This is a genomic window from Agrobacterium sp. GD03872, from assembly GCF_029840625.1.
Classification (GTDB): Bacteria; Pseudomonadota; Alphaproteobacteria; order Rhizobiales; family Rhizobiaceae; genus Agrobacterium; species Agrobacterium fabrum_A.
Genome location: NZ_JAOCCY010000023.1, coordinates 1 through 53,138, shown reverse-complemented (window position 1 = coordinate 53,138; position 53,138 = coordinate 1). Strand labels below are relative to the sequence as shown.

The 53,138-nt window shown below is 61.7% G+C and carries 60 protein-coding genes and 1 riboswitch; of the genes, 24 read left to right on the top strand and 36 right to left on the bottom strand.

Going from position 1 to position 53,138, the window contains the following annotated elements:
* Nucleotides 1–28 precede the first annotated feature (28 nt).
* Nucleotides 29–517 carry a GNAT family N-acetyltransferase gene (locus N5D22_RS25460; RefSeq protein WP_279658606.1) on the top strand — a complete coding sequence of 163 codons (489 nt, stop codon included), beginning with the start codon at nucleotides 29–31 and terminating at the stop codon, nucleotides 515–517.
* Nucleotides 518–538: 21 nt separating this feature from the next.
* On the top strand, nucleotides 539–1,105 hold the full coding sequence (locus N5D22_RS25455) for a glutamine amidotransferase (RefSeq protein WP_279658605.1): 567 nt from the start codon (nucleotides 539–541) through the stop codon (nucleotides 1,103–1,105).
* A gap of 171 nt (nucleotides 1,106–1,276) precedes the next feature.
* Here the strand turns inward: N5D22_RS25455 and N5D22_RS25450 are convergent, their stop codons facing one another.
* The 6 genes from N5D22_RS25450 to N5D22_RS25425 form a co-directional block, all read right to left on the bottom strand.
* Nucleotides 1,277–1,591, bottom strand: a complete 315-nt coding sequence (locus N5D22_RS25450; protein ID WP_279658604.1) for a hypothetical protein — start codon at nucleotides 1,589–1,591, stop codon at nucleotides 1,277–1,279.
* Between the two features lie 4 nt (nucleotides 1,592–1,595).
* Nucleotides 1,596–2,306, bottom strand: coding sequence for a CbtA family protein (locus N5D22_RS25445; protein ID WP_279658603.1), 711 nt, complete (start codon nucleotides 2,304–2,306; stop codon nucleotides 1,596–1,598).
* 11 nt (nucleotides 2,307–2,317) lie between these two features.
* Complete coding sequence (locus tag N5D22_RS25440; protein WP_279658602.1) at nucleotides 2,318–2,500, bottom strand: CbtB domain-containing protein; 183 nt, start codon at nucleotides 2,498–2,500, stop codon at nucleotides 2,318–2,320.
* Between the two features lie 159 nt (nucleotides 2,501–2,659).
* Nucleotides 2,660–2,899, bottom strand: a riboswitch (cobalamin riboswitch).
* 47 nt (nucleotides 2,900–2,946) lie between these two features.
* Nucleotides 2,947–3,867: a cytochrome c gene (locus tag N5D22_RS25435; protein WP_279658601.1), complete on the bottom strand. Its 921-nt coding sequence runs from the start codon at nucleotides 3,865–3,867 to the stop codon at nucleotides 2,947–2,949.
* 90 nt (nucleotides 3,868–3,957) lie between these two features.
* Nucleotides 3,958–4,392: a cytochrome c gene (locus tag N5D22_RS25430; protein WP_279658600.1), complete on the bottom strand. Its 435-nt coding sequence runs from the start codon at nucleotides 4,390–4,392 to the stop codon at nucleotides 3,958–3,960.
* 205 nt (nucleotides 4,393–4,597) lie between these two features.
* Nucleotides 4,598–5,227 (bottom strand): LysE family translocator, encoded by a 630-nt coding sequence (locus N5D22_RS25425; RefSeq protein WP_279658599.1) that lies wholly within the window; start codon nucleotides 5,225–5,227, stop codon nucleotides 4,598–4,600.
* A gap of 133 nt (nucleotides 5,228–5,360) precedes the next feature.
* On the opposite strand from N5D22_RS25425, the gene N5D22_RS25420 reads away from it, so the two are divergent.
* Nucleotides 5,361–6,071 (top strand): YafY family protein, encoded by a 711-nt coding sequence (locus N5D22_RS25420; RefSeq protein ID WP_279658598.1) that lies wholly within the window; start codon nucleotides 5,361–5,363, stop codon nucleotides 6,069–6,071.
* On the opposite strand, the gene N5D22_RS25415 is transcribed toward N5D22_RS25420, so the two are convergent.
* Nucleotides 6,060–6,905, bottom strand: coding sequence for a metallophosphoesterase (locus tag N5D22_RS25415; protein ID WP_279658597.1), 846 nt, complete (start codon nucleotides 6,903–6,905; stop codon nucleotides 6,060–6,062). The two genes, N5D22_RS25420 and N5D22_RS25415, sit on opposite strands and share 12 nt — an antisense overlap.
* Nucleotides 6,906–7,015: 110 nt before the next feature.
* Nucleotides 7,016–7,618, bottom strand: coding sequence for a superoxide dismutase (locus N5D22_RS25410; RefSeq protein ID WP_046798591.1), 603 nt, complete (start codon nucleotides 7,616–7,618; stop codon nucleotides 7,016–7,018).
* A gap of 220 nt (nucleotides 7,619–7,838) precedes the next feature.
* Between N5D22_RS25410 and N5D22_RS25405 the strand changes: the two genes are divergently transcribed.
* A complete protein-coding gene (locus tag N5D22_RS25405; RefSeq protein ID WP_174022228.1) occupies nucleotides 7,839–8,201 on the top strand; it encodes a hypothetical protein in 363 nt (120 codons plus the stop codon).
* Nucleotides 8,202–8,205: 4 nt separating this feature from the next.
* On the opposite strand, the gene N5D22_RS25400 is transcribed toward N5D22_RS25405, so the two are convergent.
* Nucleotides 8,206–8,748: a GNAT family N-acetyltransferase gene (locus tag N5D22_RS25400; protein WP_279658596.1), complete on the bottom strand. Its 543-nt coding sequence runs from the start codon at nucleotides 8,746–8,748 to the stop codon at nucleotides 8,206–8,208.
* Between the two features lie 96 nt (nucleotides 8,749–8,844).
* Between N5D22_RS25400 and N5D22_RS25395 the strand changes: the two genes are divergently transcribed.
* On the top strand, nucleotides 8,845–9,732 hold the full coding sequence (locus N5D22_RS25395) for a LysR family transcriptional regulator (protein WP_279658595.1): 888 nt from the start codon (nucleotides 8,845–8,847) through the stop codon (nucleotides 9,730–9,732).
* 411 nt (nucleotides 9,733–10,143) lie between these two features.
* Here the strand turns inward: N5D22_RS25395 and N5D22_RS25390 are convergent, their stop codons facing one another.
* Both N5D22_RS25390 and N5D22_RS25385 read right to left on the bottom strand, forming a co-directional pair.
* Nucleotides 10,144–12,480, bottom strand: a complete 2,337-nt coding sequence (locus tag N5D22_RS25390) for a methyl-accepting chemotaxis protein (RefSeq protein ID WP_279658594.1) — start codon at nucleotides 12,478–12,480, stop codon at nucleotides 10,144–10,146.
* A 170-nt stretch (nucleotides 12,481–12,650) separates the two neighbouring features.
* On the bottom strand, nucleotides 12,651–13,532 hold the full coding sequence (locus N5D22_RS25385; protein ID WP_279658593.1) for a branched-chain amino acid aminotransferase: 882 nt from the start codon (nucleotides 13,530–13,532) through the stop codon (nucleotides 12,651–12,653).
* A 381-nt stretch (nucleotides 13,533–13,913) separates the two neighbouring features.
* Between N5D22_RS25385 and tam the strand changes: the two genes are divergently transcribed.
* A complete protein-coding gene (tam, locus tag N5D22_RS25380) occupies nucleotides 13,914–14,684 on the top strand; it encodes a trans-aconitate 2-methyltransferase (protein ID WP_279658592.1) in 771 nt (256 codons plus the stop codon).
* A 69-nt stretch (nucleotides 14,685–14,753) separates the two neighbouring features.
* Here the strand turns inward: tam and N5D22_RS25375 are convergent, their stop codons facing one another.
* A complete protein-coding gene (locus tag N5D22_RS25375; protein WP_279658591.1) occupies nucleotides 14,754–15,122 on the bottom strand; it encodes a VOC family protein in 369 nt (122 codons plus the stop codon).
* A gap of 48 nt (nucleotides 15,123–15,170) precedes the next feature.
* Nucleotides 15,171–15,878 (bottom strand): YafY family protein, encoded by a 708-nt coding sequence (locus tag N5D22_RS25370; RefSeq protein WP_279658590.1) that lies wholly within the window; start codon nucleotides 15,876–15,878, stop codon nucleotides 15,171–15,173.
* Between the two features lie 188 nt (nucleotides 15,879–16,066).
* Here N5D22_RS25370 and N5D22_RS25365 point away from each other — a divergent pair, with 188 nt between their 5' ends.
* A complete protein-coding gene (locus tag N5D22_RS25365) occupies nucleotides 16,067–16,993 on the top strand; it encodes a bestrophin family protein (protein ID WP_279658589.1) in 927 nt (308 codons plus the stop codon).
* A gap of 110 nt (nucleotides 16,994–17,103) precedes the next feature.
* Nucleotides 17,104–17,931 carry an aldo/keto reductase gene (locus N5D22_RS25360; RefSeq protein ID WP_137003045.1) on the top strand — a complete coding sequence of 276 codons (828 nt, stop codon included), beginning with the start codon at nucleotides 17,104–17,106 and terminating at the stop codon, nucleotides 17,929–17,931.
* A 24-nt stretch (nucleotides 17,932–17,955) separates the two neighbouring features.
* On the opposite strand, the gene N5D22_RS25355 is transcribed toward N5D22_RS25360, so the two are convergent.
* The 3 genes from N5D22_RS25355 to N5D22_RS25345 all read right to left on the bottom strand — a co-directional run bounded on the left by N5D22_RS25355 (nucleotide 17,956) and on the right by N5D22_RS25345 (nucleotide 20,426).
* Nucleotides 17,956–18,567, bottom strand: coding sequence for a LysE family translocator (locus tag N5D22_RS25355; protein WP_279658588.1), 612 nt, complete (start codon nucleotides 18,565–18,567; stop codon nucleotides 17,956–17,958).
* A gap of 190 nt (nucleotides 18,568–18,757) precedes the next feature.
* Complete coding sequence (locus tag N5D22_RS25350) at nucleotides 18,758–19,597, bottom strand: AraC family transcriptional regulator (protein WP_279658587.1); 840 nt, start codon at nucleotides 19,595–19,597, stop codon at nucleotides 18,758–18,760.
* 70 nt (nucleotides 19,598–19,667) lie between these two features.
* Nucleotides 19,668–20,426: an SDR family oxidoreductase gene (locus tag N5D22_RS25345; protein WP_279658586.1), complete on the bottom strand. Its 759-nt coding sequence runs from the start codon at nucleotides 20,424–20,426 to the stop codon at nucleotides 19,668–19,670.
* Nucleotides 20,427–20,529: 103 nt separating this feature from the next.
* On the opposite strand from N5D22_RS25345, the gene N5D22_RS25340 reads away from it, so the two are divergent.
* Entirely contained in the window at nucleotides 20,530–20,961 is a 432-nt protein-coding gene (locus N5D22_RS25340; RefSeq protein WP_279658585.1) for a helix-turn-helix domain-containing protein, read from the top strand.
* A 7-nt stretch (nucleotides 20,962–20,968) separates the two neighbouring features.
* Here N5D22_RS25340 and N5D22_RS25335 read toward each other — a convergent pair whose 3' ends face one another.
* Nucleotides 20,969–21,361, bottom strand: a complete 393-nt coding sequence (locus N5D22_RS25335; RefSeq protein ID WP_279658584.1) for a hypothetical protein — start codon at nucleotides 21,359–21,361, stop codon at nucleotides 20,969–20,971.
* 314 nt (nucleotides 21,362–21,675) lie between these two features.
* On the opposite strand from N5D22_RS25335, the gene N5D22_RS25330 reads away from it, so the two are divergent.
* Nucleotides 21,676–23,247, top strand: coding sequence for a DUF853 domain-containing protein (locus N5D22_RS25330; RefSeq protein WP_279658583.1), 1,572 nt, complete (start codon nucleotides 21,676–21,678; stop codon nucleotides 23,245–23,247).
* A 56-nt stretch (nucleotides 23,248–23,303) separates the two neighbouring features.
* On the opposite strand, the gene N5D22_RS25325 is transcribed toward N5D22_RS25330, so the two are convergent.
* The 3 genes from N5D22_RS25325 to N5D22_RS25315 are packed head-to-tail and all read right to left on the bottom strand — an operon-like array spanning nucleotide 23,304 to nucleotide 24,857.
* Nucleotides 23,304–23,654, bottom strand: coding sequence for an Atu4866 domain-containing protein (locus N5D22_RS25325; RefSeq protein WP_279658582.1), 351 nt, complete (start codon nucleotides 23,652–23,654; stop codon nucleotides 23,304–23,306).
* Nucleotides 23,651–24,124: a carboxymuconolactone decarboxylase family protein gene (locus N5D22_RS25320; protein ID WP_279658581.1), complete on the bottom strand. Its 474-nt coding sequence runs from the start codon at nucleotides 24,122–24,124 to the stop codon at nucleotides 23,651–23,653. Before N5D22_RS25320 ends, N5D22_RS25325 begins: the two co-directional genes overlap by 4 nt.
* Nucleotides 24,125–24,134: 10 nt before the next feature.
* A complete protein-coding gene (locus N5D22_RS25315) occupies nucleotides 24,135–24,857 on the bottom strand; it encodes an SDR family oxidoreductase (RefSeq protein ID WP_279658580.1) in 723 nt (240 codons plus the stop codon).
* Between the two features lie 123 nt (nucleotides 24,858–24,980).
* Here N5D22_RS25315 and N5D22_RS25310 point away from each other — a divergent pair, with 123 nt between their 5' ends.
* Nucleotides 24,981–25,877 (top strand): LysR family transcriptional regulator, encoded by an 897-nt coding sequence (locus tag N5D22_RS25310; RefSeq protein WP_279658579.1) that lies wholly within the window; start codon nucleotides 24,981–24,983, stop codon nucleotides 25,875–25,877.
* 41 nt (nucleotides 25,878–25,918) lie between these two features.
* Here N5D22_RS25310 and N5D22_RS25305 read toward each other — a convergent pair whose 3' ends face one another.
* The 3 genes from N5D22_RS25305 to N5D22_RS25295 form a co-directional block, all read right to left on the bottom strand.
* Nucleotides 25,919–26,698 (bottom strand): VOC family protein, encoded by a 780-nt coding sequence (locus N5D22_RS25305; protein WP_279658578.1) that lies wholly within the window; start codon nucleotides 26,696–26,698, stop codon nucleotides 25,919–25,921.
* A gap of 96 nt (nucleotides 26,699–26,794) precedes the next feature.
* Nucleotides 26,795–27,289, bottom strand: a complete 495-nt coding sequence (locus N5D22_RS25300) for a DUF1579 domain-containing protein (RefSeq protein ID WP_279658577.1) — start codon at nucleotides 27,287–27,289, stop codon at nucleotides 26,795–26,797.
* A 27-nt stretch (nucleotides 27,290–27,316) separates the two neighbouring features.
* Complete coding sequence (locus N5D22_RS25295; RefSeq protein WP_279658576.1) at nucleotides 27,317–28,045, bottom strand: thioredoxin family protein; 729 nt, start codon at nucleotides 28,043–28,045, stop codon at nucleotides 27,317–27,319.
* Between the two features lie 148 nt (nucleotides 28,046–28,193).
* Here N5D22_RS25295 and N5D22_RS25290 point away from each other — a divergent pair, with 148 nt between their 5' ends.
* The 3 genes from N5D22_RS25290 to N5D22_RS25280 all read left to right on the top strand — a co-directional run bounded on the left by N5D22_RS25290 (nucleotide 28,194) and on the right by N5D22_RS25280 (nucleotide 31,055).
* Nucleotides 28,194–28,640 carry a MarR family transcriptional regulator gene (locus N5D22_RS25290; RefSeq protein ID WP_059754000.1) on the top strand — a complete coding sequence of 149 codons (447 nt, stop codon included), beginning with the start codon at nucleotides 28,194–28,196 and terminating at the stop codon, nucleotides 28,638–28,640.
* A gap of 93 nt (nucleotides 28,641–28,733) precedes the next feature.
* Nucleotides 28,734–29,156 carry a YciI family protein gene (locus N5D22_RS25285; protein WP_279658575.1) on the top strand — a complete coding sequence of 141 codons (423 nt, stop codon included), beginning with the start codon at nucleotides 28,734–28,736 and terminating at the stop codon, nucleotides 29,154–29,156.
* Between the two features lie 384 nt (nucleotides 29,157–29,540).
* The gene (locus N5D22_RS25280) at nucleotides 29,541–31,055 is read left to right on the top strand and encodes an ABC-F family ATP-binding cassette domain-containing protein (RefSeq protein WP_279658574.1); all 1,515 of its coding nucleotides are present in this window, start codon (nucleotides 29,541–29,543) and stop codon (nucleotides 31,053–31,055) included.
* A 23-nt stretch (nucleotides 31,056–31,078) separates the two neighbouring features.
* On the opposite strand, the gene N5D22_RS25275 is transcribed toward N5D22_RS25280, so the two are convergent.
* The 3 genes from N5D22_RS25275 to N5D22_RS25265 all read right to left on the bottom strand — a co-directional run bounded on the left by N5D22_RS25275 (nucleotide 31,079) and on the right by N5D22_RS25265 (nucleotide 32,713).
* Nucleotides 31,079–31,840: an RES family NAD+ phosphorylase gene (locus N5D22_RS25275; protein WP_279658573.1), complete on the bottom strand. Its 762-nt coding sequence runs from the start codon at nucleotides 31,838–31,840 to the stop codon at nucleotides 31,079–31,081.
* Nucleotides 31,800–32,183: an MbcA/ParS/Xre antitoxin family protein gene (locus N5D22_RS25270; protein WP_279658572.1), complete on the bottom strand. Its 384-nt coding sequence runs from the start codon at nucleotides 32,181–32,183 to the stop codon at nucleotides 31,800–31,802. Before N5D22_RS25270 ends, N5D22_RS25275 begins: the two co-directional genes overlap by 41 nt.
* A gap of 107 nt (nucleotides 32,184–32,290) precedes the next feature.
* Nucleotides 32,291–32,713 (bottom strand): organic hydroperoxide resistance protein, encoded by a 423-nt coding sequence (locus N5D22_RS25265; RefSeq protein WP_003509379.1) that lies wholly within the window; start codon nucleotides 32,711–32,713, stop codon nucleotides 32,291–32,293.
* A 193-nt stretch (nucleotides 32,714–32,906) separates the two neighbouring features.
* Between N5D22_RS25265 and N5D22_RS25260 the strand changes: the two genes are divergently transcribed.
* The gene (locus N5D22_RS25260) at nucleotides 32,907–33,365 is read left to right on the top strand and encodes a MarR family transcriptional regulator (RefSeq protein ID WP_279658571.1); all 459 of its coding nucleotides are present in this window, start codon (nucleotides 32,907–32,909) and stop codon (nucleotides 33,363–33,365) included.
* Nucleotides 33,366–33,420: 55 nt separating this feature from the next.
* On the opposite strand, the gene N5D22_RS25255 is transcribed toward N5D22_RS25260, so the two are convergent.
* Together N5D22_RS25255 and N5D22_RS25250 are read right to left on the bottom strand one after the other, a co-directional pair.
* Nucleotides 33,421–34,146 carry a L,D-transpeptidase gene (locus N5D22_RS25255; protein ID WP_065654265.1) on the bottom strand — a complete coding sequence of 242 codons (726 nt, stop codon included), beginning with the start codon at nucleotides 34,144–34,146 and terminating at the stop codon, nucleotides 33,421–33,423.
* Nucleotides 34,147–34,301: 155 nt separating this feature from the next.
* On the bottom strand, nucleotides 34,302–35,210 hold the full coding sequence (locus N5D22_RS25250; protein ID WP_279658570.1) for a L,D-transpeptidase: 909 nt from the start codon (nucleotides 35,208–35,210) through the stop codon (nucleotides 34,302–34,304).
* A gap of 168 nt (nucleotides 35,211–35,378) precedes the next feature.
* Between N5D22_RS25250 and N5D22_RS25245 the strand changes: the two genes are divergently transcribed.
* Both N5D22_RS25245 and N5D22_RS25240 read left to right on the top strand, forming a co-directional pair.
* On the top strand, nucleotides 35,379–37,994 hold the full coding sequence (locus N5D22_RS25245; RefSeq protein ID WP_279658569.1) for a heavy metal translocating P-type ATPase: 2,616 nt from the start codon (nucleotides 35,379–35,381) through the stop codon (nucleotides 37,992–37,994).
* A gap of 153 nt (nucleotides 37,995–38,147) precedes the next feature.
* Nucleotides 38,148–38,930 (top strand): glycosyltransferase, encoded by a 783-nt coding sequence (locus N5D22_RS25240; protein WP_279658568.1) that lies wholly within the window; start codon nucleotides 38,148–38,150, stop codon nucleotides 38,928–38,930.
* A gap of 85 nt (nucleotides 38,931–39,015) precedes the next feature.
* Here the strand turns inward: N5D22_RS25240 and N5D22_RS25235 are convergent, their stop codons facing one another.
* The 3 genes from N5D22_RS25235 to N5D22_RS25225 form a co-directional block, all read right to left on the bottom strand.
* Nucleotides 39,016–39,981: an alpha/beta fold hydrolase gene (locus tag N5D22_RS25235; protein ID WP_279658567.1), complete on the bottom strand. Its 966-nt coding sequence runs from the start codon at nucleotides 39,979–39,981 to the stop codon at nucleotides 39,016–39,018.
* A gap of 173 nt (nucleotides 39,982–40,154) precedes the next feature.
* Nucleotides 40,155–41,780, bottom strand: a complete 1,626-nt coding sequence (locus N5D22_RS25230; RefSeq protein ID WP_279658566.1) for a cisplatin damage response ATP-dependent DNA ligase — start codon at nucleotides 41,778–41,780, stop codon at nucleotides 40,155–40,157.
* Nucleotide 41,781: 1 nt separating this feature from the next.
* A complete protein-coding gene (locus tag N5D22_RS25225) occupies nucleotides 41,782–42,792 on the bottom strand; it encodes a ligase-associated DNA damage response exonuclease (protein WP_279658625.1) in 1,011 nt (336 codons plus the stop codon).
* Between the two features lie 237 nt (nucleotides 42,793–43,029).
* On the opposite strand from N5D22_RS25225, the gene N5D22_RS25220 reads away from it, so the two are divergent.
* Together N5D22_RS25220 and N5D22_RS25215 are read left to right on the top strand one after the other, a co-directional pair.
* Nucleotides 43,030–43,344, top strand: coding sequence for a type II toxin-antitoxin system RelE/ParE family toxin (locus N5D22_RS25220; protein ID WP_279658565.1), 315 nt, complete (start codon nucleotides 43,030–43,032; stop codon nucleotides 43,342–43,344).
* Nucleotides 43,325–43,624 (top strand): addiction module antidote protein, encoded by a 300-nt coding sequence (locus tag N5D22_RS25215; protein ID WP_279658564.1) that lies wholly within the window; start codon nucleotides 43,325–43,327, stop codon nucleotides 43,622–43,624. The genes N5D22_RS25220 and N5D22_RS25215 overlap by 20 nt, the downstream gene beginning before the upstream one ends.
* A gap of 36 nt (nucleotides 43,625–43,660) precedes the next feature.
* On the opposite strand, the gene N5D22_RS25210 is transcribed toward N5D22_RS25215, so the two are convergent.
* Entirely contained in the window at nucleotides 43,661–45,190 is a 1,530-nt protein-coding gene (locus N5D22_RS25210; protein WP_279658563.1) for an MDR family MFS transporter, read from the bottom strand.
* A gap of 141 nt (nucleotides 45,191–45,331) precedes the next feature.
* On the opposite strand from N5D22_RS25210, the gene N5D22_RS25205 reads away from it, so the two are divergent.
* Together N5D22_RS25205 and N5D22_RS25200 are read left to right on the top strand one after the other, a co-directional pair.
* Nucleotides 45,332–45,847: a MarR family transcriptional regulator gene (locus N5D22_RS25205; protein WP_279658562.1), complete on the top strand. Its 516-nt coding sequence runs from the start codon at nucleotides 45,332–45,334 to the stop codon at nucleotides 45,845–45,847.
* Nucleotides 45,848–45,929: 82 nt separating this feature from the next.
* Nucleotides 45,930–46,589 carry a glutathione S-transferase family protein gene (locus N5D22_RS25200; RefSeq protein ID WP_279658561.1) on the top strand — a complete coding sequence of 220 codons (660 nt, stop codon included), beginning with the start codon at nucleotides 45,930–45,932 and terminating at the stop codon, nucleotides 46,587–46,589.
* Between the two features lie 151 nt (nucleotides 46,590–46,740).
* Here the strand turns inward: N5D22_RS25200 and N5D22_RS25195 are convergent, their stop codons facing one another.
* Together N5D22_RS25195 and N5D22_RS25190 are read right to left on the bottom strand one after the other, a co-directional pair.
* Complete coding sequence (locus N5D22_RS25195) at nucleotides 46,741–47,361, bottom strand: glutathione S-transferase family protein (RefSeq protein WP_078051121.1); 621 nt, start codon at nucleotides 47,359–47,361, stop codon at nucleotides 46,741–46,743.
* Nucleotides 47,362–47,495: 134 nt separating this feature from the next.
* Nucleotides 47,496–48,494, bottom strand: coding sequence for an asparaginase (locus tag N5D22_RS25190; RefSeq protein WP_279658560.1), 999 nt, complete (start codon nucleotides 48,492–48,494; stop codon nucleotides 47,496–47,498).
* Nucleotides 48,495–48,567: 73 nt separating this feature from the next.
* On the opposite strand from N5D22_RS25190, the gene N5D22_RS25185 reads away from it, so the two are divergent.
* Nucleotides 48,568–49,320, top strand: coding sequence for a DUF3750 domain-containing protein (locus N5D22_RS25185; protein WP_279658559.1), 753 nt, complete (start codon nucleotides 48,568–48,570; stop codon nucleotides 49,318–49,320).
* A 4-nt stretch (nucleotides 49,321–49,324) separates the two neighbouring features.
* Here N5D22_RS25185 and N5D22_RS25180 read toward each other — a convergent pair whose 3' ends face one another.
* Nucleotides 49,325–50,668, bottom strand: a complete 1,344-nt coding sequence (locus N5D22_RS25180; RefSeq protein ID WP_279658558.1) for a chloride channel protein — start codon at nucleotides 50,666–50,668, stop codon at nucleotides 49,325–49,327.
* 150 nt (nucleotides 50,669–50,818) lie between these two features.
* On the opposite strand from N5D22_RS25180, the gene N5D22_RS25175 reads away from it, so the two are divergent.
* Entirely contained in the window at nucleotides 50,819–51,091 is a 273-nt protein-coding gene (locus N5D22_RS25175; protein WP_279658557.1) for a YlcI/YnfO family protein, read from the top strand.
* A complete protein-coding gene (locus N5D22_RS25170; RefSeq protein ID WP_142843916.1) occupies nucleotides 51,088–51,387 on the top strand; it encodes a type II toxin-antitoxin system RelE/ParE family toxin in 300 nt (99 codons plus the stop codon). The genes N5D22_RS25175 and N5D22_RS25170 overlap by 4 nt, the downstream gene beginning before the upstream one ends.
* Before the next feature lie 3 nt (nucleotides 51,388–51,390).
* Here the strand turns inward: N5D22_RS25170 and betA are convergent, their stop codons facing one another.
* Nucleotides 51,391–53,040, bottom strand: a complete 1,650-nt coding sequence (gene betA / locus N5D22_RS25165) for a choline dehydrogenase (RefSeq protein ID WP_279658556.1) — start codon at nucleotides 53,038–53,040, stop codon at nucleotides 51,391–51,393.
* Between the last annotated feature and the right edge of the window lie 98 nt (nucleotides 53,041–53,138).

The following is a 53,138-nucleotide window of genomic DNA, read 5'->3' as shown; positions in this document are numbered from 1 at the left end:
CACCGATAAGACCAAAGGACCGAAAAAAATGACCGAAGACAGCTCCCTTACACTGGAACGACCGCCCGTCGTCATCATTCGCGGCGCCCGCAAGACGGATTTGCCCGAGCTCAACGAGATGATCACGCTGCTTGCCTCCTACCACGGCGATGCGGCGGCAATCACGCCGGCGAAACTGGAACGCGACCTGTTCGGCCCGCTGCCCTGGGTGCACGGCCTCGTGGCCGAAGCCGATGGCGCACTGATCGGCTACGCCCTGCTTCTGCCGCTCTACAGGGCGCAGGAAGGCCAGCGCGGGCTTGAGCTGCATCATCTCTTCGTGCGCGACGGACACCGTGGCCATGGCACCGGACAGCATCTGGTTTCCCGCGCCCGCGATATCGCCAAGCGGCTCGGCTGCGACTATCTTTCCGTCAGCGCCACAACAGGTAATGTCGCGGCACATCGTTTCTACGAAAACATGGATTTCGCGCCCCGGCCGGTCACCGGCATGCGCTACATGCAGTCCATCGCCTGATTAAAAACCACGGAGACGGCCATGACACGGATCGCCATTGCGCTGGCGCAGGATTTTGCGGACTGGGAACCGGCCCTGCTTGCGGCGGCGGCGCGCAGCTATCTCGGCGTCGAGATCGTCTACGCCACTCCCGATGGTGCGCCGGTGATCTCGATGGGCGGGCTGAAGGTGACGCCTGACACGTCCTATGGCGCGCTCGATCCCGAGAATGTCGACGCTCTCATCATTCCCGGCGGTCTCAGCTGGGAAAAGGGAACCGCTGTCGATCTTGGCGGGCTGGTGCACCGGTTTCGCGACAGGGACCGGCTGGTGGCCGGCATCTGCGCGGCGGCAAGCGCGCTCGGCGGCACGGGCGTCCTGAACGGCGTCGCCCATACCGGCAATTCGCTGGCATCGCACAAGGCCTATCCTGCCTATGGCGGCGAGGCGCTTTATCGCGACCAGCCGAAAGCGGTCAGCGATGGCGGCATCGTCACCGCCGCCGGCAGCGCGCCGGTCAGTTTCGCTGTGGAAATCCTGAAACACCTCGGCCTCTTTGGTCCGGAAGCCGAGGCGGAACTCCAGGTTTTTGCGGCGGAGCATCGGTGAGGCATAGCCGTCTCGGTTGTTTGCGCTCCCTCTACTCCCCGTCATTCCGGCCTTGAGCCGGAATCCAGCCGACGCGCGTCTGCGCGGCGAAAAGAGTCCTTTCAGCCCAAGGACTTGGGCTGGCTGGATCCCGGCTCAGGGCCGGGATGACGGACGTGAAAACGGCAATGATTATCGCCGATCAAGTACGCGGCAAACACGCGCCGCATGATCGCCGTTCTCCCCGGCAATCGCCCGGCGAATATCGCGGCTGTTCAGATGCAGGCTGCGGCCGGCGGGTAAATTTGCACGTTTGATCTTGCTGAGCGCCGCAGCGATAAAAGCGGCTTCGTGTTCATGAAAACAGGCGAGAGCCACCTCGCGATCCGGGGTCGCCCCAAGGACCGCCTTGAAGGCAAGACGGTGCACGGCGCAGAAAGCGCCGTGACCAGGTACGGCAAAACGCAGCGCATCGAGTTCCTCACTCCACTCCGCTGCGTCCTGCATAGTCTCAAGCCGACTGGAAGCGCTTCAGGAAAAACGCGCTCAATGTCCCGAGCAGCGCCCAGAAAACGAAGCTCGTGATGGTCGCGGCGACGATGAACTGACGCTCCAGCGGCAGCGGCGCCAGCGCATGTTCGCCTTCCGGCGGCAAGGGTGCGCCGACCACATGCGGTGCAACGATCAACACCAATGCCAATACGATGGCCCAGGGTTCGCGGCGGAACGCGATCAGCGCAATGCCGCCCGCGGTTGCGGCAACCGTCGCAAGCCACCAGATCTGCCGCGCCTCAAGTGCGGCTGCCGGACTGCCCGGCAATTCCGGCGGCAGGCCGATCATCGGGGCCAGCATGACGGCGGCAAAGCCGGCAACGCCCCAGAGAAGGCCTTCGCGCCAGCCGCCACTGGTGCCACGCAGCGAAATGAGGCCGGTCAGCACCAATGCATAACCGATGGCGGTCAGGACATTGGCGGCGACGGTATAGGCGGTACGCTCGAAGCCATCGGCCGGAGCCCAGGCCTCGTCATTGTGCTCATGGGCGGGAACGGCGGCACCGGGGGCCGGCGCATCATGGCTGTGGGGCGCTTCGCCGGCGCTTTCATAGGTTTCCGCCTGCAGGATGAGCGGCGTGGTACTGACAGCCTGCATGGCAGACACGGCCAAACCGCCGAGAATGCCGACGAGAACGGCGGTAAAGACGATATTGCGAAAAGATGACATGCCGTTACCCCTCAATGGCAGGGGAAGGCATTGGCATGCCGCGTGTCGTGCGCGGCATTGTGAACGGCTTCCACGGGCGAAAAGCCGACAAAACCGACAACGAACAGGCCAAGCACGATCGCCGTCAGCGATTGCGCAAAGCTGGCTGTTTTTGTGGAAACGGCCGAATTTGCCGTATTCTGATTGATGGACATGGTGACCCCTCTCCGGCGCGACCCCGCGCCTTTGGACGCGGCCAAACGGCACAAGCCGCAAGACCGCATGCGATACACTTCACCACGGGGATACGAGACTGACACAGGAAGGCATTGATCCCGCCACCTGACATTCCGCTCTTCCGGACACCCCGCCGGCATGGACATTTCCGTGATGGCAGGTCTCCTGGCTTACGGGTCAAAACCTGAAACACCTTCCCGGCATCGCCCTCGCCCGATTGGAAACCTCGGTTTCCGGGAAATGGCTTGCCAGTGGCACTTCGTTTCAGGCTCTCCGCTCACAGTTGCGGGGGCAGCCACGAATGAGGATTTCTCCCTATCGTGTTCCCTTTTCACCTTCCGGAACGACCGGAAGGAACCATCACAGGATTGTTATCCGCCGGGTGGAGGCGGGAGTCAATGGGCGCGCACGCCCCCGCCGCACCCTACCGCGCCGGAATGGCCTTCAGATAGGCGGCAATCGCATCGCGGTCTTCGGCCGTCAGATGCGCCATGTTCTGCTGCACCTTGACCATGGAGCCGCCGACGCTGTCGAATTCCGGGGTGAAGCCGGTTTCCAGATAGCTGGCAATATCGGCCGCCGCCCAGCTGCCTATGCTTTGCGAGGCGGGGGTAATGTCCGGAATACGGCCCTCACCTTCCGGATTGGGACCGCCGGCCAGCCATTTATCCGTCTGGAATCCGCCGAGCGCATTGCGCGGCGTGTGGCATTCGCCGCAATGGCCCGGCCCTTCCACCAGATATTGGCCGCGCAGCAATTCGGCATTGGCATTGGCAAGTTCGACGCGCGGCGGTGCGGAGGGGTCGAAATACAGGAATTTCCAGCCGCCCAGCACCATGCGCAGATTGAAGGGGAAAGGCAGCTGGTGATCCGGCGCATCGTTCTGGCTGGCCGGCAGGGCTTTCAGATAACCGAAGAGATCGTTGATGTCCTTCTGCGTCATACGGGCATAAGAGGCATAGGGAAAGGACGGGTAGAGATGCTCGCCGTTCTTGCCCACGCCGCGCGTCATGGCGTCGCCGAATTCCGCCAGCGTCCAGCCGCCGATGCCATGCTGCGGATCGGAGGAAATATTGGGGACATGGAAGGTGCCGAAGGGGCTTTTCAGCGCCTGCCCGCCCGCAAGCGTCAACAGCGCCTCGCCCGTGGCATCGGGCGCGGCGTGGCAGCTTGCGCAGCCGCCCGCCCAGAACAGCGTTTCGCCATTGGCCAGATCCGGTTCGCCAAGGCTGACCCAGTGGCTCGGCGCCTGGCGTTCCGGCGCGGTAACCCAGGCGAATATGCCATAGCCCGCAATCGCTGCGACGATGGCCCCGCCGACGAGTTTCGTCCAGATGGAGGACATACCCCTCTCCCCATTCTCACCTGACCCCGTCAGATGCCTTTCGAGCGTGAGAAAACGCCGCCGGGAAGCGGCGTTTCCAAAGTGCTGCGATTATTTTTTCAGACGATAGGTCTGGTGGCAGGTGCCACAATCGGCGCCGAGCGTCTTCATGGCGGTGGCGACGCCAGCCTGATCGGTGGGGAGATTGGCGAGAACCGTGTCCGCATCCGTACCGAGCTTGGCGGACTTGGCCTTGAAGTCCGCGAAATTTTCCCAGATGGCGGGAGCGGCCGCGCTGCCGGTCTCGGTGCCGGCTGGGAACTGGTCGGGGAAAGCCTTTGCATTGGTGCTGATGGTCGTCACGGCGGCCTTGACGACTTCGGCGTCAAAGGGCTTTTCGCCCTTGGTGATGGCGGCGAGCGAACCCATGGCGCCACCGATCTGCTTCATCATGCCTTCGCGTTTTTCGACTTCGCCGGCAGCATAGACCGCTCCGGCGCAAAGACAGCCGAACAGCATGGCCGCCGCAATGGTTTTCAGTTTCATGCACACTCTCCTTGATTCCGGCCCTGATGCCGGACGCTAGATGGAACGGCGCGAGGATGCCCTTTCCGGATGGCGAAAAGAAGTCACATTGCGGTGAATTCCATCGTGAAAACAGGAGGCTAGAACATCGTACCGCAAAGTGCTCTGCGGTTTTCGGATCGTCTGGCGGCAAAATCTGCGGCGGCAGGGCCTGTCCGCCGCCGCTTCAGGACAGGGCTTCCCACAGTGTCAGCAGCGCTGCGGCAATCAGCATGAAACCGGCGGCGCGGCCGATGAAGATCGTGGCGGCGGGCGAAGAAATGAGCCATGCCCGGCTTTTATCCGCCGTCAGCGCCAGCGCGCCATAGACCGTGAACTGCGTGACCGCCACCATCGCGCCCATCACCAGCCCCTGCATCCAGATCGGCCCATAGGCCGGTTTGAGGAATTGCGGATAGATCGCCATCATGAACAGATAGGCCTTCGGATTGGAAAGGCAGGTCAGCACCGCCCGCCAGAAGGCTTTTCTGACCGAAGCGCTTGCCTGCGCCTCATCGCCGTTCACGACAATCGCGCTGCGCATCAGGCCGATGCCGATCCAGATCATATAGGCGGCCCCAAAAACCAGAAGCGGCAGGAACAGCGACGGCATCCAGGCGGCAAGCATGCCGACGCCCAGGGCGCCGTAAAGCGAATGCACGATGCCACCGGCGCTCATGCCGCTTGCAGCGGAAAGGCCCGTTTTCTTTCCCCCCGTCAGTGCGCTTGCCAGCACGAACAGCATGTCCATGCCCGGCAGGATGATGATGCCGAACAGGACCAGAAAGAAAAGCCAGAGATTTTCGGCGTAACTCATGTCAGTATCTCCCAAAACATTTCACGACACATTCGGGAAATCTCATGTTTCTCAACGTGTTTTGCCATTTATAGAAAATGCCAACTGACAGCGTTGTGTCAGTTGCGTGGAGAAATCCACCGGGAAAACGGCAATGCGCAAGGCGTCGAGACTGTTCGAGATCATCCAGATCCTGCGGGTGGCGCGCAGGCCTGTCACCGCGCAGACGATTGCCGAAGCGCTGGAGGTGACGGTGCGCTCGGTCTATCGCGACATAGCAGCGCTTCAGACCATGCGCGTGCCCATCGAAGGGGAACGCGGCGTCGGTTATATCCTGCGTCCCGGCTTCAACCTGCCGCCGCTGATGTTTTCCATCGAAGAGACGGAGGCGATCGTGCTGGCGCTCGCCATGGTCGCGCGCACCGGCGATACGGAATTGCGGCAGGCGGCAAGGCAGGTCAGCGACAAGATCGCCGCCTCCCTGCCTGAACCCCTGTCGAAAACCCTCTCCGCCAATGCCCTGCACGCCTGGGGCAGCATCGCGCCCTCCCCCGCCGGCGTCGATCTTGCGACGGTCCGGCGGGCGGTGCGCGACGAGGAGAAGCTGGAGATCACCTACCGCGATGAAGCCGGCGCGGAAACGCAGCGGCGGGTTCGACCGATTGCGGTGATCTATTATTCGGAGACGGTGAATATCGTCGCCTGGTGCGAATTGCGACAGGCGATTCGCAATTTCCGCTCGGACCGGGTGCTGAGCTGCGAAACGACCGGCAGCTTCTTCAAGCTGGAAGGCGAGAAGCTGCGGCAATTGTGGATGAGCGGCTGGCAGAGCAACCAGCCGACCATCTCCTCCTCACAGCCGTAAAAGGCGATCCTCTTCGCGCCCGAAACCGCGAATGACGATTCTGTCAGTAAAGACATCGGCGATGGCGAAGGTGTTCTGGTCGGGCGTATCGACCATGCCCTTGAAATTCACGAAGTGGGTATTGCCCAATAGGCCGTAATTGCCCTCGTGATTATGGCCGTTGAACCACGCGACGACCGAGGGGTGAGAGCCGAGGAGCTCAAGGATGCGCGGCGCGTCCCACATGTTGTGGGCGTTCTCCGGGTAGACAGGATAGTGGCAGAGGGCGATCACTTTTTCACCTGCCGCATCCGCCTTTTGCAGAACGGCCCGCAGCCATTCGAACTGCTCGTCACTGAGCGAGGCGTTCCACTCCTGCGCATTGATTGCACCGGCATCCGTCAGGCGCTTCAGCCGGTCTGCGGCAAGCGCCCGACGCGGATCGCCGGGCGGTGGGGCAAAAAGGCTGACCTCGTTGCCGTCAAGCACGACGAAACGGACGCCGCCGATGGAAAAATCATGCCAGGGGGCGGACATGCCGAGGCGGGCGTGGATATCAGGCAAATGCTCGGCGGCGACGGCGAAATCGTGGTTGCCCGGCAGGAGCACCGAGCGGTGGCGAAGCCCGTCATAAACGGCAAGGATCGCATCGAAGTTTTCAAAGCCGCGGTCGATGATATCGCCGAGCGTCACGACGAAGGCCAGCTCCTCGCGGTTGAAGGTATCGATCGCGTCTGCGAGCTTTTTCGGGCTCTCGGCGTAATAACGGCCCATTTCCGGACGGGGAGCGGCATCGGCATATTGGGGATCGGCGACGATGCCGAAGGAGAAGAGAGGCGTGGTTTTTTCAGTCATGATGCGCCGCGATAAACCCGGCCGATGACAGGCTTGTGACAGAAACGGCATCCCGAAAACAGAACACCCGGCGTAAACGCCGGGTGTTCGAAAATTCCATTCCGCAAGCCTTACTTGGCGGCGGCTTCGTAACGCTCCAGGACGTAGTCCCAGTTGATGAGGTTGTCGACGAAGGCTTCGAGGTACTTCGGACGCAGGTTGCGGTAGTCGATGTAATAGGAGTGTTCCCAGACGTCGACGCCAAGGATGGGATCGGCGCCGTGAACCAGCGGGTTTTCGCCGTTCGGGGTCTTGGAGATTTCAAGCTTGCCGTTCTTGACGGAGAGCCATGCCCAGCCGGAGCCGAACTGCGTGGTGCCGGCAGCGATGAAATCGGCCTTGAACTTGTCGTAACCGCCGAGATCGGACGCAATCGCCTGCTCGAGCTTGCCCGGCAGCTTGTTGCCGCCGCCGCCCTTCTTCATCCACTTCCAGAAATGAACGTGGTTGTAGTGCTGGGCCGCATTGTTGAAGAGACCGGCATTGGTGCCAAAGGACTTCTTCACGACTTCTTCGAGCGACAGGTCGGAAAGACCGGCTTCGGCAGCCAGCTTGTTGCCGTTGTCGACATATGCCTTGTGGTGCTTGTCGTGATGGAACTCGAGCGTCTCGCGCGACATGTAGGGTGCAAGCGCGTCGTAGTCGTAGGGGAGTTCGGGAAGTTCGAAGGCCATGGTTTTTACTCCTTTTTGCAGCGGGTTACCGCTCCTAGAAACCGTGTGAGCGGACCATAGGAGCGAACCTCAATTTGGGCAACCTGCGAAATATCAAAATGTTCCGACAAAAGAGAAAATTCCTCTCCGTGAAGCCGCCACCACATTTGTTTCACACCTTTGGCGTACCGTTTTCCACCCTATCGGTTCGCTTTTGCCAAGATTGCAGGAAGGAAATTCCATGACCCGTCCGATCCCCCGCACCATCCTCCTCCTTGCGGCCTTCTCGTCGCTTACCCTCCCCGCCGCGGCATCGTCGGATGACGCCTGGAAGGAGTTCGTGGCGGATGTGCAGACGGCCTGCCTTGCCGGCGCCAAGGACATGATCGAGGACGCGAAGGCGGTGGTCGATCCGGTCGGCAGCGAGAATTACGGCCTCGCCATCCTCACCGGCAAGGCCAAACTCACCGGGAAGAGTGGGGGCGCGGATGCGACCGTCAGCCATATCTGCGTCTACGACAAGAAAACCAAGGCCGTGGAGCTGGGCAGCGAGCTTGCCGGCGATACGCTGAAGGTGGAAATCCCCGGCTCCACCAAGCCCTGATCGTTCAAAAGCGCGGTGTGGTGTCACCCTCGCCAAGCGCACGCTGCATCAGCACCGTATCCAGCCACTGGCCATGTTTCCAGCCGATGGATTTGAAGGTGCCGACATGTTCGAAACCGGCGGCGCGGTGGACGCCGATCGAGGCGGCGTTGGACGAATCGCCGATGACGGCGATCATCTGCCGGAAGCCGCGTGCGGTCGCCGCCTCGATCAACGCATCGAGAAGCTTGCGGCCGATGCCCATGCCCTTCATGGCCGGATCGATATAAACGGAATTTTCCACCGCCGCACCATAGGCCGGGCGCGGGCGATAGGCGCCGGCATAGGCATATCCGGCTATCTCTCCATCGCATTCGGCGACGAGATAGGGGTAATTGCCCTCCACCAGAAGGCGACGGCGCTCCAGCATCGTCTCCGCGCTTGGCGGATCGATCTCGAAGCTCGCGCGGCCGTGCAGAACGGCGTCCCGGTAGATTTCGGCAATGGCTGGAATATCCGCCTCTTCGCAGGGGCGGATCGTAAGGCTGGAAACGGTGGAAAGGGTCATTCTCTTGTCCTGCGGATCATTCACGCCGTCATTGTGCATTGCGGCGCAGCCAAAATAAAGATTATCTATCTTATACAAACGATAAGGTTTTCTTTGATGATGGACCTCGATCTGCGGCAGCTGCGCAGCTTCATGGATGTGGCAGATCTCGGCAGTTTTTCCGCCGCCGCCGACAAGGCGGGGCTGACGCAGCCGGCCATCAGCCTGCATATAAGGCTGCTTGAAAAACAGCTGGGCGTGCGGCTGATCGAAAGGGTCGGCAGGCGCGCGCAGCCGACGGCGGCGGGGCGCGACTTTCTCATCCATGCAAGACGGATTGCCGAAGAAGTCGCGCATGCCATCGATACCGTGGCGCCGCATCGCAGCGGGGTGACGGGACGCCTGCGCATCGGCACGGGCGCCACCGCCTGCATCTATCTGCTGCCGCCGGTGCTGGGGAAAATCCGGCAGGCCATGCCCGGCATCGAGATCGTCGTGCAGACCGGCAATACCCACGATATCCTCCGGCTGCTGGAGGCCAATACCATCGATGCGGCGGTGGTGGCCCTGCCCGCCAGCGGCCGCAGCCTCGATATCAGTGACATCCATCTCGACGAGCTGGTTGCGGTTTTCCCGCAAGGCTCCATCTCTGACACAACGGCGCTCAACGCCGAGACGCTTTCGGCGCGGCCGCTGCTGCTTTACGAGGGCGGCAATACACGCCGGCTGGTGGATCAATGGTTTTCGGCGAGCGGCCGCACCGTGCAGCCCGCCATGGAGCTGGGCAGCGTCGAGGCGATCAAGAAGCTCGCAGGTGCGGGCCTTGGCCTTGCCATCGTGCCGCGCATGGCGATGGAGCATGAAGGTGCGGCATCCGGGCTCGAATGGCGCTCGCTCGAACCGCCGCTCGAACGGCGGATCGCGCTGGCGATGCGGCGCGACAAACATATGACCGCGCCGCTGCGGGCGCTTGCCGCGGCGTTGCCGGATGTGCGGAAACGGTGAGGCCCGCGCCAGTTTCAGGTGCGGGCTAGTCATCGCCTCTGATGGCGAATAGCGCGCCCGCCTCAGCGTCATCCTTGGGCTTTTCCCAATGCTGTCCGGTTTAAATTCCGGACGACCCGCAGCAGCCCCCTTTGAAGTCAGTCGTGGGGGGCAACATTCTCTCGACGTCATCCTCGGGCTTGTCCCGAGGATCTAAACACGTCGAATAAAATCAATACGTTGCAGATCCTCGGGACAAGCCCGAGGATGACGTCGGCGTGGTTGGCCCGACTTGCCTTCCTATCTGACGACGCCATTTTTCTTTGGTGTCCGGTTCGGGGCGGCAGGCTCGAGCACGACGTTGAGTGTGTCGGATGCTTCGTCACCAGCATTGCCCGCGCCATCCGATGACGCGAGCAACGCTTGCCAAACTCAAAACTCCGTCCAGTCGTCACCCCTCACGGCCAGCGCCGCATTGCCGCGTGCGGCGACGGGGCGGGCCTTCGGGGTTGAAGCCGAGGCTGCGGCGGGCGCGTGGACCGGGGTTGCGGCGCGCTGCATCTGCCGTGCCGTCTCCCGTAATGCGGAGGCCTGCTGGCCGAGCTGGAACTGCGCAAGCAAGGCCTGGAGATTGGCGCATTCCTGGGCAAGCCCCGCACCGGCCGCATTCATTTCCTCAACCATGGCGGCATTCTGCTGCGTGGCCTGATCCATGTGGTTGACGGCGGTGTTGACCTCGGAGAGACCGGCCGACTGTTCCTGCGCCGCGGTGGCGATGGCGTCCATATGGGAGTTGACGGAAAGCACCAGCTGCTCGATTTCGGAAAGCCCCACACCGGTATCGGCCACCAGCTTCACGCCTTCGCCCACGGCAACGGCCGACGCGGTGATGAGCTGCTTGATTTCCTTGGCGGCGTTGGCGGAGCGCTGCGCCAGTTCGCGCACTTCCTGTGCGACAACGGCAAAGCCCTTGCCGGCATCCCCCGCCCTTGCCGCCTCGACGCCGGCATTCAGCGCCAGAAGGTTGGTCTGGAAGGCGATTTCGTCGATGACACCGATGATCTGGCCGATCTGGCGCGAGGAATGTTCGATGCGCTCCATGGCGGCGACGGCATCGCGCACCACCTTGCCGGAAAGATCGGCCTTTGTCCTTGCCTCACGCACCGTGTCGCGCGCGTCGCTCGCCCGTTTGGAGGTGGCGGAGACATTGGCGGTGATCTCTTCCAGCGCCGCAGCGGTTTCCTCCAGGGAAGCGGCCTGCTGTTCGGTGCGGCGGGAAAGATCGTCGGATGCAGAAGACACTTCGTGAGCGCCGCCGTTCACGGTCTGGACGGACTGGCCGACGCTCGCAAGCGCTTCGCGCAGCTGGTTCACGGAGCGGTTGAAATCGTGCCGCAGCGTCTCGAATTGCGGCGAAAACGGCGTGGCGATCTCGCAGACCATGTCGCCGGAGGCAAGCCGGCGAAGACCGCCAGCCAGCGAACCCGTGGCCTGATTGAGACGCTCTTCGGCTTCAGCCTCGGCGCGCTGCTGCAGCTCGATACGGTCACGCTCGGCCTGCTCGCGGTTGCCGACGGCTTCGTCCTCAAGCTGCCGGTTGCGGATGGCCGCTTCGCGGAAGATTTCCACGGCGCGGGCCATCTCGCCGATCTCGTCGCCGCGTTTTGCGCCGGCGACGTCGGTGGTGAGGTTGCCGGCGGACAGTTCCATCATCGCCCGGGTCAGATTGCTGATCGGGCGGGTGACGCGGCCGACGATGACGGCAAGGCAGAGAATGCAGACGCCGAGCGTGAGGATGAACGCCGCGAGATAGATCATCGCGCCGATGAAGGCGTCCTGTCTTGCCTTTTCGGCATTGGCGTTGAGGACGTCCATCGCCTCGGAGGCGATTTTCGCGACCGTATCGAGGCTTTCGGTGACCGTATTGCGCCAGGTGTCGATGGTGAAGGCGGGCGTGCGGCCGTTGTTCAGATCGTCGATCAGCTTTGCGCGCCGCGTGACGAAATCACCCTTGAAATAGGTCCTGTCGGCAACGGCATAGATATCCTTCAGCGCCTGCGGCGTCGATTGATGCGCGACGAGTTCGCCGGTGGCTTTCCAGGCAAAGGCCGCGCCAGCATCGAAATTGCCAAGCTGCTGGGTTTCCTGCGGGGTCAGCGGCCGCTGCTGGGCCACGACCGCATTGATGATAACGGTGGCGCTGCCGCCGAGCGCCCGCGCCGACCAGCCGTAGGACCGCAGCTGGATGAGGCCGGTGAGGCTCTGGTCGAGCGAACGAACCTCGCCTTCCACCGCCGTCGACCCCGCTTCGAGCGCCGTCAGGAAATCCTGGCCGAGCGCCAGCACGGTCTTGTCCAGCCCGTTTTCACGACGGTCGAGCGGCAGGGTGACGTTGGTGTCAACCTTTTTGCGCAGCTCCAGGAATTGCGTGTAGATATCCTTCACGCGAGCGAGCGGGGCCTTGAGGCCGGCCTGATCGAGGGCGGCCATGGCGGCATCCACCTTCTGGCGCGACGCCTTGACGCTGGCGATGGTATTGGCCGTCTTCGCCGGATCGACCGTCAGCGCCGAGGCGCTGTTGCCGCGCTCGCTGCGGAAGTTCAGCAGGGCATTAAAAAGAAGCTTGTCCAGCGAAACGAGCTGCGCGACATCGGAAAAAGTGCGGGCTCGATTGACGGATTGCCACATGGCGTTGCCGACAAAACCCGCAAGCGTGATGCCGATGAGCAGAAAAAATCCCACAAGTATATTGCGTATGCTGAAAGACATTTTTGCGGCCCCCATTAGCCCAAATCGATAATGCCGCAAGCTAGCCTGTGGTCCTCTAAAATTAGATTAAATTTCCCCCTAAATTTTCATGGGAATGAAGGCCGTGCAAAACAAAAGGCCGCGGCGGGGATGAGCCTGCCGCGGCCTTAAAATAGGGGTTTTGCCTGACCTTAAACGTCTGTGCCGAGACGCGCCCAATCCATGTAGAGATCGAGCGCCTTGCGGGCGACGGGGCCCGCCTGCAATTCGCGGTCATCGAGTTTCACGACGGGCGAAATCTTGGAATAATTGCCGGAGCAGAAGATTTCATCGGCTTCGCGGAAATCCTCGACCGAAAGCGTCGCTTCGCGCACGTCGAAACCGGCCTGGCGCAGAAGGCCGATCACGCGCGAACGGGTGATGCCGGCAAGGAAGGTGCGGTTCGGAACCGGGGTAAGGACGACGCCGTCCTTGACCATGAAGATGTTGGCCGAGGCGGATTCGGCGACATTGCCGTTCATGTCGCGCATCAGCGCATTGTCGAAACCGCGCGAGCGGGCTTCCAGAATGGCGCGGCCGCTATTGGGATAAAGGCTGCCGGCCTTGGCGTCGGTCATCGCGGTTTCCGGCGAGGGACGGCGCAGCGGCGAAACGGTGAGCGTCAGCGGCTTGCCGGCATCCATCGGCGCTTCGAACAGGCAGAGCGCAAAACGGGTGGAGCTGGCATCGGGCGCCACGACGCTGCCCGGCATGCCGTGTTCGGCCCAGTACATCGGCTTGATGTAGATCGCCATCTTGCCGTCGAATTTCTTGACGCCTTCCAGCGCAAGGGACTCGATCTCCTCGGCCGTCATGGTCGGTTTCATGCCCATATTGGCGGCGGAGCGGTTGACGCGCTGGCAGTGCAGATCGAGATCGGGCGCCACGCCATCGAACCAGCGCGCGCCGTCGAACACCGTCGAAGCCAGCCACATGGCATGTGAGGTCGGGCCGATAAGCGGCGGGTTGCCGGGCAGCCATTGACCGTCAACATAGGTCCAGGTGGTTGATCGGGGTGCGGTATCGACGCTCATAACGGTCTCCTGTCTCAAGCGTTTCCGTCTGGCGAAAACGCTCCTTCTTCTTGTTCTGGCACATATCCGGATGAAGGACGCTTGGCGCTTTTGCCGGGAATGCTCTCGAAATCGGCCGGAGTGAATGCCTCTCCCCTGACGAGGTCAAGTTTTAATTGCCGCGATTTCCGATTTTGATGGAAAATAACAAGACGACGCCCCGAGAAAGATGTTTTATGAGGCGAAACAAAAGGTTGATGAATAGGTTCATCACAATAATTCATGCATCGAATGATGGCGGCGAGATTTGCCGCATGCGATGCTGTCGGGCGGAGGATGCTTGCAGCGCCTTCCGCCCATCCTTGTTCGCCATCGGATGCGACGCTTCATGAGGAGGAAATCATGGCATGGTCCGCTCACCAATATCTGAAATTCGAAGACGAGCGGACACGGCCCGCACGCGATCTTCTGGCGCAGGTGCCGCTGGAACGGGTGCTGAACGGCTATGATCTCGGCTGCGGCCCCGGCAATTCCACCGAGCTTCTCACCGACCGCTACGGCGTCAATGTCATTACCGGCATCGACAGCGACGACGACATGCTGGAAAAGGCGGCGGACCGGCTGCCCACCACCCGCTTCGGCAAGGCCGACCTCGCCCGGTGGAAGCCGGCGCAGAAGGCCGACCTGCTTTACGCCAATGCGGTTTTCCAATGGGTGCCGGATCACCTCACCGTCCTTTCGCAACTGATGGACCAGCTGGAAAGCGGCGGCGTTCTTGCCGTTCAGATGCCGGACAATCTGGAGGAACCGACACATACCGCAATGGAAGCAACCGGAGCGGGCGGCCCGTGGAAGGACACGTTTTCCGGCGGCAGATTGCGCCGCAAGCCCCTGCCCGCGCCGTCCGATTATTTCAACGCGCTTGCACCCAAATCAGCCCGCGTGGATGTGTGGCACACCATCTACAATCATCCGATGAAGGATGCGGAAAGCATTGTGGAATGGGTGAAAGGCACGGGGCTGCGCCCCTATCTCGCCGCCGCCGGCGAGGAAAACCGGGAAGCCTTCCTCGCCGATTATACGAGACGCATTGCGGCGGCCTATCCGCCCATGGCGGACGGCCGCCTGCTCCTGCGCTTCCCCCGCCTGTTCGTGGTGGCGGTGAAGGCTTAGCGCACGGGATGCAGAGTACGATAAAAGAGGCCAAGCTTCCTTAGCTAAACAGGCCTCGACGCATTGTCTCTAACCTGCAAAGGCATAGACCCGGAGGCGGTGGTTGTCGGGGTCGGCGGCCGTGAAGGTATGGCCGAACTCCATTCCGGCGGGAGGCTGCAGAATGGCGACGCCCCTCGCCTTCCAGTCGGCAAATATCCCGTCCACCTGGGCATTGTTTTCGACACGGAAGGCGAGTTCGACGCCGCCGCCGGTCACCGATGCCTTCGGTTCGACAGTGTGCCGCGACCAGAGGCCGAGCTTCATGCCGTTGGCAAGGACGAAAAGGGAAAAGGTCGGGGAGGCTTCGACCGGTTCCGCACCCAGCAGGGCCCTGTAAAATTCCGTGCTGGCCGCCGGATTGTCGACGTAGAGGATGGTGAAATCGGGGTGGGTCATGGCTGTTCTCCTGTGTTGCGGATGAACGGTTTCTAGACCCGCCTGCTGTCAGTTCCTGTCAGCATGATCGCGGCGGCGCTGTTTTTCCCGCTCCCGCCATTCTTTCAGCAGCGCCTGGCGGCGGCGGGGATAACGGCCGTCGAGCGGGCGGAAACTTTCGATGCGGTCGGCCCGGAAACTGCGGAAATCCTGCCGCGTCTCGCACCAGCCCAGCACCACGCGCACCAGATCGAAAAAGGCGAGCGCGAAGGGCCAGATCACCCTTTCGGTCATTTCTCCTTTTTCATCGCGATAGGCGATCGTAACCTTATTTTCAGCGCGGATGGCGCTGCGCACGGCCGCCAGGTCGACCCGCACCGGCGCGGAAGATTGTCCCGGCCCGACCAGAAGTGCGGAATTATCGAGTTCCTCGCGCAGGGCATCGGGCAGAACCGCAGCGATCTTAACGAGCGCGGCGCCGGCGGCCGTGGCCAGCCCCTCGTCGGCGCGGCCCGCCACCCAGCGTGAGCCCAGCACCAGCGCCTCGATCTCCTGCTGCGAAAACATCAGCGGCGGCAGAAGGAAGCCGGGGCGCAGCACGTAACCCACGCCCGCCTCGCCCTCGATATCCGCACCCTGCGCCTGAAGCGTCGCGATATCGCGGTAAAGCGTGCGCAGGCTGACGCCCGTTTGCGCGGCAAGGGCCGCACCGCTGACCGGCATGCGGTGGGAACGCAGTATCTGCAGCAGATCGAGAAGCCGTTGTGAGCGTGACACCGCAAATTTCCTTCCATCCGCATGGCCGGACCGGGCCGTTGGGCGATCCGGACGATAGACCGGTAACGCCGACCGCTATTGGGCGCAACGTGCAAAAAAGGGTGGACAAGGCCGAGCCGCCATCATGTAGATAGGTTGAGGGCGTTTCGCTTCCCGCCACCCCACCACAGGCATTTCGAGTTTCCGCCATGATCGTTCGTTCAAAACCGAACCTGCTGCAACTTTTCCTCATCGTGCGCGGCTCCATCATCGTCCGCATCTTTCCGCAGGTGCTTGCCGTCTTCCTGCTGTCGACGCTGGTCGTCTGGGCGCACAAGGACAGGCCGGATCTGGTGCCGGCGCTGAACGGCGCGCCGTTTTCGCTGCTCGGCATCGCGCTTTCGGTGTTCCTCGGTTTTCGCGCCAACGCCTGTTACGACCGCTGGTGGGAAGCCCGCAAGCATTGGGGCGCACTGATTACCGCCGCGCGCACGCTGGCGCGCCAGAGCGCCATGCTGGACAGCCGGACGGACATTGCCGACCCCGCAACCCGGCGGCGCGTCATCGATCTTGTCATCGCCTTCTCTCACGCGCTGGTCTCGCATCTGCGCCCCGGACATGCGACCGCCACCGCGGACAGGCTCATTCCCGGCGATCTGGCCGAGACCCATGCCCGCAGCGGCAACAGGCCGGACATGCTGCTGCGTGAACTATCCCGTATCGTCATCGCCGCCAACACGAAGGGCCAGATCAGCGATATCCAGCTGCAGATGCTGGATGCGACGGTGCAGCAGATGGGCGCGGCGCAGGCCTCCTGCGAGCGCATCCGTCAAACGCCGGTTCCCTTCGGTTATTCGCTGCTGCTTCACCGCACCGCGCATCTCTTCTGCCTGCTGCTGCCTTTCGGTTTCACGGATCTGCTCGGCTGGGCGACGCCTTTCACCAGCACGCTGATCGCCTATACGTTCTTCGGTCTCGATGCGCTGTCCGACGAGCTGGAAGACCCCTTCGGCACCGGCCTCAATGCGCTGCCGATCAATGCGCTCGCCACCACCATCGAGATCAATCTGCGCGAGGCGATGGGCGAGACCGATCTGCCGGCCGATCCGCGCCCGGTGGATTACGTGCTGATGTGATATCGTCCGGCCGGGTTGAAACCGATTGCGCGGACACCAGTTAATGAAAGACGGCTTCCCCGCCCGGCATCCCGCGCCGGCCATGTTTTCAGCAGACAGGAGAGACACTCATGTATGACGTCAGCGCGAATGGCGCGAATATTCCCGCCCTCGGTTTCGGCACCTTCCGCATCCCGGAAGACGATATCAGGCGCATTCTGCCGGAGGCGCTGAAACTCGGTTTCCGCCATGTCGATACCGCCCAGATCTACAAGAACGAGGGGGCGGTGGGCGAGGTCATCGCACAATCGGGCATTTCCCGGCACGATATTTTTCTCACCACCAAAGTCTGGGTGGACCGCTTCCGCCACGACGATTTTCTCGCTTCCGTCGATGAAAGCCTTGCGAAACTGAAGACCGATTATGTCGATCTGCTGCTGCTGCACTGGCCGAAGAGCGATGTGCCGCTTGCCGAGCGCATGGGCGCGCTGAACGCGGTGCGCAAGGCCGGCAAGGCGCGCAATATCGGCATTTCCAACTTCAACGTGGCGCTGACCGAGGAGGCGGTGAAACTGTCCGACACGCCGCTTGCCACCAACCAGATCGAATATCACCCCTATCTCGACCAGACGAAGGTGATTTCGGCGGCGCGCAAACACGGAATGTCGGTGACGGCCTATTATCTGATGGCCGATGGCAAGGTGCCGAACGATCCCGTGCTGAAGGATATCGGCGCGAAACACGGCAAGACCGCCGCGCAGGTGACCCTGCGCTGGGCGGTGCAGCAGCCGGATATAGTGGCGCTTTCCAAGACGGCGACGGAAAGCCGCCTCAAGGAGAATTTCGACATTTTCGACTTCGCGCTGACGGAAGAGGAAATGCGGGCGATCCACGCGCTTGCAAAGCCGAATGGCCGCATCGTCAATCCCGGCCACCTCGCGCCCGATTGGGACGACTGAGGCCACGGGGCCATCCGGCTCCGTTCACCGTTCGGTAAAGGCGAGCTTCGCACCCAGCGCCACGAAAGCGGCGGCGAAGCTGCGCCGCAGCCAGGCAAGAACTGCCGGGCGCGACACCACCTGCCGCCGGACCGAGGCGGCAAAACAGCCATAAAACGCAAAGACCAGGAACGTCATGGCCATGAAGATCAGCCCGAGATCGATCATGCGCCATGTCGGCAAGGCCTCATCCGGCGCGATGAACTGCGGCAGGAAGGCGAAAAAGAAGATCGACAGTTTTGGGTTCAGGAGATTGATGAGGATCGCCTCACCGATGACGCGGACGGCCTTCTGCGGCTCCCCGGCATCGTCGATCTTCAGCGCACCGTCCTCCCGCAGCGTGTTCCACGCCATATAGAGGAGGTAGGCGACACCCAGATATTTGACGATGCCGAAGGCGAGAGCGCTGGTGTGCAGAATGGCGGCAAGGCCGGTGATGGCGGCGAGCAGATGCGGCACGATGCCGAGCGTGCAGCCGAAGGCCGCAACGATACTCGCCCTCGCCCCCTGCGAGAGCCCGGCGGCCAACGTATAGACCACGCCGGTTCCGGGAGACGCGGTGACGATAAAGGATGTGATGAGGAATTCGGGTGTCATGGTGCTGATATGTCCTGTGGGATGGAGGACAGGAGCATGAGGGTGCGTGGGGTGGGTGTCTTGGATGAAATTGCAGCGCGACATCCGCACACCGTCACCCGGGCCCCCGAGCCGGGGTCCAGCGTGGTCAAGTCCTTGACCACGAAAGACTCCTTTCACGGCGCAGACGCGCCGTGGCTGGATGCCGGATCTAGTCCGGCATGACGGAAGAGAGCGACGATCCGCCGCCTGTCGCCGCCCGGTAAACCGCCGGCGTCACCCCGAATTGCCGCACGAAAACCCGGTTCAGATGGCTCTGGTCGGCAAAACCGGCGGCAAAGGCCGCTTCGGCGGGCGGTGTGCCTCTGGCCAGCGCGTGCCGGGCCAGATGGACACGCCGCTGGAGAAGATAGCTGTGCGGCGTGAGCCCGGTTTCCCTGGCGAAGGCCCGCAGAAAACGGAACTGGCTCATGCCGGCCTCGCTCGCCAGATCGGCAAGGCGGAACGGCCGCGAAGGCTCGTCATCGATGCGGCTTTTCGCGCGTCTTATATTATCGGGTGCGGCGATTTCATTCGGCTTCGCCGCCGTCTCCATCGCGCCCGCCAGAAACACCAGCAGGGTCTCGTCACTATCAAGGGTTTCGCCCGGCCGTTCCCTTGCCGTCATGGCTGAAAAGACGGCGTAGAACCGCTTCGCCAGCGGCCTCGCATCAACGGGATGGGCGAATTCGAAAGAACCTCGATCCGTCTCGCCGATATCGGCAATGGCGTCGCGGACGATATCGATGTCGAGATAGAGCATCCGCCAGGCGCGCCCGCCCTCCCCGAGCGGAATGCCGTCATGCACCTCGCCCGGATTGACGGTGATGACATTGCCGGCGCCCGCCTCCACCACGCCGCGGCCGGAGAGCGATTTCTGCGCCCCGCGTTCGATGAGGCCGATGCCGAACTGGTCATGCATATGGCGCGGAAAGGAACGGTCGCTATCCGCCGCCACGGCGACGACGCCGGGCAGAATGGTTTTCGGCATCAGGAACCGGCCTTGGGCCATGAAAGCGCGCACTCCGCGGATAAGAGCGCGACGCTATCACAGGATGTCCGGTCGCAACAGACGCTGCCGTTTACGGATGCATATGGTTGACCATGGCGAAGACCTGATCGAAATTGCCGTTCTGCGCGGCAAAACGCAGCGGCTTGCAGCGTTCCACCACCACTTCCTTCTCATCCGGGCGATTTTCAAGAATATCCATCACCTCGGAAATGAAGGCGTCGAGCGGCATAGCCCTTTCGTCGCTCGCCTGTCCCTCGCCCATCAACGTCGTCTGCACATAGGGCGGCACGATTTCGATGATCTCCACCGGCGTCGCCTTCAGCTGCTCGCGCAGCGCGATCGAATAGGCATGGATGGCCGATTTGGTGGCGCTGTAGGTGGGGGTCAGCACCATGGGCACGAAGGCGAGGCCTGACGAGACAGTCAGCACCGTGGCAGCGGGCTGCTTGAGGAAATGCGGCAAAAGCGCCGCCGTCAGGCGGATGGGCGCGAGAAGATTGGTGGCGATGGTTTCTTCGGCCGTGTCGAGATAATCCGGTGCTGCGGCGATGTCTTCCGGCCGCATGATGCCGGCATTGTTGATGACGGCGTTGAGGGTCGGATGGGCCTTCACCAGAGCTTCGGCAAACGCGCGGATGCCTGCGGCGTCCGTCGCGTCCATTACCATCGAGGCCATGCCGGGATTGGCGGCCGTCACCTCGTCGAGCACGGCCTGGCGGCGGCCGGAAATGATGACCCGGTTGCCGGCCTTGTGAAACGCCTCCGCCAGCGCCCGGCCAATGCCGGAACCACCGCCGGTGATGAGAATGGTGTTATCAGCGATTTTCATGGGAACATCCTTTGCTTGTTGGCTGAAAGGAAGTTAGCTACGATACTCTCCAATCGAAAGTAGGCACCCAAAAGATTTATACTTACCCAATGGAGAGTGTAAGATGAAACGGCACGCCGCCGACCCGGCCATCGAGAGCCGGCGCAAGGTTCCGCCGCCCACGGATACCGATCCGGCAATAGAGGCGCTGGTTCAGGACATCATCGCCAAGGTGGCCGATAAATGGACGATGCTCATTCTGGAAGTGCTGGAAGAGCATGGCACGCTGCGCTTCACGCAGATCGGCAAGCTGGTCGGCAATATCAGCCAGAAGATGCTGACGAAAACACTGCGGCAAATGGAAAGCGACGGGCTGGTGCGCCGCACCGTGCATCCCGTCATTCCGCCGCATGTGGATTACGGCCTGACAAACCTTGGCCGCACGCTGGGCAGCGCCTTTTGCGGCGTGTGGATATGGGCGGAAACGCACCATGCCGAAATAGAAGAGGCGCGGCGCCTGTTCAATGAACAGCCGCCGCGCCCCGCTATGGAATAGTTTCGCCTCAGGCGAACTGGCTGAGACCCGGAACCGAGGCGATGACCTGGTCGACAACCTCATCGCCCGCATGCTGGCGGGCGACGGCGATGGTTTCCTTGGCGAGGGTGGAAATCTCGCCCATGCCGAGGCCCTGGCTCATCAGCTGCTGGCCGAGACCCATGATGCCGCCGCCGCCGATGGCGCTCATCAGGCCGCCGAGCAGACCGCCGCCGCCTGCACCTTCGCCATTATACTGCGCCACCAGATCGCTGGCGCCGGGAATGGCTTCGATCATCCGGGCGATCGGGCCGTCTGCCGCCTCGCGCTGGAGAAACCCGAGAATCATGCCAACGGCCTTTTCGGCCAGCGCAGGGTCGATACCCGCCTTTGCGGCGATCTGATCCACGACTTCGTTCATTCTTGCCTCCTGTTGAAAAACGACGCCAACATCGAATAACTGACGTTAACGTCAACGTAAAACAATCTCGCGCCGCATTCAAGCGGCGGGCCGGTGGGCGCCGCAACTTTCATCAGGCGGTTTTTATTCATCGCCATCAAGCAGTTGTTGCGCCTCGAAACTGTCCTTATAAGATCATCACAACCAAACTATGAAAAGGCCGCTTTCGTGAGGAACGGTCGAAGCATGCCAGCTACGCTTTAATTCGGACATGACTTTTGCAAAATCCGCAGTGATTTTAACGGTCATGAATCAGCCGCAGGAGAAAATGGTCGATGTTGCAGGACGGACAGCTCTATATCGGGACCAGCCGCAATCCGGACGACAGCCTGAACAAGGGCGAATATCTGGAACTGAAATTCGGCAACCGCCACGGCCTCATCACCGGCGCGACGGGAACGGGCAAGACCGTGACCCTGCAGGTGCTGGCCGAAGGGTTTTCCAAGGCCGGCGTTCCGGTCTTCTGCGCCGATATCAAGGGTGACCTTTCCGGCATCGCGGCCGAGGGCGAAGCCAAGGACTGGGTGCAGAAACGCGCCGAACAGATCGGCTTCACCGATTTTTCCTACGGCAAGTCGCCCGTCATCTTCTGGGATCTCTACGGTGAAAAAGGCCATCGCGTGCGCGCCACCATCGCCGAAATGGGGCCGCTGCTGCTCGCCCGGCTGATGGATGCTTCGGAAGCGCAGGAAGGCGTGCTCAACATCGCCTTCAAGATCGCCGATCAGGGCGGGCTGCCGCTGCTCGATCTGAAAGACCTGCAATCGCTCCTGAACTATATGGGCGAAAACGCAACCGAGCTTTCCAACCAGTTCGGCCTGATTTCCAAGGCCTCGGTCGGTTCGCTGCAACGCGGGCTGCTGGTTCTGGAACAGCAGGGCGCGGCGAATTTCTTCGGCGAACCGGCGCTGAAGATCGCCGATATCATGCGTGTGGGCACGGATGGGGTTGGCACGATTTCGGTTCTCGCCGCCGACCGGCTGATGATGAACCCGCGTCTTTACGCCACCTTCCTGCTCTGGATGCTTTCGGAACTGTTCGAGGAGCTGCCTGAGGTGGGCGACCCGGAAAAACCGCGTCTGGTGTTCTTCTTCGACGAGGCGCATCTGCTCTTCAACGATGCGCCGCGGGTGCTGGTGGAGCGCGTGGAACAGGTCGTGCGGCTCATCCGCTCCAAGGGCGTCGGCGTCTATTTCGTCACGCAGAACCCGCTCGACGTGCCGGAAACCGTTCTCGCCCAGCTCGGCAACCGCGTGCAGCACGCGCTTCGCGCCTATACGCCGCGCGAGCAGAAGGCGGTGCGCACCGCGGCCGACACCTTCCGCCAGAACCCGGCCTTCAACACCGCCGACACCATCACCACGCTCGGCACCGGTGAGGCGCTGATTTCCACCCTGCACGACAAGGGCGCTCCCTCCATCGTCGAGCGCACGCTGGTACGCCCGCCATCCGGCCGTGTCGGGCCGCTGACGGATGCCGAGCGCAAGTCCCTGATCGATGTGAGCCCCGTCGCCGGGCAATATGACAAGGATATCGACCGGGAATCGGCCTTCGAAATCCTCGCCGCCCGCGCCCAGAAGGCTGCAGATGCAGAAGCCGCCAGACGTGCGGAAGAAGAAAACGCCGCCAGCCAGTCCGAGAGCGCTTCCGGCCGCTGGCGCCTGCCCGGCTTCGGCGATGAAGAACCCGCACCGGCCTCCACCGGCTCGCGCAATGGCGGCGCACGCAAGACCGGATACCAGCGCGAGACGGTGATCGAGGCGGCGATGAAAAGCGCTGCCCGCTCGGTTGCCACCTCGGTCGGCCGCGCCATCGTGCGCGGGATTCTGGGTAGTTTGAAGCGATAGAAACAGATACGCCGCCCGCCCTCGATGGGGCGGGCGGCGCTTGATTGGCGTCACGGTCACTTCTGGCGATAAAAGATCATGCCGCCGTGATAAAGCACATCGTCGACGAATTCGCCGTCGGCGGTGAAGCCGGTATCGTCCCAATAATCGATATGGTTTCCCTTCACCTCATAGCGTCCCTGATAGGCGCTTTTGCGGTTGCCCCGCGCCTCGTCATACCGGCCATTGGGCAGAAGCTCCTGACGGATGTGGCCATCGCCGGTGACCCACATGCCGATATAGGGGTGGTTCCGGGTTTGAGACGTTTCGGTCTTATTCACGTCCATGGCGTTGCCGGCCTTGCGGGAATCCGTATCGGCGGAAGCCGTTGCGAGCAGAAGCGCAACGGATGTCGAAACAATGTTCATTGTCTTTGCCCTCCAGATGCGGCGTTGGCGCAGCGTTCCTCGAACAGCTCGGCAAGCGTGCGGGATGCGGCGATGGCTTTGGGAAAACCTGCGGGAACGGTGATCAGATAGACCATTTCCTTCAGCTCTTCATCGGTTGCACCCACATTGAGCGCATAACCGGCATGGACCTTCATCAGATCACGCTCGCCGAGAGCCGCCATGACCGCAACGGCGGCCAGCTGGCGGGTCCGGTTATCCAGACCCGGCCGGGACCAGACCTCCCCCAGGGCGTAACCTTCGGTCGCATCCGCAAGGAAAGGAAACTCCTGCCGCAAGCGTTCCAGATTGGCCTGCGGCTGGCCATTGTTGAGGCTGCGGACGACTTCATCGCCACGCTTCAGCCTGTCATCCAGTCGTTGCGGATTGGCGATGGCGGCACTTGCCGCAAGCATGGCAACCGCAAGCACGGTCGGAAAAATCGCTGTCATGTCGGTCTCCTCAGGCAGCGGTTGGACGGACGACGATTTCATTGACGTCCACATCGTCGGGCTGCTCGATGGCGTAACGCACCGCGCGGCCGATGGCGTCGGGCTTCAGGGCGACGGCCCGATAGGTCTGCATCAATTCCGCAGCGGCGGGATCGGTGATGGTGTGGGCAAGTTCGCTTTCCACCACGCCGGGGTGAATGCAGGTGACGCGCAGGTCGCGGTTTTCCTGCCGCAGCCCGTCCGAAATGGCGCGTACCGCAAATTTCGTCGCGCAATAAACGGCAGCCGTGGGCGAAACGGCGAGCGCACCGATGGAGGCGATGTTGACGATATGGCCGGAAGCGCGGGCGGTCATCTCGGGCAGAACGGCGGCGACGCCATAAAGCACACCCTTGATGTTGACGTCGATCATGCGGTCCCATTCGTCGACCTTGAGGGACGACATCAGCGACAACGGCATGATGCCGGCATTGTTGACGATGACGTCAACCTGCCCGAAAGCCTTGCGCCCGGCCTCCGCAAAGGCCTCGACGCTCTGTCTGTCCGTCACATTCAGCGGCTGGATGACGACCTCGGCGCCCTTCCCGCGCAATTCTTCGGCAAGCGCCTGCAAGCGGTCCATGCGGCGTGCCCCCAGCACCAGCTTTGCCCCGGCGGCGGCCAGTTCCCGTGCGATACCCTCACCGATCCCGCTCGATGCACCTGTTATGAGAACGACTTTGTTCAATGTCATGGCTTTCTCCTTGGTGTTACGGCCGGCTTTTTTCTGGAAGCGGCCGTTGCAAGAAAGATAATGCCCGGGCATTGTCGTGATAATCGCCTCAATCATAACCTCAATGGGTAAAATTTCTAACCAATGAACATCGATCTCAACGCGCTTTCGACATTCTGCATGGTTGCCGAGGAGCGCAACTTCCGGGCCGTTGCAGACAGGCTCGGCGTAACCCGCTCCGCCGTCAGCCAGACCATCCGCAAGCTGGAAGAGACGATGGGAATAGCGCTGGTGCAGCGCACGACGCGCAGCGTCAGCCTGACGGAAGCGGGACAGCAGCTTTATGCGGATGTCTCGCCATCCATCGGCAATCTCGTTGAGGCCGCCAATGCCGCGTCGTCCCTGAGCGGCGCCGTGCGCGGGCAATTGCGGCTTGCGGTTTCCTCGATAGCCGAGCGGTTTTTATCCGGGCCATTGCTTGCGCGCTTTGCGGAAATACATCCCGAAGTGCAGCTCGATATCGTCGTGACGGACGAGGAATTCGATATCGTCGCCGAGCATTACGATGCCGGCGTGCGTCTTGGAGAACTGATCGCGCAGGACATGATTGCGGTTCCGGTTTCCGCGCCGCAGCGGCAGCTCGCCGTCTGCTCGCCTGATTATCGCGACCGCTTCGGCCTGCCGGCGCAGCCCCGCGAATTGATAGGGCACAGGTGTATCGGCTGGCGACCCCGTCCGGGTGTTGCGCCATACAGGTGGGAATTTGCGGAAAACGGCCGCGAATTTGCGGTGTCAGTGGAGCCTGATTTCACCACCAACGACATGCAGCTGATGATAAAGCTGGCCTGCGCCGGGGCGGGCATCACATTCGGCATGGAAGAAACCTTCCGCCCCTATCTGCAGAGCGGACAGCTCGTTTCCATGCTGGAAGGCCACTCCCCGAGCTTTGCGGGATTTTATCTCTACTATCCCAGCCGTCGTAATCTTGCGCCGAAGCTGCGGGCCTTCATCGACCACGTTCGCCTGTCGAAAGAGCGGTAATCTGCCGGAGCAAGCCCCCGGCAGATCATCAGAAAACAGGGCTATTTCTTCGGCGAAACCAGCGAGAAATAAGCGCCCTGCGGATCGAGGCAATTGACGATCCAACTGCCGCCGGGAACCTCCATCGGGCCGTTGACGACCTTGCCGCCGCCTGTGCTGACGCGGGTGATGGCGTCATCGATACCATCCACATTGAAGTAATAACCCCAGTGACAGACGGGAACCTGCGGCAGGCGTTTCATCATGCCGCCGATGGCTTTGCCCTTATAGGCGAAGATACGATACGGACCCATCTCGCCCATGTCGAAATCATGATCCTTGGTCCAGTCGAACAGATCGCCGTAAAAGGCCATGGCCTCGTCGACATTGTCGGTGAAGAGTTCGTGCCAGCCGACATGGCCCGGCTTTTCTTGCATATCCTCGGGGAAACCGCCCGTTTCCATCGGCAGCGGCGTCATGATGCAGATCACCGCACCGAAAGGATCGGCGACCACGGCGAAACGGCCGATCTCGGGAATATCCTGCGGCGGGCGTCTGATCGCGCCGCCTTTTTCGGCGAATTGTTTCGCCGTCGCATCCACATCGTCGACATCGACATAGGCGGTCCAGTTCGGGGGAATGCCCTGGCCCTTGTGCTCGTCGGTCAGTTCCATGATGCCGCCCATGCCCTTGCCGTCGGCCTCCAGCACCAGGTAGGGCATTTCCGGCGAGCCGAAATCCTTGGATTTCCAGCCGACGACATGACCATAAAAGCGGTCTGCCGCTTCCATGTCGGGCGTCATCAATTCGACCCAGATGAATTTTCCATGCGTATCGGACATTGTCGTCTCCTCTGGAGGGTTTGGCGGGTGTGTTTCGGCCATTGCCCGCCGCAGGATGCGGCGGTGCTGGCGATCAGGTGAAATTCCGGCGGGGCCTCAGGCCTTGCGCCGGAACTCCGATGTCATGAAGGTCTTGAAGGTGCCGTCCGGCTGCTTGACGCTGCCGGAAAAGCTGCGGTGATTGTCGTCATGCAGCACCAGCACGTCGTGATAGGTAGCGGTGCCGCCGGAACCATCGAAGGCAGGGCCTTCCGCTTCCAGCGTCAGCGTCTTGCCGTCCTCTTCCAGCCAGCCCTTGTAGACCCACAAATTGGTCATCATCGACCCCACCCAGGTGCCGACGAAATTGCCCTTGGCCGGATCGAAACCGACCGTGATGACAGCCGTCATATCCGTGCCGTCAGGCATCTTGCCGGTACCGTTGCCGATGATCCACAAACCGCCGACGGAGCGGACGGTCTCGGTGAATTGCTGCGACGGGTCGTCGGCATCGTAACCCTCATGGCCGGAACTGGAGGTCATGACCCAGTCTCCGACAATCCTCTTCAGGAACTCATGTTCCTTCTGCGGCTTGGCGATTTCCATTTCCATTGTTGTTTCCTCCTCGTCCGTCGGTTTTCAGTGGCAGCAGGAAGCGGCCTTGGGCGCGTCCTCATATTGGTCGTGGCGGCGCACCCAATCCATTACCTCCTCTTCGTTACGGCCTTTTGGCACCAGATCGAGCAGCATCAGCGTGCCGAGCGTCTGCTCCGCGCCGCGGGCATAGGTGGAGTAGGTGTGGTAGATCTTGCCGTCGCCGCCCCTGGCGAAAACGCTGATGCCGTGCAGGTCCTTCAGGTCGCCATAGGGCGCCATGTCACGGTAATTGTAGGTGATTTCGCCTTTGGCCATGTCCTCGTCGCGGAACGATGCCTGGTAGTCATAGTTGAAATCGCTGCTTTCGGCCGAAACCCACGGGAATTTCCAGCCCATGCGATTTTTATAGCTTTCGATCTTTTCAAGCGGCGCGCGCGACACCGCAACGAAACCCGCATCGCCATGCTTGAGGTGGATCAGCGCGCCATCGACGTGATCGGCAAAGAAGGAGCATCCGACACAGCCCTCCTCCCAGTCCGGCGCCAGCATGAAGTGGTAGACGATGAGCTGGCTGCAGGCGCCGAACAGTTCCTTGAGCGATTTGGGCCCGGAAGGGGCGTCGAAGATATAGTCCTTCGTCACCTCCTCCCAGGGCAGCGCACGGCGGGCCTCGTTCAGCCTGTCGCGGGCGCGGGTCATTTCCTTTTCCTTCACCAGCAGATCGCGGCGGGCCGCAAGCCACTCCTCTTTCGAAACGACGGGATGAGACATGATCTTTCCTCCTTGATCCGTCTTTCACCGCGGCACCGCTCCGCTTTGTCGGTGGGCGCCGCCTATGTCTGTGCTGAAACACAATAAACAGTCTGCGGAGCATCAAGTTCCGCTTGACTAATTAGGTTGATATCAACATATTTATCCCATGTCAAACGCCAGCGTGATTCCTTTTTCGGCAACTCTTTTCGTGCGGGACGCCTGTCTCTGCCTGCATGCGCAGCGTGCGGCGCGGGCATTGGCGCGGCTGTTCGACAATGCGCTGAAGCCGGTCGGCATCACCAACGGGCAATTTTCGCTGCTGATGTCGCTCAACCGGCCGGAGCCGCCGCCGATGGGGCCTGTCGCCAATCTCCTGGCCATGGACCGTACGACGCTGACGGCGGCGCTGAAGCCGCTGGAACGGCGCGGGCTGGTCAGCATCGAACAGGACCCGAAAGACAAGCGCGGCAAGCGGCTGCGGCTGACGGCGGATGGCATGGCCGTGCTTGCCGCCGCCTTCCCCATCTGGGAGCAGACCCATGCGGAGATAGAAGCCCGTATCGGCAGCGGCGATCCCGACCGGCTGCGCCGCGACCTTATCGATCTCGGCTGACGGCATGGCGCCGCTTTTGTCGGCAAGAATGTCATCCGGCCGTCGCGCCGGGGAGCGAAACTCAGAAGAAAGCACAATCAAGGAGGAATGATCATGCGTGCAATCGTTTTTGTAAAAGCCACCAAGAGCAGCGAAGATGGCGTCATGCCCACGACCGAGCTGATCGAGGCAATGGGAAAATTCAACGAGGAACTGGTCAATGCCGGCATCATGCAATCCGGTGACGGCCTGCACCCCTCCTCCAAGGGCAAGAGGGTCGTTTTCGACGGTGACAGCCGCACCGTGATCGACGGCCCCTTCCCGCACACCAACGAGCTGGTCGCCGGCTTCTGGATATGGACGGTGAAGGACATGGACGAGGCCGTGGAATGGGTGAAACGCTGCCCGAACCCGATGCTGGAGCGCAGCGAGATCGAAATCCGTCCGATGTTCGAAATGGAAGACTTCGGCGACGCGGTGACGCCCGAGATCGCCGCCCACGTGGAAGAACTGCGCGCGCGCGTCGCCAAGCAGTAGAGGCCGCTCAGACGAGGGTCGGATTAAAACAGGAGAGTGCGGGCTTGCCGCATTCTCCCCCACCGCCGCCGCTGCAAAAGCCATTGCCTCGAACAACGGTCGCTGCTAAGTATCGGGCGGTTCAACCTGTTTCAAGAAAGGAGGCTTCGCATGGATATTTCCTGCTTCTGGCGCAATCGTCAGCTCTGCCACCTTTTTGCCCTGCGGACACGTTTGCAGGGCTGACCGGAACACCAACACTCTGGTTTGCCCAAAAGGCCGCGCAGAATGCAGCTTGTCTGCCGTTGCGCATGTTTTCACGACGGATCACCCCGAACCGAAACCCCGTACTGCATAATCGCAGACCACGGTTCGTCACGGGTCCGTCCTGCCAGAGACGACTTCATGACCATCATCACGCTTCGAAACCTCGGAATCATTCTGGGCAAGCCGCTATTTTCCAACCTTAGCCTCACCATAAATGCGGGGGACCGCATCGGCATCGTCGCCGCCAATGGCTGCGGCAAATCCACCCTGCTCAGCTGCCTGAGCGGAGACATGGAGCCTACCAGCGGCGACATTACCCGGCTGCGCGGGCTGACGCAGTCCATCGTCCACCAGCACCTGCCCTCGCCGCTGATGGAACGGACGATGCGGGATGCCGTGCTTTCCGCCCTGCCGGCTGATACGATCGATAGCGAAAGCTGGCGCGCCGACATTATTTTCGACGCCATGCTGGTGCCGGAACCGTTCCGCGAGCGCCGCCTGAAGGAACTGAGTGGCGGCTGGCAGAGGCTTGCCATGCTGGCGCGAGCATGGATTACCGAGCCTGATGTCCTGCTGCTCGACGAGCCGACCAACCATCTCGACCTCGAAAAGATCAACCTGTTGGAAAACTGGCTCGGCGAATTGCCGCGCGATACGGCTGTCATCATCGTCAGCCACGACCGCGCCTTTCTCGACAATGTCACCCGGACCACGCTGTTCCTGCGGCCGGAAAATTCGGCGCTGTTCCGCCTGCCCTATGGCCATGCGCGTTCGGCGCTGGAAGAGGAGGACGCCGCCGATGAGCGGCGTTTCCAGCGCGACATGAAAACCGCCCAGCAATTGCGCCGGCAGGCCGCCAAACTCAACAATATCGGCATCAATTCCGGCAGCGATCTTCTGACCGTCAAGACCAAGCAATTGCGTGAGCGTGCGGAAAGGATCGAGGAGAAGGCGCGGCCCGCCCATATCGAGCGATCCGCCGGCAAGATCCAGCTCGCCAATCGCGGCACCCACGCCAGGGTTCTTGTCACTCTGGAAGATGTGCCGGTCTCGACGCCGGACGGAACAGTGCTGTTCCGCACCGGCCGGCAATTTGTCCGCCAGGGGGACCGCATCGTCATTCTCGGCCGCAACGGCGTCGGCAAGACACGGCTGATGTCGCTTCTGCAGGCGGCCGTATCGGGCGCCGGCCAGATGCAGGAGGGCATCAAGGCCACGCCCTCGCTGGTGGCGGGATATGTCGATCAGTCGCTTGCCGAAATCGACGACGACAGCACGCCTGCTGCATTCCTGTCCCGCCGCTTCGACATTGGCGACCAGCGCATCCATGGCCTGCTCGCCGGCGCCGGTATCGACATGGAAATGCAGAAGCGCCGCATCGCGACGCTTTCCGGCGGGCAGAAGGCCCGGCTTGCCATGCTGGTGCTGCGGCTGGCGGAGCCGAATTTCTACCTGCTGGATGAGCCCACCAACCATCTGGATATTGACGGGCAGGAAGCGCTGGAGGCGGAAATCGTCAGCCGCGAGGCGAGCTGCGTCTTCGTCTCGCATGACAGGAGTTTCGTGCGGGCTGTTGGAAACCGCTTCTGGCTGATCGACAGGCGCAGACTGGTGGAAGTCGACGATCCCGAGGCGTTTTTCGCCTCGGCCTGATGGTCTTGAAAAGCAAACGCCCGTCAGCCCAACAGGCTGGCGAGGCGTGGATCGCCGGCGAAATCCGAAACCGCAAACCCCGTTCTGCGCAGCGGAAATTCGCAGAGCGCCTGCACGCCCGTCTTTGACAGGCGGATGCGCCAGCTCATCCGTTCCACCGGCGCTTTTTCGGCAAAGGCCTTTGGCGACAGGATCGCGATGTTGAGGCCGCCTTCGGGATCGCGCACCGAGCGGTAAAGGATCGCCTCGACCTTTGCCAGCCGCGCCTGCTCGGCCAGCGTCTGGCACGGCTCGTAAACCTGCAGATCGGTCCAAAGCGCCTCGTCGCGGCTCAGCTCCGGCTTTGTCAAATCCAGCGCCGCATCGGTGGCGATACGGGCGGCGAAGGCGGAATAGTCGGCGGGATTGGCGGGCAGCGGCGTGCCCGGCGATTCCGCATAAAATAGCAGCCGGTAAAAGGCCATTTCGGCCAGCGCCGTCTCCACCTTCTGGGCGGCGTAATAAACGCCTTCTGTATAGCCCGCGCGGCGGAAACGCGAACCATGCGGATAGGCGGCTCCATACCGGAAGGGCGTGGCGAGAAGATAATCGAAACCGGCGCATTCCGGCGGAAACGGCCGCTTGCTCGCCTCCAGAATATCTTCCAGCAGCGATTGCTCCTCCACCGTATCCACCAGTTTCATGGTGGAAACCTGATGCTGCGCTTCCACCAGCCGCCAGTATTTTCCCGATGCGGCGCGTTTTTCAGACAGGAGCGCGTCGGGCGTCCAGATAGGAGAGGACATCGATCAATCCGGTAATGGTGGTCAGCTTTTCGGCAGGCACGGCGTCAAGCGCCGTATTGTGGTTGCGCAGCCAGTTTTTTGCCACGGCCTCGTCGCCGCCGGCAATCGCATCCAGCGAGCGGAAAACCCGGATCAGCAGCACCGCGAGTTCGAAGGATTTGGCGCCCGGTTCCAGCAGGAAATCGAGCCGCTTCATGCGCGATACCGTGGGGGCGGAAACGCCGAGAATATCGGCCGTGCGAGCGGCATTCAGGCCCAGCCGCTCGGCGGCGGCGATGACGGCCTTGGTGACGACCCTGCCCTGCGATGCCGGATCCATGGCGGTCTTGGCGTGAATATTCATGGCACTTATCCTTTCCTTGGAAAGAATATAGCATTTTTCTTTCTGAAAACAAGAAGGCCGGGATGAACCCGGCCCATTGCCTGCATGGAATGCGCAGGGAAGCTGGATCAGGCCACCGAGACCGGCACTTCCGTGGAGGTGCGCATGGCGTGGCTGTAAGGGCAGACGATGTGAGCGGCGGCAACCAGCTTTTCGGCGACTTCGCGCTCGACGCCCGGAATATTGGCCTTCAGCGATACTTCAATGCCGAAACCGCCGCCGTCTTCGCGCGGGCCGATGCCGACAGTCGCCGTCACAGTCGTGTCTTCAGGAATCTTTACCTTTTCCTTGCCGGCGACGAATTTCAGCGCGCCCAGGAAGCAGGCGGAATAACCGGCTGCGAAAAGCTGTTCCGGATTGGTGCCACGGGCGCCGTCGCCGCCCAGTTCCTTCGGAACGGTGAGCGTTACGTCGAGAACGCCGTCTTCCGACTTGGCGTTGCCAGCGCGGCCACCGGTGGCGGATGCTTTGGTCGTGTAGAGAATGGGCATGGCATTTACTCCCTTCGGGTTGGTGTTGGCGTTCTTATATCGCGCAATTCAATTGTGCGCAATATAATTTTGCACATTGAATGCAAATTTGTTTTTTGCGATAATTTTCACGAAATTTCGCCGCGCATCCATGCGGCAGGAACCGAAAGCGGGGGCTGATTGTTCCCTCCCCGGTTGATTTTGGAGCAGGAAAATGGACGCAGAGGGCGACGAGAAGACGATGGAAAGCCTGTTGAGGCTGGACCAGCAGATATGTTTTGCCCTTTATGGCGCGGCGCACGCCTTCACACGCGCCTACAAGCCGCTGCTCGACCCTATCGGGCTGACCTATCCGCAATATCTTGTCATGATGGCGTTATGGGAAAAGGAGACATCCACCGTCAAGGCGCTCGGCGAAATGCTGGGGCTGGATTCCGGCACGCTGTCGCCGTTGCTGAAGAGGCTGGAACATGCCGGACTGATTACCCGCAAGCGCGGCACGGTGGATGAGCGGCAGGTGCTGGTGGCCCTGACGCCGAAGGGCGCGAACCTCAAAAAAGAGGGCGTCAAGATCATGGCGGCGATCGGCAGCGCAACCGGCTGCGGGCTGGAGGAACTGGTGCAGATTCGCGACCGGGTGAATGCGCTGAAGGACAGTCTCAGCCGGCCGTAAGCCGAAAAAGAAAAAGGCGGCTCAGGGCCGCCTTTTTATTCCAAGCGTTTTCGGCTTATTGCCAGACCACCACACGCGCCTTCTGCGGCACGCGGTCATAGAGGTCGATGACATCCTGGTTCATCAGGCGCACGCAACCGGAAGAGACGGCCTTGCCGATGGAGTTCCATTCCGGCGAGCCATGCAGGCGGTAGAGCGTGTCCTTGCCGTTCTGGAAGATATAAAGGGCGCGCGCGCCGAGCGGGTTCTTCAGGCCCGGCGGCATGCCGCCATTCTTGGAGGAATATTTGACCAGTTCCGGCTGGCGGGCGACCATTTCATCCGGCGGGGTCCATTTCGGCCATTTTTGACGCCACTGGATGACGCCCTCGCCCGACCAGGCGAAACCTTCGCGGCCGATGCCGACGCCGTAACGCATGGCGCTGCCGCCCTGCTCCACCACGTAGAGGAAGCGCGAGCGCGTATCGACAACGACGGTGCCGGGGCGCTCGCCGGTCGGATCGACGACCCGCTGGCGATAATAACGCCGGTCGATTTTCTGATAGGGCACGGCGGGAATGACGTAACCGCCATCCTCAACCGAGCCGTACATGACGGCCAGTTCGGCATCGCTGACGCCCGGCGAGAACATCTGGCGGAAATCGCTGCCGATGGCGCTCGCCTGCTGGCGAATGGCGTCTCCCGTGCCTGAAGAGGCGCAGCCTGCGAGAAGCGAAGCGGAGGAGATGCCGAGAAGGGAAAGGAAGGTACGTCTGGAAAGATCTGTGTCGGTGCTTGTCATAAGGCCGGTTTGTCCCACATTTCGAACGGCTATATCGCCGTTGTACGTCATTTGTTCCGTATCATGCGTATTGCGAAAATAGTTAACCGACCGCTAAAAGCCAGTCACAAGGCGGTGGCGAACCGGCGCCCGCATCTCTTTCTTTCAGAACGTGGTCAGATAACCACAATCTGCGCACCCTGCGGCACACGTTCGTAAAGATCGATCACGTCCTGATTGAGCATGCGCACACAACCTGATGACGTCGCCTTGCCGACGGACTGCCAGTCCGGCGTACCGTGCACGCGGTAAAGCGTGTCCTTGCCGTCCTTGAAGATATAAAGCGCACGCGCACCGAGCGGATTGTTGAGACCGGGCGTCATGCCGCCATTGGCGGCCGAGATGGAGGTGAGTTCCGGCTGGCGCTTGACCATTTCATCCGGCGGCGTCCAGCGCGGCCATTTCGCCTTCCACTGGATCTTGCCGCGACCCGACCATGCATAACCGTCACGCCCGAGGCCGACGCCGTAACGGATCGCCTTGCCGCCGGGCTGCACGAGATAGAGAAAATGCTGCCTGGTATCGACCACGATGGTGCCGGGCGCTTCCGCCGTCTGGTAGCTCACTTCCTGCCTTAGATAACGCGGATCGATACGGCCATAGGGAATGGCCGGAAGCGACCGGTCCTCGTCGCGGATCGGGCCATACATCACCCGGTGCAGCGGGTTGGAAACCGGCAGGCCATAGGTCACCATCCGGTCCGGGGCAAGCGGCGCAGCCTGCCCCGACGCCCTCGGCGCGTTCAGGCCCTGCCCGCGCACGGGCGGGCCATATTCCTGATGGAACCGCGTCCTGAACAGATCCGGCGGACGCGTCGAAAGCTGGCCCGGCTGCGGCGGCAGTTCCGGCTGGCGATTGGAGCTGACGGAATTGAAATTGAATACCGGCGCCGTTTCCCGGACGAAAACATCCGGATCCATCCGGGTCGTGTCCGTCACGAAGAGGCAGCCGCTCAGGAGCGGCAGTGCCGCAAGGCCCGCCAGAGAGGCCGCCCGGCGACCGTTTTTCAAAAGGAGTGCTGTCATCTGAACCGCTTCATGGAATCCAATCTGCCGCCATGATGAACCGTGCGGCTGGCGCGAAGCTGGCGTCGGCCTTTCAAAAAAAATCGAAAAACCGCATTTTTGCTCTTGAAGCTCTAGTTGCTAGAGGTGCCAGATTGGGTGTCGACTGGAATTCAGGAGCGAAGACCCATGAATATTTCGACACGCGGCGGTTTGAACGGAGAATCGGAGGAACTGACCTTCACGGTCAGCGGCATGGACTGCGGTAGCTGCGCGGCAAAGATCGAAACCGCACTTTCCCGCCTGCCCGGCGTTGCCGACGTCAAGGTGTCGGTTGCCCGCGAAAGGCTGAACCTCTCGGTGGCCGAACAGAAAACCTCGGTCGAAAAAATCGAGGACACGCTGCGCAAGCTTGGCTTCACGCCCGCTTTGCTGCCGCGCGAAAAGGCCGCCCGGACAAACGCCGGCGCCGGTGACCACGACCATTCCTCCTGCGGCGGCCATCACGGTGAGGCCGCGGCAAACGCCGGCACGACGGGCGCCGACACGGCCGACACCCTGACCTTTTCCGTCAGCGGCATGGATTGCGGCAGCTGCGCGGCAAAGATCGAAACCGCACTTTCCCGCCTGCCCGGCGTTGCCGACGTCAAGGTGTCGGTTGCCCGCGAAAGGCTGAACCTGTCGCTGACAGAGAACAAGACCCCGGTCGAAAAAATCGAGGACACGCTGCGCAAGCTCGGCTTCACGCCCGCTTTGCTGCCGCAGGGAAAAACCACGCAGGAAAAGACGGCGGAGCATGACCACGGGTCATGCAGCGGCCATGACCATGACGACCACGATCACTCCGGACACGACCATGCGGACCATCCGCGTGATGCCGCACCTGCGGCAAGGCAGGCCGCCGAGGTGGGACATGCCCATGATGTGGATGAGAAAGGTGTCTGGTGGCGCAGCGCAAAGGCGCGCAATACCTTTACCGGCGCCATTCTGGTCGCTGCCGCCTATGCGGCGGAGCTGGCCTTCCCGGCCTGGGGCGGTTACGCCTTTATCGTCGCCACGCTGGTCACGCTCCTCCCTATCGCGAAGAGTGCCATCAACGCCGCCCGTTTCGGTGCGATCTTCACCATCGAAATGCTGATGACCATCGCCGCCATCGGCGCGATCTTCATCGGCGAGGCCGAAGAGGCGGCCATCGTCGTGCTGCTCTTTTCCATCGGCGAATTGCTGGAGGGCTTTGCCGCCGCCCGCGCACGCTCGGGCATCAAGGCGCTCGGTTCGCTGTTGCCGAAAACGGCACTGGTGGAGGAGAACGGCACGCTGCGGCAGGTGCCGGCCGATCAGGTCCGCATCGGTCAGGTGGTCGTGGCGCGTCCAGGCGACCGCATCTCCGCCGACGGCGTGGTGATGGAAGGTGAATCGAGCGTCGACGAATCGCCGATGACCGGCGAGAGCATTCCCGTCGCCAAGGAAAAGGGCGCGCGCGTCTTCGCCGGTTCGATCAACCATGACGGCTCGCTGCGCATCCGTGTCGACCGCGCGCCGGAAGACAACACGATTGCCCGTATCATCACGCTTGTCGAGGAAGCGCAGGATGCGCGTGCGCCGACCGAGCGCTTCATCCAGAATTTCTCGCGTTATTACATGCCGCTGATCGTCATCATTTCCGTGCTCACCATCATCGTGCCGCCGCTTGCCGGCCTCGGTGACTGGGATACGTGGATTTATCGCGGTCTCGCCCTGTTGCTGATCGGCTGCCCCTGCGCGCTGGTCATTTCCGTTCCCGCGGCCATCGCCTCCAGCCTCTCGGCCGCAGCACGCCATGGCATGCTGGTGAAGGGCGGCGCGGTCATCGAAATGCTGGCGCGCACCGAAACCGTCGCCTTCGACAAGACCGGCACGCTGACGCTCGGCGAACCTGTCGTGACCGACGTGGTGGCGCTTGACGGCAACGAGGCCAACCTGATTGCCGAAGCCGCGACCATCGAGCATGAATCGAGCCATCCGCTGGCGCGCGCCATCGTCAATCATGCCGAAAAGCGCGGCGTGAAGCCCCTGCCCGGCGCCAACATCAAGGCGATTTCCGGCCGCGGCATGCAGGGCAATGTCGCCGGAAAGGACCTGTTCATCGGCGCACCGCGCTTTGCAACGGAGGTCGGCACCCTCTCGAAGGACTTGGCCGATCGCATTTCCGCACTGGAAAGCGAAGGCAAGACCGTGGCCGTCGTCATGGCCGGCGGCGCGGCAAGCGGCCTCTTCGCCATGCGTGACGAACCGCGCAAGGATGCGGCCGATGGCGTCAAGGCGCTGAAGGAGATGGGCATTTCCTCGCTGATGCTGTCGGGCGACAACGCCCGCACGGCAAAGGCCATCGGCAACGCGCTGGGTCTTGAGGCACGCGGCGAATTGCTGCCGCAGAACAAGGTCGAGGAAATTCGCAAGCTTGCCGAAAAGAAGACCGTGGTGATGGTGGGCGACGGCATCAACGATGCGCCGGCCCTTGCGGCGGCCAGCGTCGGCGTCGCCATCGGCTCAGGCACCGACGTGGCGATGGAAGCGGCGGATGCGGCATTGATGCGCAACAATGTCGGCGATGCGGCCCGCCTTATCGGCCTGTCACGCGCCACCATGCTGAACATCCGCCAGAACGTGGCGATTTCGCTCGGACTGAAGGCGGTGTTCCTGGTCACGACCGTCACCGGCCTTTCCGGCCTGTGGCTCGCCGTTTTCGCCGATACCGGCGCGACGGTTCTGGTCACCGCCAATGCCATGCGGCTGCTTGGATATTTCAACCGCAGCAAAGCCTGATCGCAATCCCTCCCAAACCGGCCGAGCCCCGTCAATTCAGGGCTCGGCCGGTCTCATTTTCAGCGTATTGACAAACTAATTGCGTCCAATAAATACCGCGTACCGCCGTTTCCACGCGCGTGACAAACGATTCCACGCGCAGGAGCGCTGAACTTGGCTAAGACTGGCTATAACCGCATTGCCTACCGTGCGATCAAGATCGGCGGCAACATCGTCAAGGTTATTTTCTCCATCGATCTCTTTGTCCGGCCCGGCAGGAGAAAGACGCTTCCCGAGCATCAGCCCGCCAGACGCCTTCCGAAATCGGAAAAGGCCATTCCCCGCATCATCTGGCAGACGAACTATTCCAACCGGGTCACGACGCCGATCTATGCGAATTTCCTGTTCAACCGTTGGCTGACCCCGGAATTCGAATATCGCTACCACGATGACGAGGCGTGCCAGGCCTATATCGACCGGCATTTTCCCGGACGTTATGCCGACGCCTTCCGGCGATTGCAGGTCGGCGCCGCCAAGGCGGATTTCTGGCGTATTCTGGTGCTGCTGCAGGAAGGCGGCATCTATCTCGATATCGATTCCAATTTTGCGGCCCGCCCCGAGGATGTGATCGGCGCGCAGGAAGAGGCCGTTTTCATCGCCATGAAAAGCGGCGAGATCACGAATTACTTCATGGCCTCCAGGCCCGGCCACCCGGCGCTCAGGCTGATGGCCGACCGTATTTCCCAGAATATCGAAGATGGAACGCTCGCCAGCGTCTACGACATGACCGGCCCGACGGTGGTGCATGCCGTCGTCAAGGAGCTGGGGCTGCCGGTTCGCAATTACCGCGAAATGTGCACCCAGGGGCAGTTCACCAACAAGCGCGCCCAATATGCCGACAAAAAAGACGGCGCATGGTGGGCGGAGCAGGCCAAGACGTCCATCGTCAAGAACTAGGGCATCTCCGGTACGTGCGAAGCGGTTTTAGCCGAACGCGCTCCTGAACCTCACGTGTCCCCAAAACAGCGGCACAGTCTGCATTTCAGACGAAGGCGTTGAAAAGGCGGATGCTTTCCTCCACCGCATGCGGCACCACGCCGTTATGGGTGCCGGGCAACAGCTTCTTGTCGACCTTGAAGCCGGATGTCAGGGCGCGATCCACGAAAAGCTGGTGATCGGCATCGAAAGGCCGCTCCTCCGTGCCGCGCAGAAGCAGCGCCGGACATTTGAGGCTGGGGCCGAAACAGACGGAGGAGCGCATGATGAATTCGCGCTCGTCGGTCTCGTCGAAGCAGATTTCGTCGCTATAGCGGTTGAAATAACGCCAGGAATTGACGCCGGCGGAGATGGGCGCTGCGGCGCGGAACCTGCGGCTCATGGCGGCCAGCAGCGTCAGCGTACCGCCGTTGGAATGGCCGGCGATGAAGAAGCGGTTTCTGTCGATGCCGGGAAGGTTTTCCAGATAGATGGCCGCCGCCAGCGCATCCGCCGTTTCGTCGTAGAAACCGGAATAATTGCCGCTTTGGCCGTTTTCACCACGGAAGGACGGCAGAAGCACGACATAGCCCGCTTCCCAATAGGGCTTCATCAGCGCCCAATGGCCGTCTCCGGTGGCGTTGCCGCCATGGAGGAAAAGCACGGCGGGTTTCAGCGTTCTTGACGGCTGGTAGTGGGAGAGCCAGGCGACAAGCTCAATGGAGCCATCCGGCCCGCCGGGATAGGTGACACGTTCCGCCCCGGGCGGCGTGCCGAGCGCCGAGGATTTTTCCGGCGCAGCCATTTTTCGCAAGAGATGGGTGTGGAACCGTTTGCGCGCCTCCGCATAATCCTGCCGTTCCAGCGGCAAAACCTCGGGCGCGGCAACGCCCGCTTTCGCACGGAGCGGCAAAAATGCAGCCGCTGACAGCCCCATGGCGCCGGCCAGCAGGCTTCGCCGCGTCAGGCTCGGCAAGATGGTGCCGCTCTCTTCCTGTCCGAAGGCTGAGGAAAGAAAGCGTTTGTCTGCCATATGGTCACCTGAAGGGATGGTTGTAACAGCAGTTCAACACTGCGGCGGGAGGCTGTCCAATCACGGATTCGCGAATGACAACAATGTATTCGCAGCCATCATGGCAATTTCTGGACAGCGTCTTCCACGTTCCCGTGCCTGCCACAGAGGATGAGGGCGGAGCTTAAGGCGCCCTACGCTTCCACGCCATCGATCATCGCCACCAGTGTCGAGAGCCTGTCCGCCTCCGCCGGCAGCTTGTCGGCGCGCAGCCGCGCAATGCGCGGGAAGCGCATGGCGACGCCGGATTTGTGGCGGGTGGAACGGTTGATGCCCTCGAAGGCCACCTCCAGCACGAAGCCGAAATCCGGCGTGGCACGCACTGCCCGCACCGGACCAAAACGCTCGACCGTATTGTCGCGCACGAACTTGTCCAGCACCTCCAGCTCCGCATCGGTGAAGCCGAAATAGGCCTTTCCGACAGGCACAAGCTGCTCGCCATCCTCGCCTTCCGCCCAGACACCGAAGGTGAAATCGGAATAATAGCTCGACCTTTTGCCGTGGCCGCGCTGCGCATACATCATCACGGCGTCGATATTATAGGGATCGCGTTTCCACTTGAACCACGGCCCCTTGGCGCGGCCGGCCTGATAGGCGCTGTCGCGGCGCTTGATCATCACACCCTCGATCACCGGATCGGGCGGGGCGGCGCGCAGCGTGTCGAGTTCCTGCCAGCTGGAAAAGCCGATCAGTGGCGAGAGGTCGAAACGGTCATGCGGGGCGTGCTCGATGATATCCGACAGGCGGCCGCGGCGCTCCAGATAAGTCTGCGCGCGAATATCGCTCTCGCCCTCGAACAGCAGGTCATAGGCGCGGATGAAGGCGGGATAGTCATCCAGCATCTTCGCTGTCACCGTCTTGCGGTTCAGCCGCTGCTGCAGGTCGGAGAAGGTGCGGGTGAGATTGTTGGAGCGCGCTGTCCCGCCGATCAGCAATTCGCCATCCATCACGCCTTCGAAATCGATCGCCTCCAGAACATCGGGAAAAGCGCCGGAAATATCGTCGCCGGAGCGGGAATAGAGTTTTCGTGTCCCTCCGGCGCGGGACAGTTGCACGCGAATACCATCCCATTTCCATTCGGCGGCATAGTCGGCCGGGTCCAGCGCATCGAGGTCGCCATCGGAAACCGGCGTCGCCAGCATCACCGAATGGAAGATGGCGGGTGTGGCCAGTACCGGCCGCCCGGACTTCCCCTCAAGCCAGGCGAAAAGCGGCGTATAGGGCGGCGTCAGCCCGTGCCAGAGGGTCTCGATTTCGGTGATGTCTTTCCCGGCAAAATCCGCCAGCGCCTGCCGTGCCAGCCGCGCCGAAACGCCGATGCGCAGACTGCCGGTGGCGAGTTTGAGGAAAGCGAAACGCGAGGACGTATCGAGCCGGTCGAGCAGATCGCGCACCGCGCTGCGCACCTCCGTGCGGCCGAGCGAATTCATCAATGTGACGACGTCGCCGAGGCGCGGGTCCTGCGCCTCGGAATCATCCGCGCCACCAATATTGCCCCAGACCAGCGAAATGGTCTCGGCAAGATCGCCGACATAATCATAGGAATAGCGAAACAGCACCTCGTCCATGCGCTCCAGCACCAGCTCGCGCAGCAGGGCAGGTTTGACGCTTTTGAGGTCCAGCGTGCCGGCGATCGCCGCCAGCCCGTAACCCCGGTCGGGATCGGGCGTATCGCGGAAATAATCGGTCAGCAGCTTCAGTTTGCCGTTGCGCGAGGGGGTGAGAACGAGACGGTCGAGCAGCGTGGCGAAGGCTTTCATCTCAATCCCCCTCATCCTCGTAACCGACAAGATGCAACGGCTTGGCGGCAATGCCCTGCAATTGACACCAGCGCACTAGCGCCTCCTCACGGCCATGGGTGACCCAGACGGCCTGCGGCGAAATTTCCCTTATCGTCTCCAGGAGTTCCGGCCAGTCGCAATGATCTGATATCACCAGCGGCAGCTCCACACCGCCCTGTTTGGCGCGCTGCCGCACCATCATCCAGCCGGAGGCGAAGGCAATCAGCGGTTCGTTGAAGCGCCGCGCCCAGCGTTCCTGAAAAGCCGAGGGCGGACCGACGACAATCGCGCCCTTGAAGGCGGAGGGATCGCTTTTTTCGAGCGTTGCGGGGCGCAGATCGCCGAGATCGATACCCTGCGAAACGTAATAATCGCAAAGCCGCGCCAGCGCGCCGTGAATATAGATGGGATCAGAATAACCGTTGTCGCGGAGCAGCCGGATGACGCGCTGCGCCTTGCCGAGCGAATAGGCCCCGACAAGATGGGTCCGTTCGGGAAACTGGTTGATGGAGGTGAGCAGCTTGCCGATTTCCACGCGCGGCAGCGGATGGTGGAACACCGGCAATCCAAACGTGGCCTCGGTGATGAAGACATCGCACGGCACCGTCTCGAAGGGCGCGCAGGTGGGGTCGATGCCGCGCTTGTAGTCGCCAGACGCGACGATGCGCAGGCCGTTCATTTCCACCGAGATTTGCGCCGAACCCAGCACATGGCCGGCGGGATGGAAACCGGCGGTGACGCCGTTCACCTCCACCCTCTCTCCGAATGTGACCGCCTGCTCGCTGCCGCAGAAATCCTCACCGTAACGGATACGCATGATATCCAGCGTCTGGCGCGTGGCCAGAACCGCGCCATGGCCCGCGCGGGCGTGATCGGAATGGCCATGGGTGATGAGCGCCCGCGCCACCGGGCGCACGGGATCGATATAAAAATCGCCCGCAGGGCAGTAGAGGCCCTTGGGCGTGGAATTCAGGAGCTGTTCCGGCTTCATATTCATTGAGATAGGGCCGCCCGCGCGAATGTAAAGTGCTGCGAGCATAACGCGGAACGGGCGCTAAATTTCCAGTGGGGGTGCTTTTGTTTTGCCACGCGCCATTTCGGCGTTGAGCCGCAGCTGTATGGAGTTTTGGTACGAAGTTCGCGGGCGCAACGCCAACGCACGACCGGCTTACAGGGTCGCCATGGGATTTAAACTTGCAGAAACGTATCCAATCGGATACATACCATCATGAACAGCTTCGAGAAATCGGCGGAGTTCGACGAATGGCTGAAGGCTTTGAAAGATCGTGCCGGCAAGGTGCGGGTTCTTCATCGTCTCACGGCGGCCGAGCATGGGAACTTCGGCGATTGTGAGCCGGTGGGTGGAGGCGTTTCAGAAATGCGTATCCACCACGGCCCGGGTTATCGGGTCTATTTCACTCGCGTCGGCAAGAGAATCTATTTCCTTCTGATCAGCGGGGACAAGTCTTCGCAAAAGCGGGACATAAAACGCGCAATCGGGATGGCGCAGACAATAGGAAGGGATGGCCGTGACGGAATTTAGCCAATTCGATGTGTCGGACTATCTGGATATCGATGAAGCCATGATCGAATATCTGGCGGTCTCGATGGAAGATGAAAACCCTGACGTGTTCATTGCTGCCCTTGGCGCAGTCGCCAGGGCGCGCGGAATGTCACATGTTGCGGATGCTTCGGGTCTGGGCCGTGAAAGCCTCTACAAAGCACTTAAGCCCGGTTCGAAGCTTCGCTATGAAACCGTGCAGAAAGTCCTGCATGCACTGGGCTTCCGACTGGCCGTCGAAAAATCATTGAGTGCTGCGTAAGGCTGGGATTTACGCCAGCCTTACGACTATATGTCACTACTCCGCCGCCCCTTCGGCTGGCTTCGCCTGCACCGCCGCCGGCAGTCGCACCGGTTTCAGCATCAGCGCCGCCGCAAGGCCGATGGCGGCTGTTGCGGCTGCGGCGAAGAAGAGCGGCGTAAACGCATCCGAATAGAGCGAGGCGACGGCGGCCTGCGAGGCGGCCGGCAGTTCGGAGAGCATTTTCGGCGTCAGTTCCTCGATCTTGCCGACGCCGGGAATATCGACCGCCACACCCTTGAGGCTCGATGACACGATGGCGCCATAGACCGAGATGGCAATGGCAGCACCACCCATGCGGGTCAGGGTCACCGCGCCGCTCGCCGCACCGATATCCGCCTTGGGTGCCGAATTCTGCACGCCGATGATCGGCGCCTGCTGGCCGAGGCCGACAGCAAAGCCTTGTGCCAACATGAGGACCGCAATCACCCAAAGCGGCGTTCCGGCATGCATCTGCGTGAACAGCAGCATGGCGACGAGGTTGATGGAAAGGCCCGCCACCGAGAAGGGCTTGTAGACGCCGGTGATCGAAATCAGCCGTCCCGCCGAAAGCGAGCCCATGACGATGCCGCTGGTGACGGCGATGAAGAACAGGCCGGCATGGGAGGGCGAAAGCCCGGTCGTGGTCTGCAGGAACAGGGCATAATAATTGACCATGCCGATACCGATGCCGCCGCTGGTCAGCGAGACGATCATCAACAGTGGAAAGGTGCTGTCCTTGAAGAGCCTGAGCGGCACCACGGGTTCCGGCGCGCGGCGCTCCACCTGTACCCACAGGAAAGCGGCGATGACGGCGAAAGCGATGATGCCGAGGCTGGGGCCTGCGATCAGCGAGCCGAACAATTCGCTGCTGTCTGCCCAGAAGACCACGCTGGCAATGGTGGCCGCCAAGAGGACCGCGCCGAGATAATCGATCTTCGGCTGGCGGGCCGGACGACGGTACGGCAGCATCAACGCCAGCCCTGCAATGACGATAATGCCAAGCGGCAGGTTGATGAGGAAGATCGACCGCCAGCCGAACAGGTCGCTCATCGTGCCGCCGAGGATCGGGCCGACACTGCCTGACGCCATGATGGTGAGGCTGGAATAGCTCTGGTAGCGGGCGCGCTCGCGCGGTTCGAACAGATCCGCATTGACGGAAAAGATCGACACCATGATGCCGCCGCCGCCAAGCCCCTGCAGCACGCGGGCGGCAATCAGCGAATCCATCGACCACGCCAGACCGCAGGCGAGCGAACCCAGCGTGAAGATGACGACCGCCGCGATCATCACATATTTGCGGCCGAACAGATCGCCGAGCTTGCCATAAACCGGCATGACCGCGCTGGTGGCCAGAAGATAGGCCGAACCGATCCAGCCGAAACGCTCCAGCGCGCCGAACTCGCCGACGATGGTGGGAAGTGCTGTCGATACGATCTGGTTATCGAGGGTCGCCATGAACATGGCCAGCATCAGGAACAGAAAGACGATGAGCCTGCGCCGATGATCCGACACAAGCGGCGCCACGGGGGCGGTGGACATATCCATGAAAAATCTCGTTGGCTTCCGGCAGTTTTGCTGCGACAATTTGTGTGCTATCAGCATATATATGTCAATGGCAAGTTTTTGACATCTGTGCTAATGCCGCTAAATGTGATCGGAAAACAGCATCGAAAGGGACGAGGAAGCGTGGCGACTGAGGAAAACTGGAACGAGGATCTGCCCGAGGACATCAAGCGGATCGGCAATACGATGACGCGCATGCGCATCATGATCGGCCGCCGCATCATCGGCCGCATGGCGCTTGCCAAGCTCGCTCCGGGTCTCGAACTCTCCCATATCGACGTTCTCGATATTCTGCGCCGCGCGGAAGGCGATGTTACCGTGGGTGCGATTGCCGAAGGCATGCGCATCGACCCCTCGCGCGGCAGCCGTGTCGTCGCTGACATGGTCGGGCGCGGCCTGCTGAAACGCGGCGTTTCCCAGGAAGACGGCCGCCGCAGCATCGTTGAGATCACACCGCTCGGCACCAGTCTTCTGCAGGAAATGCGCCGGACCAAGATGAGCGTCATCGAGGACGTGATGGATGGATGGCCGGCGGAGGATGTGGAGACATTCGCCCGCCTGTTCGAACGTTTCATCGACCGTTTCGAATATCGCCTGTCGCCGGATACGGACGTCTTCACGGATCAGAAAAAATCATAGCTGCCCCGGCGATCTGCAACTTCACTTTAAAACGACGAAACCGTAACGTGCCGCGCATCGAACTGGTCAAGGGGTAATTTCGATGTTGACGATCTACGGTGTCTACCGTTCCCGTGCCACGCGCACGCTGTGGCTTGCGGGTGAACTGGGCATAGAATTCAAACATGTGCCCGTGATACAGGCCCGCCGCCTTGCCGATCCGCTGGCTGCGGATGCGCCGCTCAACACGCTCTCCCCGGCCTTTCTGGCCATCAACCCGATGGGCACCATTCCCTGCATCGAGGATGACGGCATGGTGCTTTACGAATCCATGGCGATCAATCTCTACCTCGCCCGCAAATATGGCGGACCGCTTGCACCTGTCGACCTGAAGGAAGATGCGGCGATGCTGCAATGGTCCTTCTTTGCCGCCACCGAAGTCGAAACCAATTCGCTGAAGATTTCTTCCGCCATTGCCGAGGGGCTCTCGGAAGGCGATGCCGGCAGAGCCGTGATCGATGTCGCCGCCCGCCTCTTGAAACGCCCTTTCCGGGTGCTGGAACAGCATCTTTCCGGCCATGACTATCTGGTGGGCGACCGTTTCACCGTCGCCGATCTCAACGCGGCGGAAATCGTTCGTTACGCGCAGGGCCACAAGCCGCTGTTCGATGCCCATCCGGCGCTGAAAGCCTGGCTCGCCCGCTGCCAGGCGCGCACGGCGTTCAAGACGATGTGGGACAGCAGGGCCGCCGAGGCGGCCTGAGCGGTTAAGCCCCTTACCCCTCCGTCATGCCGGACCTGATCCGGCATCCAGCCAGCCCAAGTCCTTGGGCTGAAAGGGGTCCTTCTCGCCGCGCAGACGCGCGTCGGCTGGATTCCGGCTCAAGGCCGGAATGACGGAAATACTGAGCCTCTCAGCCCCTCTCGCCCGCCAGCGCCCTCTGCACCGCAGGGCGGTCGTTCATGCGGCGAAAGTGGTCGTGCACCTTGGGGAAACGGGCAATATCCACGCCATCGCTTTCCAGCCAGCCGGACATGACGAAAAGATAGGGATCGGCGACCGAATAGGCCGTACCAAGAACCCAGGGACCGTGCAGCATGCCGTGCTCGATCAGTTCGAAGCACTCGCCCATGGTCTGCGGCACCTTGGCTTTCATATCGGCCAGCGAACTATCCTCATTCGCCCAGCGGCTGCCGCGCCGGCCATGCGCGTGGGCAACATGCACGGTGGAAGAAATGAAGGCGTTGAAGGACTGCATCAGCGCGAATTCGAATGGATCGTCAAGCGGCGCGAGCTTCTTCTCAGGCGCCATCTGCGCGATGAAGGCGAGGATGGCGGGCGTCTCCGTCAGCACGCCGCTTGCCGTGGCCAGTGCGGGCACGCGGCCCTTCGGATTGATCTTTAAAAATGCCTCGGAGCGTTGCTCGCCCTCCGCGAAATTGACGCGGTGGGCCTTGTAAGGCAGGCCGGATTCCTCAAGCACGATATGGCTGGCGCGGGAGCAGGAACCGGGGGAGAAAAACAGTGTGAACATGGATATGCGACCTCCAAAGCAATGAAGCGCCCGTTTCTTCCTCATGCGGACGCCGCCCCTCGGCGGCCATGGGATGGCCGTCACACGCAGGGCAGGTCATCATCGTGCCCGCAACCGGCCGCGTCAAAGGTTATTTAGAGACCGGCGACTCTGATATCGCCGACATGGATGCCGTTCCAGTTGCGCATCTGCCGGTTCGCCATGCCGCTCAAAGCCTGCTGCTCGGCGCTGCCTTCATCGAAATAGCGCGCAAGCAATGCCGAAACCATGGCTTCCGCCGCACGCGTCGTGCCGTCTTCGCATTTCACCGCCATGGCAATGCCCTTTTCCGGCAGGGCGGCGACGAAGACGCCTTCAGCGCCGGTCTTGGCGAAGATTTTTCCCGGTGCGATCTGCATCAGTTTCGTGCAGGCGCGGCCGGTGCCCGCCACGTAAAAGGGCTCCACCATGCAGGCCTCGACGAGACGGCGCGAGGCTTTCGCACGGCCCGGTTCCAGCCCTCTGCCCGTCGCCATTTTCGCGAAACCATGCGCCAGCCCTTTGAGCGGAACGGCATAGGTGGGGATGGAGCAGCCATCCACGCCGCAATTGTCCTGGCCGAGAGCAGCACCCGTCAGGCTTGCCATCGTGGCGCGGATTTCCTGCTGCAACGGATGATCGTAACCGACATAGCCCTTGGGGTCGGTGCCGGTGTGGCAGCAGGCGCAGATGAAGCCCGAATGCTTGCCGGAGCAATTATTGTGAAGCGCCGTCGGCTTTTCCAGCGTGCGGGCCTGATGGATGATGGTTTTCTGGTCGGAAGACCAGTGCGCGCCGCATTCCAGCGTATCGGCATCCCTGCCCGCTTTCGCCAGCATCGAAGCGGCGAGCTCCACATGCGCGTCCTCACCGGAATGCGAGGAGCAGGCAAGCGCCAGTTCACGGTTGCCGAAGCCGTAGGCATCCGCAGCACCGCTTTCCACCAGCGGCAGCGCCTGCATGGCTTTGCAGGCGGAACGCGGGAAGATGCCGCGCTCGATATCGCCAGCCGAAAACAGCACGCCGCCATCGCCATCCACCACCACGGCAAGGCCCTGATGGCGGCTTTCCACGAGATTGCCGCGGGTGATTTCGACGGTAACGGAATTGTTCATTCTCTCAGCCTCAAAAAGTTCTGATTTTATCCCGTTGATACCGCAATTGATTTTTCGATGCACGGGGCTATCAGTGAAATTTGCAAAACGTCTGCTGCTGGCGATTGCCGTTATCTACCTGCTTCCCGCGCTGGCATCGGCCGGGCTGTGGGCCATGCGGGACCATCCGCGCGGCTGGAACGCCGCCAGATGGTCGTCCTCCGGCATGCTGCCGGCGGCGTCCAGCAACGGCGAAGCCGCCGTCTATGTCTTTTCCGCCATGACCGGCGGCTTCAAGGGCTCCGTCGCCAGCCACGCCTGGGTCGTGCTGAAAAAGCCGGGCGCTACGAGCTATGACCGTTACGACAAGGTGGGCTGGGGCACGCCGATCCGCCACAATGGTTATGCGGCGGATGCCTACTGGTATTCCAACATGCCGCGCCAGGTGGTCGCCATTCACGGCGCAGAAGCGGAAAAGCTGATCCCGAAGATCGAAAAGGCGATTGTCGATTACCCCTATGGCCGGCCGGGCGGCTATCGCATTTATCCCGGCCCCAACTCCAACACCTTCGTCGCCCATGTGCTGCGCAGCGTGCCGGAACTCGGCGTCGTGCTGCCGCCGGATGCCGTGGGCCGCGATTATCTGCCGGACGGCGCGTTTTACCACATCGCCGACGACTGGAAGGATGCAAGCGTTTCGCTCGGCGGCCTGTTCGGCATTTCGGCAGGTACGCGCAGCGGTTTCGAGATCAATTTTCTCGGTCTTGTCGCCGGCATCGATTTCAGCAGGCCCGGCGTGAAGATACCGGGGCTCGGTTATTTCGGCGTGGCGGGCATCCGCGCGTAAGCGGTTAGGTTTCGCCGGCCTGAGCAGCGCGTCTGGCGCGGATGCTCTGAGCGATGAAGACACGCGACAGGCCATGATAAAGCGGCTCGCGGGAGAAAAGCCGCGATGTCAGGTATCCGAGCATCGATGCGGCCATGATGGGCATGACGCCTTCATGGTTGCCGGTCATTTCGAGGATGATGACAAAAGCCGTCATCGGCGCCTGCACCACGCCGGCAAAATAACCCGCCATGCCGACGATGGCGCCAAGGCCGATGCTGGTGCCGAGCAGGGTGGCCATGGTGCTGCCGAAACCCGCGCCCACCGACAGCGACGGCGCGAAAATGCCGCCGGGAATGCCCGACATCATGGCAAGGAACGTCGCCGCCAGTTTTTCGATGAAGAAGAATGCGGGCGCGGCCTCGCCCTCGATTGCCGCACGCGCCTGTTCGTAACCGGTTCCGAAGGTCGCGCCGCCCGTTGCGATGCCGAGGACGGCGGAGGCAAGGCCCCAGGCGGCGGCGACCGCCAGCATCCGCTTCAGCGGCATGGCCTGGGCGAATCGCCGGATGCGGGCGGAAAGACGCAAAGCGCCTGCGCTAAACAGCGCACCGAACGCGCCGCCGCCAATGCCGCAGACCAGAACCAGCAGCCAGTCCATGGTCGTTTTCGCCATCACCGAACTGGTGCCGAAATAGGTATAGCTGCCGACCAGCGCCAGCGAAGCGAGGCCCGACAGGATGACGGCAGTGAGAACGAGGCCATTGGCGCGGGATTCATAGGTCTTGCTCATTTCCTCGATGGCGAAGACGATGCCCGCGAGCGGCGTGTTGAAAGCCGCCGCGATGCCCGCCGCCGAGCCAGCGAGAATGAGACCCTTCGCCTGCGCCATGCCGCCCCAGCGGGCGGCCTGCAGCATGATCGAAGCGCCAACCTGAACGGTCGGGCCCTCACGGCCGATGGAGGCACCGGACAAAAGCCCGGCCACCGTCAGCACCACCTTGCCGAAGGCGAGTTTCAGCGACAGAAGCCGCGAACGGTCCGCATCTTCCCGCAGGTGCCGCGCGGCGATGGCCTGCGGAATGCCGCTGCCGCCGGCATTTGGGAAAACCGTGATCGCGAGCCAGGCGCAGAGCGTGAAGCCGAGCGGCGTGATGATGAGCGGCAGCAGAAAGGCCCATTCGCCCGATGATGTCGCCGCAAAGAAAAGGTGCTGGGCCCGATCCGCCGCCCACGCAAAACCGACGCTGATAAGGCCGACCGCAATCGCGCCAATCCAGAAAACCGCCCTCGGCCTCCACACCCGCCAGGAGCCCCAGACGACGCGGGAACGGCGGAGCATCTTCAGCTTTTTGTAGTCGACGGGCATGGCGGTCCAGATCGGTGATTTTGATGGTCGTCATCAGGCGGGAAGCCCGTTTATCCGCCTCTCGGGCGGGGATTGCAAGGTTTTGCATTTGACAGACCGCCCCTATCGGCGCATTCTGCGCATCGCAATTGCAACGCATGGAGACGCAATATGAAAACGGCGACATTGCCTTCGCTGCGGGTAACGGCGGATTTTCGCGAGGCGGCGGAAAGCGTGCTGAAGGACGGCGAAACGCTCTCTTCCTTCGTTGAGGATTCCGTGCGTAGGCAGGTGGAAATCCGTAAATCACAGGCAGAGTTCATTGCGCGCGGGCTGGCCTCGCTCGAAGAATCCAAACGCACGGGGATTTTTTATTCGGCCGAAGAGGTGCATTCGGAATTGCGGGCGATGCTCGCCGCCAAGAAAGCTGAGCGTGGCGAGTGACCTTCAATCTCCGGTACACGATTGCAGCCCGAGCGGACATAACACGGCTATATGATTTTCTACTGGAAAAGGATTTTTCGACGGCGGAAAAAGCCGTGGACCGAATCATTTCAACGATTGAGGGACTGAGCGAATTTCCTTTCGCAACGCGCAAGGCGCCTGGGGACAACGCACTCTTACGAGAACTGCTCGTTCCGTTCGGATCTTCCGGTTACATCGTCCTCATTCAAATCGAAGATGCGGAAACCGTGTCCATCCTCGCGATCCGCCACCAGCGCGAGGACGATTACCATTGACCCTCACCGGTCGCTGACGGCCGCGCGCGGGTTCACCCAAGGTTCCTGATTGGAACGCGGCAGCGGGGTTTTGCCGAGAATATGATCCGCCGCCTTTTCGCCGGTCATGATCGACGGGCCGTTGAGATTGCCATAGGTCACATGCGGGAAGATCGAGCTGTCGGCGACCCTCAAGCCTTCTACGCCAATCACCCGGCATTCGGGATCGACGACGGCCATCGGGTCGTCCCTGTCGCCCATGCGGCAGGTGCCGCAGGGGTGATAGGCGCTTTCCAGATGCTCCCGCAAAAAGGCATCGATCTCCTCATCCGTCTCCACGCTTTCGCCGGGCTGGATTTCCGGCCCGCGAAAATCGTCAAAGGCTTTCTGGCTGAAGATGTCGCGCGTCAGGCGCACGCAATGGCGGAATTTTTCCCAGTCTTCCGGGTGGCTCATATAGTTGAAGCGGATGACCGGGTCGTCATGCGGATCGGCCGAGCGGAGCGTGACATTGCCGCGCGATTTCGACAGGTTGTAACCCACATGCACCTGAAAACCATGGCTTTTTGCTGCCGCCTTGCCATCATAGGAAATGGCGACGGGCAGGAAATGATACTGGATGTCAGGCTGTTTGAGACCGGGAGCTGAACGCAGGAAGGCGCAGGCCTCGAACTGGTTGGAAGCCCCGAGACCACCCTTCGACAGCAGCCATTGCGCACCTGCCACGCCCTGCCAGAACCACGGCAGCCAGGAATAGAGCGAGACTGGCTTGGTGGAGACCTGCTGGAAATAAAACTCCATATGGTCCTGAAGATTTGCGCCCACGCCTGGGCGATCCGCCTTCACCTCGATGCCCATGTCTTTGAGATGTGCGGCGGGGCCGATGCCTGAGAGCATCAGCAGTTTCGGCGAATTGAAGGAGGATGCCGAGACGATGACCTCGCGATTGGCCGTGATGGTTTCCACCACGCCCTTGCGCTCGATCTCGACGCCAACCGCGCGACCGTTCTCGATGACGATCTTGCGGGCGAAGCCGTTGACCAGCGTGACATTGCCGCGCTTCAGCGCCGGTTTCAGATAGGCATTGGCGGCGGACCAGCGGCGACCATTATGGATGGTCTGCTCCATCAGGCCGAAACCCTCCTGCTTGGAGCCGTTATAATCGTCAGTCAGTTCGAAACCGGCCTCAGCGCCGGCCTGAATGAAGGCGTGGAACAGCGGGTTGTTGACCGGGCCGCGCTGCACATGCAGCGGCCCATCCGTGCCGCGCCAGCCTTCCTCGCCGCCATGGCTATGTTCCATCCGCTTGAAGTAAGGCAGCACATCCGCATAGGCCCAGCCATGCGCGCCAAGCTCTTCCCAGCGGTTGAAATCCTCGGCATGGCCACGCACGTAAACGAGGCCGTTGATGGAGGACGAGCCGCCGATAACCTTGCCGCGCGGTGCCGTGATGCGGCGATTGTCGAGGTTCGGCTCGGGCTCGGAGAGATAACCCCAATTATAGCGCTTCATGCTCATCGGCCATGCGAGTGCGGCCGGCATCTGGATGAAGGGTCCGAAATCCGAACCGCCTGCCTCGATGACGGTGACAGAATAACGACCGTCTTCCGACAGGCGATAGGCGATGGCGGAGCCTGCGGAACCCGAACCGACGATGACGTAGTCTGCTTGCATGATCTGCTCTCTCCGATGAGCGTTGGTTCCGATTGATTGCTGCCGGGTGGGGCTTACCCCCCTCTGCCCTGCCGGGCATCTCCCCCTCAAGGGGGGAG

Excerpts from the sequence above, each read along its gene's own strand:
- N5D22_RS25460 (WP_279658606.1), top strand. The coding sequence starts at position 29 with ATGACCGAAGACAGCTCCCTTACACTGGAACGACCGCCCGTCGTCATC.
- N5D22_RS25455 (WP_279658605.1), top strand. The coding sequence starts at position 539 with ATGACACGGATCGCCATTGCGCTGGCGCAGGATTTTGCGGACTGGGAA.
- N5D22_RS25450 (WP_279658604.1), bottom strand. The coding sequence starts at position 1,591 with ATGCAGGACGCAGCGGAGTGGAGTGAGGAACTCGATGCGCTGCGTTTT.
- N5D22_RS25445 (WP_279658603.1), bottom strand. The coding sequence starts at position 2,306 with ATGTCATCTTTTCGCAATATCGTCTTTACCGCCGTTCTCGTCGGCATT.
- N5D22_RS25440 (WP_279658602.1), bottom strand. The coding sequence starts at position 2,500 with ATGTCCATCAATCAGAATACGGCAAATTCGGCCGTTTCCACAAAAACA.
- N5D22_RS25435 (WP_279658601.1), bottom strand. The coding sequence starts at position 3,867 with ATGTCCTCCATCTGGACGAAACTCGTCGGCGGGGCCATCGTCGCAGCG.
- N5D22_RS25430 (WP_279658600.1), bottom strand. The coding sequence starts at position 4,392 with ATGAAACTGAAAACCATTGCGGCGGCCATGCTGTTCGGCTGTCTTTGC.
- N5D22_RS25425 (WP_279658599.1), bottom strand. The coding sequence starts at position 5,227 with ATGAGTTACGCCGAAAATCTCTGGCTTTTCTTTCTGGTCCTGTTCGGC.
- N5D22_RS25420 (WP_279658598.1), top strand. The coding sequence starts at position 5,361 with ATGCGCAAGGCGTCGAGACTGTTCGAGATCATCCAGATCCTGCGGGTG.
- N5D22_RS25415 (WP_279658597.1), bottom strand. The coding sequence starts at position 6,905 with ATGACTGAAAAAACCACGCCTCTCTTCTCCTTCGGCATCGTCGCCGAT.
- N5D22_RS25410 (WP_046798591.1), bottom strand. The coding sequence starts at position 7,618 with ATGGCCTTCGAACTTCCCGAACTCCCCTACGACTACGACGCGCTTGCA.
- N5D22_RS25405 (WP_174022228.1), top strand. The coding sequence starts at position 7,839 with ATGACCCGTCCGATCCCCCGCACCATCCTCCTCCTTGCGGCCTTCTCG.
- N5D22_RS25400 (WP_279658596.1), bottom strand. The coding sequence starts at position 8,748 with ATGACCCTTTCCACCGTTTCCAGCCTTACGATCCGCCCCTGCGAAGAG.
- N5D22_RS25395 (WP_279658595.1), top strand. The coding sequence starts at position 8,845 with ATGATGGACCTCGATCTGCGGCAGCTGCGCAGCTTCATGGATGTGGCA.
- N5D22_RS25390 (WP_279658594.1), bottom strand. The coding sequence starts at position 12,480 with ATGTCTTTCAGCATACGCAATATACTTGTGGGATTTTTTCTGCTCATC.
- N5D22_RS25385 (WP_279658593.1), bottom strand. The coding sequence starts at position 13,532 with ATGAGCGTCGATACCGCACCCCGATCAACCACCTGGACCTATGTTGAC.
- tam (WP_279658592.1), top strand. The coding sequence starts at position 13,914 with ATGGCATGGTCCGCTCACCAATATCTGAAATTCGAAGACGAGCGGACA.
- N5D22_RS25375 (WP_279658591.1), bottom strand. The coding sequence starts at position 15,122 with ATGACCCACCCCGATTTCACCATCCTCTACGTCGACAATCCGGCGGCC.
- N5D22_RS25365 (WP_279658589.1), top strand. The coding sequence starts at position 16,067 with ATGATCGTTCGTTCAAAACCGAACCTGCTGCAACTTTTCCTCATCGTG.
- N5D22_RS25360 (WP_137003045.1), top strand. The coding sequence starts at position 17,104 with ATGTATGACGTCAGCGCGAATGGCGCGAATATTCCCGCCCTCGGTTTC.
- N5D22_RS25355 (WP_279658588.1), bottom strand. The coding sequence starts at position 18,567 with ATGACACCCGAATTCCTCATCACATCCTTTATCGTCACCGCGTCTCCC.
- N5D22_RS25350 (WP_279658587.1), bottom strand. The coding sequence starts at position 19,597 with ATGGCCCAAGGCCGGTTCCTGATGCCGAAAACCATTCTGCCCGGCGTC.
- N5D22_RS25345 (WP_279658586.1), bottom strand. The coding sequence starts at position 20,426 with ATGAAAATCGCTGATAACACCATTCTCATCACCGGCGGTGGTTCCGGC.
- N5D22_RS25340 (WP_279658585.1), top strand. The coding sequence starts at position 20,530 with ATGAAACGGCACGCCGCCGACCCGGCCATCGAGAGCCGGCGCAAGGTT.
- N5D22_RS25335 (WP_279658584.1), bottom strand. The coding sequence starts at position 21,361 with ATGAACGAAGTCGTGGATCAGATCGCCGCAAAGGCGGGTATCGACCCT.
- N5D22_RS25330 (WP_279658583.1), top strand. The coding sequence starts at position 21,676 with ATGTTGCAGGACGGACAGCTCTATATCGGGACCAGCCGCAATCCGGAC.
- N5D22_RS25325 (WP_279658582.1), bottom strand. The coding sequence starts at position 23,654 with ATGAACATTGTTTCGACATCCGTTGCGCTTCTGCTCGCAACGGCTTCC.
- N5D22_RS25320 (WP_279658581.1), bottom strand. The coding sequence starts at position 24,124 with ATGACAGCGATTTTTCCGACCGTGCTTGCGGTTGCCATGCTTGCGGCA.
- N5D22_RS25315 (WP_279658580.1), bottom strand. The coding sequence starts at position 24,857 with ATGACATTGAACAAAGTCGTTCTCATAACAGGTGCATCGAGCGGGATC.
- N5D22_RS25310 (WP_279658579.1), top strand. The coding sequence starts at position 24,981 with ATGAACATCGATCTCAACGCGCTTTCGACATTCTGCATGGTTGCCGAG.
- N5D22_RS25305 (WP_279658578.1), bottom strand. The coding sequence starts at position 26,698 with ATGTCCGATACGCATGGAAAATTCATCTGGGTCGAATTGATGACGCCC.
- N5D22_RS25300 (WP_279658577.1), bottom strand. The coding sequence starts at position 27,289 with ATGGAAATGGAAATCGCCAAGCCGCAGAAGGAACATGAGTTCCTGAAG.
- N5D22_RS25295 (WP_279658576.1), bottom strand. The coding sequence starts at position 28,045 with ATGTCTCATCCCGTCGTTTCGAAAGAGGAGTGGCTTGCGGCCCGCCGC.
- N5D22_RS25290 (WP_059754000.1), top strand. The coding sequence starts at position 28,194 with ATGTCAAACGCCAGCGTGATTCCTTTTTCGGCAACTCTTTTCGTGCGG.
- N5D22_RS25285 (WP_279658575.1), top strand. The coding sequence starts at position 28,734 with ATGCGTGCAATCGTTTTTGTAAAAGCCACCAAGAGCAGCGAAGATGGC.
- N5D22_RS25280 (WP_279658574.1), top strand. The coding sequence starts at position 29,541 with ATGACCATCATCACGCTTCGAAACCTCGGAATCATTCTGGGCAAGCCG.
- N5D22_RS25275 (WP_279658573.1), bottom strand. The coding sequence starts at position 31,840 with ATGTCCTCTCCTATCTGGACGCCCGACGCGCTCCTGTCTGAAAAACGC.
- N5D22_RS25270 (WP_279658572.1), bottom strand. The coding sequence starts at position 32,183 with ATGAATATTCACGCCAAGACCGCCATGGATCCGGCATCGCAGGGCAGG.
- N5D22_RS25265 (WP_003509379.1), bottom strand. The coding sequence starts at position 32,713 with ATGCCCATTCTCTACACGACCAAAGCATCCGCCACCGGTGGCCGCGCT.
- N5D22_RS25260 (WP_279658571.1), top strand. The coding sequence starts at position 32,907 with ATGGACGCAGAGGGCGACGAGAAGACGATGGAAAGCCTGTTGAGGCTG.
- N5D22_RS25255 (WP_065654265.1), bottom strand. The coding sequence starts at position 34,146 with ATGACAAGCACCGACACAGATCTTTCCAGACGTACCTTCCTTTCCCTT.
- N5D22_RS25250 (WP_279658570.1), bottom strand. The coding sequence starts at position 35,210 with ATGACAGCACTCCTTTTGAAAAACGGTCGCCGGGCGGCCTCTCTGGCG.
- N5D22_RS25245 (WP_279658569.1), top strand. The coding sequence starts at position 35,379 with ATGAATATTTCGACACGCGGCGGTTTGAACGGAGAATCGGAGGAACTG.
- N5D22_RS25235 (WP_279658567.1), bottom strand. The coding sequence starts at position 39,981 with ATGGCAGACAAACGCTTTCTTTCCTCAGCCTTCGGACAGGAAGAGAGC.
- N5D22_RS25230 (WP_279658566.1), bottom strand. The coding sequence starts at position 41,780 with ATGAAAGCCTTCGCCACGCTGCTCGACCGTCTCGTTCTCACCCCCTCG.
- N5D22_RS25225 (WP_279658625.1), bottom strand. The coding sequence starts at position 42,792 with ATGAAGCCGGAACAGCTCCTGAATTCCACGCCCAAGGGCCTCTACTGC.
- N5D22_RS25220 (WP_279658565.1), top strand. The coding sequence starts at position 43,030 with ATGAACAGCTTCGAGAAATCGGCGGAGTTCGACGAATGGCTGAAGGCT.
- N5D22_RS25215 (WP_279658564.1), top strand. The coding sequence starts at position 43,325 with ATGGCCGTGACGGAATTTAGCCAATTCGATGTGTCGGACTATCTGGAT.
- N5D22_RS25210 (WP_279658563.1), bottom strand. The coding sequence starts at position 45,190 with ATGGATATGTCCACCGCCCCCGTGGCGCCGCTTGTGTCGGATCATCGG.
- N5D22_RS25200 (WP_279658561.1), top strand. The coding sequence starts at position 45,930 with ATGTTGACGATCTACGGTGTCTACCGTTCCCGTGCCACGCGCACGCTG.
- N5D22_RS25195 (WP_078051121.1), bottom strand. The coding sequence starts at position 47,361 with ATGTTCACACTGTTTTTCTCCCCCGGTTCCTGCTCCCGCGCCAGCCAT.
- N5D22_RS25190 (WP_279658560.1), bottom strand. The coding sequence starts at position 48,494 with ATGAACAATTCCGTTACCGTCGAAATCACCCGCGGCAATCTCGTGGAA.
- N5D22_RS25180 (WP_279658558.1), bottom strand. The coding sequence starts at position 50,668 with ATGCCCGTCGACTACAAAAAGCTGAAGATGCTCCGCCGTTCCCGCGTC.
- N5D22_RS25175 (WP_279658557.1), top strand. The coding sequence starts at position 50,819 with ATGAAAACGGCGACATTGCCTTCGCTGCGGGTAACGGCGGATTTTCGC.
- betA (WP_279658556.1), bottom strand. The coding sequence starts at position 53,040 with ATGCAAGCAGACTACGTCATCGTCGGTTCGGGTTCCGCAGGCTCCGCC.